Below are 57,671 nucleotides of genomic sequence, written 5' to 3' on the forward strand. Positions count from 1 at the left end.
TCAGGATTTAGAAACGGCATTGCAAATAACGGGCACGTTGTTTACTGCCGTTATGGTTTACCTCATTTAGTGTGTTTACCGATAAACAGGCCAGATGATCCATTACTAAGCCCGGCTTTAAGTCATTTAAAAGCCATGAATGGCTATTATGCACAGCAGTTTTTTATTCATTTAAGTGATGCACTTAATAGTGAAAATGTAATTTCAAACTTATATCAATATGCAACTCAAAGCGCTGTGGCACTTTCTGATCACAGTAAAGATGAGTTAATTGAAGAAATTTCGCTACTGGTAACCAGTAACAAGCTATTAGTTATCCCGCTTTATGAATAGCATTTCATAAACAAACAAAGACACGACAAGGAGTCAAAATGGGTAAACCCGCTGCTACAATTGGTCATATGCATGTATGCCCTAAAGTGACCGCTAAAGTTCCACATGTGGGCGGACCTATAGTTGCTGGCTCTGGCAATGTATTAATAGGTGGCATGCCCGCTGCCCGCAAAGGCGACATGATAGTGTGTGTTGGACCGCCAGACAGTGTAAAAACAGGCTCGGGTAGTGTTCAAATTAATGGTAAACCTGCGGCTAGAATGGGCGATGATAGTGGCCACGGCGGAAAAATCGTTGTGGGCAACCCAACTGTTTTAATTGGTGGTTAACTTTGCTAACGACCTATTTAAGTGATCATCAAGCACAATTACTACAAATTAGTAATGCTCAGTTGTGCCCGTTTACGTGTGTAGGTCATGTTCGCTATTTAAGAAAAACGCTATTAGAAAGCTGTTGGTTAACGGCAAAAAACAATAATCAAAAAAATAACTTTGAACTACCTACCATTAAGCAATTACTTGAAATACTCAGTAACACTAAAAATGACGAGCTCGTTGCCCAAGCATGTATTGAAGTCATGGCTAACTTGCCACAAAATAAAAATATTATATTTATAAATGAATTGCTTAATCAGCCAGCGCTGAGTGCCTTTTTTAAAGTCATTATAAATAAAGTCGTTATTCAACAGCATAGCTTTAACTTAATTCGGCTATTAAATTTAAACACCTTGTTTTTTGCTTACAGTGCTGATGATGAAATTCCCCCGCAAACCCTGGTTACTATAAATCAAATTACCAGCCTTGCGCAGCACCACGATAGACAGATATTAACGGCTATTTTTGATGCATTAAGTGAGCAAGCCCATCTATCACCCTTAATGTCGTTATTTTTGTTGTCATTAAATTTTGAGCAAGTAAATAGCTTAAGCAATCATGCCAGTAATACCTTATCGGTTGATCACACATTGCATATTTTATTACAAAGCGGTTTTGTAAAACTGATTGTTTTAGCCAATTCTTTATTACAACAGGTAGAGCAACCCGCGTTAATTATTGCGCTAATAAGGCGCATGTTAGGTGATAAACTCGATCAGCTAGTGGAATACGATATCCAGCGACTCGCTTGGCAAGGTGATGAAAGCGCGCTAATAAATTTTCAGCAGCAGTTAAAACATAACTGGCCTAAATATGAAACCGCCATGTCGAGTTTACGACTGATTGCAGGGCACCCTCTTGATGAAGTGCCTAATGCCATTTATTTATCGGCCATGGATAGCTATAGCCAAGGGGTGTTTAATTTATATCGCTATTATCAACATCTCGCTGCCAATAAAACTCAGGACGAGGTGGCATCATGAGTGCATTTTCAATCGAGATGACATGCTTTTCAGCCCCAAATATTAGCAGCGTAGATGCATTATTATTTGACGATAACAGTGCTGTTTTTAATGAGTTGCAATGGCAGTCTTGGGATGCCTGTGTTTACGATTGCATAATTAAATCTAAAGAATTAATGGCAGAAGTCACCGACAGCACATTGCCGATGATTTGGTTACTACCGGCATTATCATTTCAAGATGAGCTCAAACAGTTATTAGCTCAAAGCTTACAACAGTTATACCCCGATCATAGCAGTGAGCTGATTTTTCATGGAACAACAGGTGCACACTCTGCTATAGCTTTGGCTGGTGAAAAAAAATGGCAAAAATTTAATGTAATTGCTTTAGATGCAACTTTTAAAGCAAATAAACAGCAGCAGTTTGTATATCAAGGTGTAGGTGGTGCGTTGGCTGTAGTTGAAATGGTGCCTTGCGGGTGGTCGCAGGTAAGCCATGAGATTGCAGCATCTATTGATTTTAGCAAACATAATCAGCTAGCAGGTATGCTTACGCGATTAGCTGAACAAACAGAGAATAAGATTGATCTAATTTTTGCACCAGGAAATGGGGTAGATGATGATAGTTGGCTAAACAATTTACAGCTACTTACTAGCTTAATTGATGAGCACACATATTACGAACTACCCAATTATAAATTAGGGAAAATAGGCGCACTAGAAGGGTTAGTTAATTTGTACCAATTAACCACAAGCCCTGCAATTGTTGAGCATTTTAGTTATGCATTAATGCTCTCCCAAGAGCAAGCAAAGCATCAAGGTGCAGCATCATACTTATGGATAAGTGAGGAAGTAGACAGCTAATGCAAAGTAATACCGTTGTTTTACAAGGAATAAGTTACCCAATTTGCCTCGTCGCTGGTAAAGGTTCTGCGCCGTCGGGCTTTGTTGCTGTAGCAGCTAACACGGCTGAAAGTGCCAAAAATCAAATTGCGCAAATAGGCAGTGCGCTTACTAGCGACGCCGCTAAACGTTTAGACGTTATTAACTTGCTTAACCTTGCAGGAGTGAGCTGTTCGCGCGGTGCGTCTGCACGTGAAACCGCGAGTGTATTAACCCAAGCTTTGGTTGCAGGTACTATTAGTTGCTATCACCAAAAAGCTAAGTCGGCCATTCAGGTAAGTGATAACACCAATAGCGGCGCAGCAGGTAAAAAGCCAAGTAGTAAGAGCAGTTCAAAAGCCTCAGGTAAAAGTGCCTCTCAAGCGCCGGCTAAAAACAGTGGCGGTGCAAGTAATAATACCCCAAGTGAAGAACCAATCACCCAACAAGAGTGCCGCTCGGATCCAGTTTCTATGCTCTCAGGTGAAGAAATACTGCCGCTTATTGATTTCACCTTAGCAGGCAGCAAACAATTAATTTGGCGACGCCTATACCGTTCATCGCATGCGGATGTTTGTAGTGTAATGGGGAATGGTTGGCGACATGACTTTATGGTGCAGTTAACTGAGCATTACTTACCGCCACCTAAAGTAGGCCCAAAACAAAAAGGCACCTACTGGTTAGAATACCAAGATGAGCATGGCGCTAAACACCGCTTTGAAAAAGTAAAACCGGGGCAATCGAGCTATCAGCTAAGCAGTAATTTGGCGTTGCATTACCAAACTAATGGTAAGCAAGTATTGGTAACCCCAGATGATCAGCATCTTACGTTTAAAGCTGGCGAAAACTCATGGTTGCTCGAAAAAGTTATTAACGAAAAAGGCCAAAGTATTGGTTTTTATTACGATGCTAAAGAGCGCTTGCATCGCGTTGAGGTAAATAAAGCGCGTGGCTGTATTTTAAAATATAACCCGCAAGGGTTGCTGGCAAACATTTCGGCTTATCGTACAGGTGATAACAACAAGCCAGTATTACTAACCCCGTTACTTGCGCAATATGATTATGATGAAAACAAAAATCTCGTTCGCGCGACCAATCAGCAAGGTGAAACAGAGCATTATGGCTATAACGCCGCTAACTTATTAACTAAGCGTACTCGTGCCAGTGGTTTTAGCCATCACTTTGAATGGGATAGTTATTCATCAAGTGCTAAATGTATAAAACAATGGGGCGATAACAACACCTATACGTATCAGTTTGAATATAATTTAGACGCTGGTGAAACAACTTGTATAGATTCGCGTGGCCACAAAGAACACTTTGTACATAACGCGCAAGGTAAGTTAGTTAAGCACACCGATCCTAATGGTAATGTGTGGCACTACGGCTATAACACAAAAGGCCAAAAAATAACGGAAATAAAGCCTGATAGCAGTGAAATAAAATACAGTTATACCCCTTACGGCCAGTTAGAATCAATAACGCAGCCAGATGGCAGTGTCACTAAATTTGCTTACAACCAATTGGGTCAGCGTGTATTAACCACCTTGCCTGATGGTCAAACAATAACCCGTAAATACAGCGTAGCGGGTTTACTGCAAAGTGAAACCTTTGGCGACGGTCGCACCGTACTTTACAGCTATGACAAATTTGGCCAGCTAACCCAACACATAAATAAAGATGGTCAAGTCACTAAATTTGTATGGAACGAGCAAGGCGAGCTTTTAGCCAAGCACCATAACGATGAGCTTATTCGTTACAGCTACGACAGTTTAGGCCGTGTTAATGCCACCATTAATAACGCAGGTTTGTTGACTCAATATAAATACAATGAGCATGGCCAGCTTGCGCAAACCATTGCCTTTGACGAAAAAGACCCTGAGCACAAACAGCAGCAACATTTTAGTTACGACGATGCAGGGCGGTTAATTAGCTCAAAAAACAGTAAGGGTGATACCACCGAGCAACACTTTGAAGGGCTAAGCCAACCACATTGTGTTATTCAGCCAGACGGCAGCGCACTGCATTTAACTTACGATAAAGAGCGTAACCTAACCGCTATCGAACGTAGCGACGGCCATGTATACCGCATAAGTTATGACGCTAACGAAAACCCAACGCAAGTAACTGGATTTGATGGCACGCTACAGCAATATAAATACGATGCTTGCAACCGCTTAACCTCGGTTACACAAAGCGATAAACGCCATGTAAAAATAGAGCGTGATAAATTAGGCCGCGTGATTGCGCAGCATGCCAGTTTGGCAACCGATACTCACATCGTTAATAACGCCAATTACTACAGCTATAACCTGCAAGGTAAAATTACTCGTGCGCACAATGCACAATCAACCTTAAAGCAGCAGTTTGATAAAGGCGGGCGATTAGTACGTGCTGAGCAAGTACATAATCAGCAACAAGCCCATACCTTAAAATACAGTTACGACGACTACGGCAGAAGGCAATCACTGACCTTGCCAGATTCAAGCAAACTGAATTACAGTTATAATAAATTTGGTCAATTGAGTGGCATTCACTTACAGCAAGCCAATAGCACGGCTGTTGAACTTGCAGCGCTTAGCTATGACAGTCAAGGTAATATTCAAACGCAAAAGTTTGGTAATGACATAACCCTTACCCAACAATTTGATGTATTTAACCGCCTAACACAACAGCAGTTAACCCATCCTGCGCAAGCACTATTTGATACCTGTACGTACAATTACGACAGCGTAAACCAGTTGATTGCGCGTAAAGAGCAAGGCGTTAGCAGCCATAACATTAATTTTGAATACAACAGCCTTGGCCAGTTAATTCAGCAAAATCTAGTAAGTTCTGAGAACACAAAAACCACCCAATACCAGTGGGATAGCTTTGGTAACCCAGTTAGCCAGTCAACGGTTCAAAATAACGATTTAACAGAGCAACAAACGACTCAGCTAAATGATGATAGCGATGCTAGTGACGCCAGCAATAAGGTTGAAAGTAATCAGTCAGAAAGCACACATAATGTAATTCATAGTGAATATAACGATTCAAGTGTAGCAACACTTGCCAGTGATTTAAGTGATGATGTTATTACTGGCACAACTGATGCAGACCGTTTAACTCACTTTGGCGACAGCGACTTTCATTATGATGAATTTGGTAACCAAATACGCGAAACCGGTAAAGGCATAAAAACCCGCCGTGAATACAACGCGTTTAATCAGCTAAGTTGTTTTAACAACAACGGCACGCTCACTCAATACGACTACGACCCACTCGGGCGCCGTATTGCCAAGCATACCGAGCACGGTAAAATTGACTACATTTGGGATAACGACCAGCTAATTGGCGAATACCAACACGGTGAATATACTTGGTATATCAACCTGCCAAATCAATTTCACCCATTAGCATTAATTAAAAAAGGTGAGGTGTATTACTACCACCTAGACCAACTGAATACTCCACGTTTTGTAACCAACAACAAAACAGAAGTAGTCTGGGAAAACCAAGCAGATGTATATGGTTATGAAGAGTCAGAGGCAAACACTACAAATAGCTTCACTCAGCCAATCCGCTTTCAAGGGCAATATTTAGACGAAGAGAGCGGCTTACATTACAATCGCTATCGTTATTACAGCCCTAAACAACAACGCTTTATAAACCAAGACCCGATTGGTTTAGTGGGTGGTATAAACCACTATCAATATGCACCGAATCCGGTTAATTGGGTTGATCCGTTTGGGTTGAGTTGTAAGGAAAGTGTTGATAAGAGTAGTGATTTGCTTCAGCAGCATTTAGATAGTCTTCCTTTAGGATCATATGAAGTTATAGGATTTGTTGATAGACCGAATCAGGGGTTTACCAATAATAAGGCGGTTAAAGTTAAGTTGCTAGAAGCTTTAAATGGCCATCGCTTTTCTGGCGGTGGATCAAATCCGGCAGGACCATATGTAGCGATAGGAGATATGCCTTCCTCTAGATACGATGTTCGCCAAAAGCTAGCTCTGAAAAGCTTTGGGAGAAATGCTTATAATAGTATGAGATACCATACAAATGTCTTAATGGATAAGGGTACAGTTCTTTACTTGGGTGAAGTAGCTCCTCAGACTTCGAAGGGTGGCAAGCATTATATTGGCGGTGGTACTCAAGCTTTTGTTGAGTTTTGGCAACCCGAGAATAAAGGTAAAGTTAAATTTTCAAAACCAATAAAGATGCCTCGTCATAAAATAGTTACAAAGTAGGATAAATATGAAAAATATAAAGTTTAGTTCAGTAAACCCTAATGATGAATGTGATCTGATTTTTATTGATAATGAAAAAAATAAATACCATATATTTAGTGATGAGCGCGGTAGGAGTATTCAGAATATTGATAAAGATTTTTGGGATAAATTCTTTTTCTGTAAATCAATTAAAGTTGAGTACCAAGGGGATGAGAAAAGAATCGTAACGAGAATAATATCTTATAAGTAGTTTTTAATCTTTAATTAGATGCTATGTAGTCGTCAAGTACAAAAAGATAAACAGCATTAGCTACAAACAAAAAAATGAGATAGATGAAAAAGATATTACATGAAGCTTATGATTTGATAGAACATCAAAAAAGTAGATATCTTCAAAGCTGATGAAATACATTTATTCAGCATTTGCAATAAGTAGATTTAATAAGTTAGAAAACGTTTATAAGCTTCTTAGTCGACTAGGTGCAAGTTGTGAAATAACTGATATTATTTCTATGTCAAACGAATTGCATTTAGAGTAAAAAGTTATTTGTTCGAGTTTTTAATTAAAGCTGAGATACAGTTAAACACTTACACTTTTAATACAATTGACCAAGAGATATTACATTACAAATTTGTTTGAAGCTTCGATAAGGCAAAATCAGACGAATAGTTTCTTATGTGGAGAAAAAAGCTATTTTGTAAGAACCCCTGAGTTTGACCTACATAATTATGGGGCAAACCTTGGCGGGTATGTTAAATCTTTTTTAAGAGCGAGTAATGATAACGCTGAGGTTTTCGATAAGGCTTTTATAAAGTTTTTGGAGTCTTTAGAAGTAAATAAAGAAGATTTGACACACTTTATGGCAAACCTTTCAGCGTTTTTTGCCTTAAAAAATAGAGATAAATTGGAAAGGTCAATGCTCTTTAAACGTACTAGAAGCGTAGAGTCAGAATTAGTTAAAAACTATTTATCAGAGATATCAAACAGAGAAATATATTTTAGTAAAAAGGATAGAATATATATACATGCAAATTTCATCTCTAAAAATGGTAATGATCTTTTATTAAATGTGCTGAAAGAAATAGATGGTATTAAATAAAGGTAGTATATGTTCTGGTTTTTTAAACTAAAAATAAACAGAAAACCTAAACTCCCAGTAGTTGATCACTATACTTTGCAGTAATTATATAATTTAAATAAACTTATATGGAAATAAAATGAATAAAATAAACACGGATGTAAATTACAGAACAATGGCGGGCAATGCGCGTTTAGTTATGTTAGGCGAATCAAGCCACAATCCCGCAATCTACAAATATGAAGCTATAAAAGCACTTAGGCAACTTAAAACAGCTGGCTTTACTCATTTTGCAATTGAAATGTTACCTCGTTCTATGCAAGAAAAAATAGAGTTTTATCAACGAACAGGTAAAGGGTTTAATGTAATTCAGCAATATTTTAATGATAATTGGGCTTGGGGTTATTTAGTTCCTAAAGCATATGGCGAACTGGTTAAAGCCGCTCGGGAAGTAGGCTTAAAAATAATTGCACTTGATTTGACTTTGGATGAGATGGAGTCTATTGATAAATCGTGTGATTATGATAATTCATTAGCAGGTAATTGTTTTAATAGTCACACCATTAGAAATATGGTTTGGGCTCAAAATATAAGTAATATTTTAAATCAAACTAATCAAAATCGCGTTGTTGCTTTTATGCATCGTTGGCATGCTGTTAGATCAACTAAATATCAAGAAGGTCTTGATACACTTGTGAAAATGGAAGGCACGCTAAAACTTAGATTTATTGACTTCATCGGTGGTACTGCTTGTTACTCACAAAGAAGTTGTGAGGGTTATTCTGATGAAAAGGGTAACCTTAAAAAGCAATATTTTTCACGAGAAGGTTTTCCATTTCAAACTGCAGTAAAATCTTATCAAGTACACCTGCCTGAAAATACCTCGATAGTAAAAGGTATATAGTAGTGAAAAAGTTAATTTATACTTTTTTTATACTTATATTATGTTCCGACTCATTTGCTGGAACTTTATTTCCAAAGCATGATATTAATGATCCTAAGTTATCCAAAAACACAGTGATACTTCAATGCCAAAAAAGCCTGATGTATGCGCCTAGACAGCTTGAAAAATGGTGCGAAAAAGCTTACGAAATGGGATATTGGCAAGCGCTAGAAGTTATAGGTTTACATACAAGTGATGGAAGCCGTTATATCACGGAGGCTCAAGTACATGCTGAAAATGGTGATCCTGATGGAATCTTAGCATTGGCTTTTGCATATGAGTCTGGGCGTTTTGTTACTAAAAACCTACATAAATCGATTGCTTTATATAGTCAATACTTAAATGAAAACCAAGGTATTGAAGAAGAGAAAATGAGAGTAACCAGAACCCATGAAGCACTATATTTGATATATACAAAGTTAGGTGATATTGAAAACGCAGCTAAACAGAAACGCTTTTTAGATGAAAGTAATTATAAAGAAAAAAAAGAAGCTATATTAAAAAAACAAATGCGAGAAGCGGGAATATCTATTGACTCAGAACAATAAAATGCAATTTTAGTAAAATTGATACTTTGATATTCGCATGACAGATTTAATTGAAATAAAAAGGAGCTATAAACGCCAAAGTTAAGGCGTTATAGAATTATTATGGAACAACTACACCAACAAACACTAACCAACCTTGTATACGATATTTACGAGGATCCAACCAAAATTGAAGAGCATCAAGAGCTTATTCAGCCATTACTGAGCGATTTAGTTGCAACTGCCCCTGCGGGGTTTGAAGGCATGGCGACGATGATTAATACTCATATTTCAAACGGGTTTAAGTTTAAAAACCCTAAAATACAAAAGTTTGAGCTTGAGTCGGGCTTATTAAAGCTTAAAACCTACTTTCAAAAAATAAACCTTTAATTAGTTTCGAAATTGCCAATACTCTCGGCGCAGTGTGTTGGCAGTAATCAAGGATGATAAATGACTCTTATAAACACCTGCATTTTAATGCTGTTTTTACAGCCATTATTTGTTTATTTAGCACTTTTTAAACAGTCAAAATACAGCGTTGAGCCTAAAAGTTCGTTAGATAATGAAGATTCAATGTTTTTATTTATTGCCCCTGGCTTATCGGTTTTTTATCTTGATCAGTTTTGGGTCGCGCTGCTTTATTTAGGTAGTGTGTGCTTATTGGGTGTATTGCTAGCTAAAATTGTAGAAAGTAAAGCAAACAAGCGATTAACCAGAGACGATTCAATAGGGTTTATGGTCGCCAGTTTTATCTTTTTTGGAATGATAAAGTTAATTATTGTTGCGGTAGCGTATTTTTTTACCGATGACGCTTCAAGCGCGATAACAGAAGATTTAAGCCCAGCTAAAGAGCCCTCATTAACGATTAGCCAAATGTTTAGTGTGGATTATTTATATAGCCAGTTTAAACCTACGGTTTATTTTTTAGCATTAATGGTCGTGACCTTGGTGCTCAAAATTATTGAGTATAAGTTTTCTCTGAAGGAGGCGCTTTCAGGCATACTTATTATGCTAAGTGCGTTATTAGTCGGTATTTCCCCATTATTTGGCGAAGCTTATATATTAGGCTTAATTGCTAACTTTTTTATCTTTTTTATAGTGTGCTCTACATGTATTGAAATAGACAAAATAGGGGATGCATCGGGTGGCGCTATTGCTATTTTGTATGGCTATATATTAATGATGGGACTAGGGTTTAGCATTATATGTAAGCTGGTTTATGAAGTGTTTTTTTAGGGAAAGATTTATTGCTTGTTTTTTGCTCTAAATGCTTGCAGTGCGCTTTGTACCCAATTAGAATAAATTTTAGTTGAAATGGCAATTTCATTAACGCTGATAGTTAAGAGTTTAAAACGTCATTAAATAGCAATACGACACGTATATTTTGAGGCTAATAGTAGGGAGTTGTATATTTTGTTATCGCGTTTTAAAGCTTACTTTTTGGTAGTTGTATCTATTACTATTATTTTTACTACAACACAGGCTTGTGCAGATATGTTTGGTTTTTTTAATAAGCAGGATTTTGTTTTATCGGCTCCGATGAAGGGGCAGTTGTTAGATAAAGGGCAGCCTGTTGCAAATACTAAGGTTGTACGTGCGCTTACTTATGGTGATGAATATAAAGATGAAGCAATAACCGATGAAAATGGTTTTTTTACCTTCACAGAAAAATCTATAAAAACGAGTAAGCCTGCAAACATGTTTGATAATGAATCACTGGTTCAGCATGTTTATTTAGAAAATGGTACGCCTGAGGGCGTTGTACTTTGGTACACAACCGTGTCTATGCACGAAGGGAGTGATACCCTAAAAAACTTACTCGCTAACTTAGAGTGTGATATTGCCGAAGAGCCACAAACATACGACATACCTATAGAAGAAGCACCAGAGCATTTCTTTACGATATATGGTGCATGTAAAATGTAACTTTTAACATAATCATTTAAAGGGAATTTTATGAATACTTTAACTCCTACACAAGCTGTACAAGTTGCTTTGCTTGCTTATAAAGCAAAGAGTATTAAAAGTACCACGTTACTTAATAATTCTTTGCATCCTTCTCTGCGAGGTAGCTTTAACTTTGGGGTTAGCCCTGAAGCAGTACAAGGAATATCTGGTGGTTTTTTCTCTCATTTATTTGGTTTAAGCACTGGTTTTGGTTTGCTAGGACATGGCCAAGGGCTGTATCAAGGTGATTCAGTAATCACTATTCGCGGCACGGCCTCTCTTAGAGATGGCCTAACAGATGCACACTTTGGGTTAAGCGGTGGCTCTAATGGCAGTATGGTACATGCTGGGTTTAATAAAACCTTTTATAGCATGAAGCCCGCTTTACAAGAGTTTGTAGCGGCTAACATTCGAGACAAAATAACCGGCTGTGTGCACATTGTTGGTCACAGTTTAGGTGGTGCATTGGCTACGCTTTCAGCCGATTGGATAAAAGCAGAGTATTCGTTACCCGTTAAATTATATACATTTGGCTCGCCAAGAGTAGGGCTTGATAACTTTTCGCGCGCTGCTACTTCTCGTATTGATAAAATATACCGCTGTACACACGGTGCTGATCCGGTTACAAAAGTGCCTTTGTGGCCATTTTCACATGCGCCCTACAATGGCCAAGAAATTCGTCTTGATAATGGTCAGGGCCTTAAAGGCGCAGCACACAAGTTAAGTGGTACGCCAGGCTATGTTAATACTGCAAACAGTAATGATTGGGGTAATTTAACTGTAAAAGCAAACCACTTTTTAAGCACGCCGGTACGTTTGAAGTTTGAAGACAGAAATCAAGCTTCATTTAGTTCGCATTGGGCAGATAAACTTGGCGCTGCGTTAGTTACCTTATTAAAAGATTCGGGCTACTACAGTGCTGTTGCGGCGCAAGCAGCCATAGGTACAGGTTTAACTTTTTACGATATGCTCGCGCGAACGCTTGATAAAATAGCCAAAGCGTCAGCTTCATTTGCAACACAAACCTTAGGTTTACTCGGGCACATGTTAGTGTTTGCTGGCAAAGTTATTAGTAAAGCCGTAGAGCTGACTTACAGTTTTATTAAATCGGTATTTGATTCAACTCTAGGGGCATTATATCGCGCTGCCCGAGAAGGCTTAAATGGTCTAGATTAAGGTTTTATAAGCCTTAATCTCGCTCTAACAAAATGGCACCACTTTGGGTTTCACCTAAGTGGTCGTCTTTGTTATAAATAGGGCACTTACTCATTGATAAACACCCACAGCCAATACAGCCATCAACCCGTTCACGTAGACGTTGCATATAAGCAATGCGCTCATCAAGCTGTGCTTGCCATTGTTTTGAAAGTGCAGACCAGTCTTTTTGGGTAGGTGTGCGCTGCTCTGGTAACGTTGCCAGAGTTTGTTTAATTTCTTCGAGCGTGATCCCCATCGCTTGTGCTGCTTTTATAACTGCGACTCGCCTTAGTACATCTGGTTTAAAGCGTCGTTGATTGCCACTGTTTCGCCAACTGCGTATTAGCCCTTTATTTTCGTAAAAGTGCAGTGTAGATACCTTAACGCCACTGCGTTTAGCGACAAACCCAACCGTTAAGTTGGCTTCAGTAAGCTTTTTTTGTACCGCCATCACTTTAATTCCTTTAAAAATTAAATTATTTCTTATTGACCTGAACTTAACTTGAGGTTTTAAGCTTTGCTCCATCATAAGAAAAGGAGCTAACCCAATGCAAGAAAAATCAGCACACCATATCGCAATCATATATTCAAGTGGACGTAAAAATGGCAATACTACCGCGCAAGTTAATGCCTATAGTAAGCAACAAAGCGGCATTGTTTTTTGCTTAGATGATTATGTTATTTCACCTTATCGCTACGATAAGCAGTATCACAATGATGATTTTTATAATTTGTTTGAAGTGTTACTTCGTTACGAACATTGGGTGTTCGCATCGCCTGTGTACTGGTATAATACCACGCCAAAAATGAAAGCATTTATAGATAGGATCACAGATTACATGGATGATGAGGCGTTAAAACCGAAGCTTAGAACTTTACGTCAAAAACAGTTTTCACTGTTGTCTAATGCTGCATCTCCCTCTGCGCCAGACGCATTTATCGATATGTTTAAACATACCTTTAATTATTTAGGAATGACTTTTAAAGCGCATTCACATGTTCAGGCTAGTTAATCACGTTAAATAGCGTTAGGCTAAACAAAAAGTAAAAAGGATGATGTATGAAAACGTTACTTATTGGCTCAAGCTTACTTTTGGCTAGCTTTAGTACTCTTGCTGCAGAGCCTGCGCCTGTTATTAAAGACTATGGTTATTTTTATAATGTGCCCGAGCATGTGTCTGATTTAAGCCAAGCGCAGTTTAAGATAGCTTTTGATGTAGGTAAAGGCGCTGAAAAGGGCGCGCAAAATAATCATATTAATTCGTTAGCGCGATTTATTAATATGCATGTGGCTCACGGCGTAAAACCAGAAAATATTCAGCTTGCGCTGGTGGTACACGGTGGAGCCAGCGTTGATGTACTGCAAAACAGTGATTATAAAGCTCGGTTTGAAAAAGATAACAAAACCGAATCTTTAATTAAACAGCTGCTTGCTAATAACACGCAGGTATATGTATGCGGGCAGTCGGCAATGCATATGAAGGTAGCAGCAGATCAGCTTATACCTGGGGTGAAAATGGCGCTTTCTGCGATGACTGCGCATGCGCAGTTACAGCAACAAGGCTATACATTGAATCCGTTTTAATGAATATTCTGTGTTTTGGTGATTCCAATACCTTTGGTATTTCTCCTGTTGATGGCAAACGGCTGAGCGAAATTGAACGCTGGCCTACTTTATTAAAGCAGCAGTTGGGCACCGGCTTTGAAGTGATTGAAGCCGGGGAGCCTAATCGTACTTTAGTCAATAACCCCCCGTTTATGGGAGATAAATCGGGCATTAAATATTTAAAACCGTATCTGGAAGCGCACACTGTTGATGTTGTTATTATTCAGCTTGGCACCAATGACTTAAAAGCACGTTTTGCACTGTTTGCTATCGATATTGGCAAAGCGCTTGAGGAGTTAATTTTAGCCATTAAAGCCTTTTATCATTGTAAAACAATATCAAAGATAATCATTATAAGCCCGCCCAAGGTTCGTGAAGTGGGAAGTTATAAAAGCATTTACGCAGGTGCAGGTAAAAAAGCTGAACAATTATCCATTGAGTTCAAAGCCGCCTCTGATCGTCACACGTGTGAATTTTTAGATTGTTATCCGCTGATAAAACCATGCAAGAAAGAGGGCATACACTTACCCGTTAGTGCGCATAGAGAGCTTGCTAATAGGTTGACACCTATAATAAAAAAAGCCGCCGTGTACTAAACACCGCGACTTTAATTTATTGCTTAGGGAGTGTATTAAAATGCGTAACTAACACTTAAGCGTGTTGTACGCGGCATAATGTAACGGCCATTGGGGGCGTCGGCATTGCGTGGGTCGCCTTCAGTGATGCCTTGCTCGTCGGTTAGGTTATCTATGGCTAATTGCAGTTTAATGCCTTCCATTGGTTCAATAATTAAACCTAAGTCTACTTTTTCGTAGCCATCAAGTGTCACGGTGTTTTCGTTATTACCAAAGCGGTCATCTACCGCTGAAATTGTTCCATATAAAGTGGCATACATGCCGTCTACTTCAAAGTCATAGCTTGGTGTTACACGTACTTGCCATTTAGGCTGGCGCTGTGCTTCATTGCCTTTATTTTCTGGACTTTCAGTGATTTCGGTTTGTTGTAATGTGGTATTTAAATTAACAGAAAAGCCAGATTCATGATTAAAGTTGTAATCAAGTTCAACACCATACGCTTCGTTGGTTAAAATTTCAGCCGGCACACCCGGGCGACTTACAAAGGTATCGCCTTTTACTTCATTGACAAAAAAGGTGGCGTAGAAGTCGGTAGAGTCTGAAATAAGCTTGTAACCTAGTTCGCCCTGCGTTACTTCTTTAATTAGTTTTTCACCCCCTTGGTATGCGCCAAAGTTATCTCTAAAGTCATCAAAATATGGCATTTTATAACCACGGTTAACACGTGCAAACACGCCCATGTCGTCATTAATTGAATAGTTTAAACCGGTTGTCCATGAGGTTTTACTTTCATCGTAATCAACAGTTTTAGTAATAATACCGTCAAGGTCTTCATCAACACTGTACTGCACATCATGGTTTTCTTTACGTACACCTAAATCAAGTGTAAATGCATCTGCAAATTTATATTGGCCTGTAAAGTAAAGGGCATTGGTGCGTGCATCGCCTGTTGAGCTGATATCGTAATTAAAACCACAACCGTCAGTGTTTTGGTTACATTCAATACCATTTAATAATTCACCACCGGCTTCCAGCACATGATACGCCGTATTACCTAAGCTCCACCAATCGCTCGCAGATGTGCTTGCTGTGTAATAACCAAAAGTGGCTGATACGTCACCAAATTGTTTTGAAAAAGCTAAGTCGTTAGTAAACGAGCTTATTTCTTTTAATACTACCCAGCGACCCAGTTGCTGAATCGCAGTGTCACTAGCGTATTCGGTGTCAGTTACCGCACCAAATGCAGTTTGGCCATTGTCGGCCACTTCACCAACCGTCGTTGCTGAGCCATTGGGTACTAGGCCAAATGTATTGGCATCGCCTTTGGTAATGTTAAAACGATCAATAAATTGCCAGCCATTATCAAATTCAAGTTTAATACTACCGCCGGATACATGGCCATCCCATCCTCGGCCATCACCTAGGTCGATGTCGTGTGCTTGCGCATTTGGGCCGGTAAAAATCGTCGCTTGACGGTTAAGTGTGCCAAGTTGGGTATATTCAGCATCAATGCCATTAACATTGAGTGGTGTTGGTAAGTACCATGCGCCATGATCGTCTGTTTGACGGGTATAAAAGTTAAGCTCGCCATTGTCTAACTCTTTAGTAATGTTAATTGTAAATTGGCTGCCTTTTTCAGAAGTAAAGCCTGCATCACGAATACCCGGTGAGCTTTTAACATAGCCGCCTACCATAAAATATAGGTCGTCAGTTATTTCGCCACTTACTACAGCATCAACACGCTGTAAGTCGTAATCTGAGGTGGTGTATTTAAATAAGCCTTGAGTATCTTCACTGCCACGTTTTAATCTAAAGTTGGTTGTTAAACCAGGCTGACCATTGGATAGCACAGGATTAGGACCACCACGCAGTGCTTCCATTGTTTCGATCGTTTCATCGATTCTAAATAACGATGAGTTTTCTAAAAATGAAAGAGTAGGCGCAGGGTAAACTGGCGAGCCTTCAATACTGAGTGTTAAAAATGGCGCATCACCACCTCCTGGAAACCCACGCACAAATACGTTGGCACCAGACTCACCGCCAGAGCTTTCAACCCACACACCGGGAACGGCTTTAAATAAGTCAGCAGTACTTTTAGGTGATAATTTTATAATTTGTGATGAATCAATATTTGTTACAGCGTAGCTGGCATCAATTTTTCTGATCCCAACACCTGCGGGTGTACCAGAAACGACAATTCGCTCAACCTTTTTTTCTTTTGCTTGTTCTGCTGCAAGAGCAGCGTGTGTGCTTAGGGCTAAAGTAATTGCACAGGCTAGCATGCTTTTTGCTTTATTGAATTTCATGTGTGAGATCCCGTTTTTAGTGTGTTAAACAGTGTGTATTACAGCGAGATTGATTAAATTTTAATGTAAACAGGCTGTATAAATTGAAACTCTAGAGATAAATGCAAACGTTTGCAATATTTATTTGTAAATTATTTATTAATAAGGGCTGTTGTTTTATTGAGCGTAATTACACAAGAGCGTAATTTTTAAGTTAATGGGCAAGCCAGTAAAAAATAATAATGCTATATTGTCAGTAAGTTAGATATAGCAACAGCCGCAGTGGAGCGTTTAGGGTTTTATGAATAATAAAAAAATTAAATTAGCTGATTTAGCAAAGCTTGCAGGGGTGTCTACCTCAACGGTTTCGCGCGCGCTGAATAATAACCCGCTCATTAAGCAAGAAACCCGCGACAAGCTTCAGCAGCTTGCAAAAAAACATAATTTTAGCCTTAACACGGCGGCTAGCCGTTTGCGTACGCAAAAGACCAATGTTGTTGCCGTCATTATTAATCTTGATGAGCAAACCGAGCAATCAATCAGCGATCCATTTTTACTCAAGGTAGTGAGCGAAATTAACCTTGCGCTTAATCAACAGGGGTTAGAGTTGTTGTTATCTAACTCTATTATGGCGCAAGATGACTGGGCTAATTACTTTATTAATGGCCGCCGAGCAGATGGCATTATTGTTGTGGGGCAAGGAAAAAACCAAACTAATATAGAAGCGGCTGCCGATGCAGGTATTCCCTTAGTTGTATGGGGGGATCCAAAAACACAAAGCAATTATCCTATTGTCGGCAGTGATAACTACTTAGGAGGAATGCAAGCGACCGCTCATTTAATAGAACACGGTGCTAAAAATATTTTATTTTTAGGCGATCCTGAGCATGGTGAAATTAGTGAAAGGCATCGTGGTTACGCTGCTGCACTTTCTACCCATAAACTTGAGCAGCATGTTATATCCATTGATCTTACCAGTCGCTCTGCTTATCAAGCAATTAATCAGTTATTACGTGAAAAAGGGTTGTATTTTGACGCGATTATGGCCTGTAGTGACATGGTTGCACTGGGGGCGATGAAAGCGCTGAAAGAGCGCTACGTAAGTATTCCTAACGATGTGGCACTGGTTGGATTTGATGACATTGCCATGGCTGATATTAGCCATCCTTCACTTTCTACAATTAAACAAAACACCCAATTTGCTGCGACTTTGTTAGTTAAAAAGTTAATACAGCAGTTTTCAGGTGAAAAAGTCGAATCACAAGTTATTGATATAGAATTAATTACTCGCCAGTCAAGCAAACGTTAACTTAGTATGCATGTATATAAATTGTTAAATTTAAAATGCAAACGATTGCAATGGTGTTTATTCTACTCTAAACTCAGGATTCACTGACTAACACACACGGTAATTTACCAGCTATGGGTAATTTGCTTTATAAACGTTATGGCGTATGTCGCTATAAACGAGGCACGCAATGAGTAAAATAAAAATCACACTGGCAATTGCTGCAAGCTATTTTATTTTCGCAATATTATTAAATAGCGTAGGCACTGTTATTTTGCAGGCTATAAACACATTAGGAGTAAGCAAAACCGAAGCCTCGGTTTTAGAGGGGTTTAAAGACTTATCTATTGCAATAATGTCATTTGTTGTTGCTTCATTTATACCACGTTTAGGCTACAAGCTTGCAATGCTGCTAGCACTGATAGTTGTCGCTATAGCGTGTTTGAGTACGGCTGTAATAAGTGACTTTTACATGTTTAAAGTGTTATTTGCTGCTGTGGGTTGTGGTTTTGCGGTCGTAAAGGTGTCGGTTTATTCAATTATTGGCCAAGTGACTGAGGATGCAAATAGTCACTCATCATTACTGAACACCATAGAAGGCATTTTTATGGTGGGTGTATTAAGTGGCTATTGGGTATTCACCGCATTTATAGACCCTGTTGATAGCAATGCCTGGTTGAACGTTTATTACGTATTAGCAGCGCTTACGCTTTTGGTGATTATCAGTGTCGTAATAGCACCAATAAAACCTGCTATTAAGGGTCAAAAAAGCAACTCTGGTTGGAATGACTTTATTGCTATGCTCAAACTTACCTATCAACCGTTAGTGCTGATTTTTATTATTAGTGCATTTTTGTATGTGTTAATCGAGCAAGGGGTAGGGACTTGGTTGCCTACATTTAATAATCAAGTTTTGCAATTACCAGTAGCCATTAGTATTCAACTAGCGAGTATTTTTGCCGCAGCTCTTGCTTTAGGGCGCTTAGTGGCGGGCCAAGTATTAAAGCATATTCATTGGTTTGTAGTACTTAGCTGTTGTTTAGTTGCTATGGCTGCGTTGATCATTATTACCTTACCACTAACGGAAAACTTACCTAAAAGCGAGGTGAATAGTTTATTTGATGCGCCTCTGGCGGCGTTTGTTTTGCCATTAATTGGCTTTTTTATGGCGCCCATTTATCCGGTACTCAATTCAGTCATGCTCAGTGCGCTTCAAAAGCATCAACATGCTGCAATGACAGGGTTAATCGTTGTGTTTTCAGCACTTGGTGGCACCACAGGGTCGGTGATAACCGGGTATGTATTTGAGCACTTTAGTGGCCAGCATGCTTTTTATCTTTCACTTGTGCCCATTAGTTTAATTTTTATTAGCGTGATTATTTTTAAAAAACGCACCCATGCCATTTCACAACACGCAGTCAATAGTTAATAGATTAGGACAGTTATGAGTTTTTTTAATAGCCAATTATTTAAAGATGTACAAACACAGCACATATTTAGCGACTGTAAAACGTTTGCTGATGCAACCGCGCGTGTTGATTGGCAAAGTGCCTGTAAACAGTATAAGCAAATAGCACCCCTTGATAAAACTCAATTAAGAGACTTTGTTGATGCGCATTTTATAACAACGCCTTTATTAACAATGAAAGGGGCTGCAAATACCACAAGTGTAAAAGGCTACATAAACTCACTGTGGAGCGGCCTTCGACGTGAAGCCGATACACCCAAAGCTAATTCTTTACTCGCTTTAAAGCACAGCTATATTGTACCTGGTGGACGTTTTCAAGAAATTTATTATTGGGATAGTTACTTTACTGCGCTGGGTTTAATTGATGCAGATAAAAGTGATGTAGTAGAAGACATGCTACAAAACTTCATAGACTTAATTAACGATTACGGCTGCATTCCAAATGGTAACCGCAGTTATTATTTATCGCGTTCACAACCGCCTATTTTAGCGCTGATGGTTGAGCTTTTATGGCAGCACGCTCACAGTAAAACACATAATTTAGCTTGGCTTAAATTGTGTGTTGAAGCTTTAAGAAAAGAGCACGCATTTTGGATGCAAGGAGCAGATACACTCAGTGATACGCAAACAAGTGTAAAACGCGTGGTAACAATGCCATGTGGTGGGGTATTAAATCGCTATTGGGATGATGAGGCGGCTCCTCGCGCAGAGTCATTAAGAGAAGACTTAGCGCTTGCATCAGGATTTAGTGATGATAAAAAATCTGAGTTTTATCGTAATATTCGTGCTGCGTGCGAATCTGGGTGGGACTTTAGCTCGCGCTGGTTAGCCGAGTCAAACTTACTAAGCTCAATTCAAACGACAGATATTGTACCCATAGATTTAAATTGCCTACTGTACAATTTAGAAAATCAGCTTAGTGAATGCTTTAAATTGCTTGGTAATGAGCAACAATCACAAACGTACAGCAGCTATGCTGTAAAAAGAAAGTCGCTTATTAATCAATATCTTTGGAGTAATGAGAAGCGTTTTTTTGTTGATTATAATCATAAGCTATCTAAGCCGTCTGCTATTTTAAGTGCAGCGGCAAGTACCCCGCTTTTTGTTAATTTAGCCTCGCAACAGCAAGCTGAACTGGTTGCAAACGTATTGAGCGAGCAGTTTTTAAAAGTAGGTGGTATTGTAACAACGGTTGTTGATACTCCACAGCAATGGGACAGCCCGAATGGCTGGGCTCCATTACAATGGTTTGCGGTAAAAGGCTTGCGTAATTATGGTATTGATCAATTAGCTACACGCATAATGAAAAACTGGCTAACAATGGTAGAACAAGATTTTATTGAAAATAAATGCTTGCTCGAAAAATATAACGTATGCACACCGCAAAAAAAAGCCAGCGGGGGTGAATATCAAGTACAACAAGGATTTGGTTGGACTAACGGTGTTACATCACGCTTTTATACACTTTTATAGGGTAACTAAACTCATTGTCTTATACCAAAAGAGTATTGTGTTTTGTAGTTAATTTAGGTAATGTGACAATTGTTGTAAATCTAATGTTTCAAGGATGAGTTATATGTTGCAAAAAAGCTCGGCTTTTATTAAGACAACGCTTCAATCGTCTTTCCATTCTCAAAACTACACAGTTATTTTAAGAACACTTCAAGCCATTTTTGGTGATATAAAAATGGACAGTACTATCCCACATATTGATCAGCGTGGTGCTTATGACATTTTTCTAATTGATGGATCTCAAAATGATTGGCAGGACTTGATCCCAGCAGATTTAATTTGTTTGGCTAAACAGTATAAAGTTGTGCTTTTTAATGTAGAACTAGAGCAAGTATGTGAAAAAAACTTATTACTCAATCATTTTAATGGGGTATTTTATAAATCGGCAGCAGCAGAAGATATATTTAAAGGCTTAGTAAGAATTTCTACTGGTGAGCTTTGGTTTACTCGTAAAGTAATCTCTAAGGCCTTTAATGATATTCTAAGTGTGGCCTCTTCGTTTAGCTCCTTAAGCGAAGATATCACGTTAAATGAAGCTGACTATAAGCATTTAACTAAACGAGAAAAATCGGTTATTCATTTAATTGCACAAGGAGCGAGTAATAATAAAATAGCGGACAAACTAAATATTAGCGACCATACTGTTAAAACTCACCTTTATAGCGCATTTAAAAAAACTAATTCGCGTAATAGAGTTGAATTGGCCAATTGGGCGCAAAGATATATTTCAGTATTATTACCCGTTGAGAGCTAATCGTTATTTGTTTGGCCACATCAATGACGTTGTGGCCATCTGCAAGAGTAGGTTAAGTTGCCTGTTTAGCCCATAAGCCTTTATCAATACCTTTGGTGATAAGATCTGTAAGCGCTTTTTCTATTGCTTGCGTTACGCAAATACTCATTGGTTCATTATCACTAAAGCCCGCCTCAGCTTCCGCCAGACGTTTATAGCTAACATACCTAAAAAAACCTGCTCGCATTTCTTGGCTCAATACTTTTTTGCTGGTGGCTACTGATAACAATACCTGGCCAGTTCTTACATCTACGGCACGTAAATAGATTGATATTGCATCTTCACGATATAGCTCTGATGCGCCAATACCAAAATATTCCATTCCTAAGCCACCCGTTTTTACATTGGTGTCGTAACTAATTATACCGCCTTCTAAAATGATTTTCGCAGTGGTTAACGGCGGTAGCTCGCCTTGATTAGGGTTAGTCGCTTGTGCCGCTCTAATTATTTTTCTCTCTGTTAAAATATTTTGTAGACCCTCACGTTCAACCGGCGTAAACCAGTCAGACTCATGTAATGCTTGCACTAGAATAGAGTTTGCACCTTGAGTGACGGCCGTTGAAAATGAGCTAACATTAGTTTGTGGCTTATATTGACCGGTTTGATCGCGAAATGAATAAACCGAGACTGGAATGCTGCCCGCAGGTTTAGGTAAGCTTTTTAAATCAGAAAAGACATCTGTTGGCTCTAACGTTACCGCACTTTGTTTTGACGGAGGGATTAAATTACCCATAGTAGAGCAACCACTAAGAGAAAGAGCGATTGTTATTATTATTAATTTATACATTATCCAAACCTCGGTACTTCGATAACCACAACCGAGTCATCAATTACATTTGTTATTCTAACCGTGATAGTGTCGGTTGTACTGGTGATCACTTCTATTTGATAATCACCACTCATAAAAATAGAGTCTTGATTAAAAACACTGTCTTCAATATTTTCCCCAAAAGCCATGTCGGTGATTTCTCTCACCATTCGATTTAAGTATGTCCGCTCTAATGAATCTTGAAACTGCTCTGCATACCCTTTTTCGACAACCGGCGCTTTATGTTTATTTTGTGCTTGTGCCTTACTAAGCAGCATATTGGCATTGAGAGGGTTGCCACCAAAACTCGGGTTAATAGGGGTATAAATAATTTCAGTTGCGGAGACTGAAAAGCTTAAAGTTGTTATTATTGTTAATGCTATTTTTTTCATTGTTACCATCCATTCAATGCCATATCAGGACTCGCTGTTTGCATATTCGATCGCGCCATGGCGTCCATTACAGAGTGCACTGCTTGCTCTACTCGCTCGTCCAAAGGCTCTAACTTTCGTCCCAAATGGGTTGCATAAATAATCTTATGATTCATTATTAAAACTAATTTAGTACCAGCACGGGGTATAACCGTTTCTTTTATTTCTACATTAAAGCCAGCTGTTGAAGGCAGTTCACGCCAATAATTTGAAAATTCACTGTAAAATTGATACCCAAAGCGACTAATACTTTTGTTTAGTAATAATCCATCGATTTCTAAATCAGCACTGGCATTACTCAAAGGAGTAAAAAAAGTTAAAAGTATAAAAAGATAGATATATTGTTTATTTTTCATAGTTAAAATAAGGGAGAGGGTTACTCTCCCCGTCTCATCAATTACATTTGTGTAATTGTTGCTGTATTACCATCACCAAGTTGAGTGACAGAGAATGTACTGTTAAAGCCAATTACGTTACCTTCAACAGTGTTGTAGTTACCGGTTTGAGTAACAGAGAATGAAACGTTTTCACCGCCTAATAAAAACGCTGAATCTCCAGTTCCACCTACCCAGTTACCTTCGCCTTGCTGTGCAATATCAATAGAGTGATTACTGCCTTCTACCATTAAGTCAATAACGTTAATATCACCATTTTGAGCAATATCAATTTGGTTTGCGTTACTATCAAGGATACCCGCTAGTGTAACAATCGCCTCGTTTTGATTACCGACTTGATTAACATCAATATCGTTATCGTTTGAAGTGAGAGAAACATCAGGGTATGAAGACTGCACTAAAATTGCGTTTTCATCGCCACCTGATTGGCTAAGATCAACATCGTTACCGCTACCATTAAAGTTAGCTAAATGAACCGAGTTAAAATCACTAACCTGGGTTACTGTAAATTCATTATTTGAACCAATCACACCCATGTATGCTTCATTAGTGTTACCAACTTGCATTGCTGTAAGCTCATTGTTATCGCCCATTAGCTCAGTAGTCGCAAGGTTTTCATCACCAATTTGATTAACTGTTACTTCATTGAATGAACCGTCAAAAAGACCAGACTCAATAGCATTATTCGAACCTTCTTGGTCTAGTTTTATTTCATTATCATTACCAGTAACGGCTGCAAAAGTAATGGTATTGTTATCACCGCTGCTTTGTTCAATAGCTATTTCGTTGTCATCACCAGCAATATCAGTAAATGTAATGATGTTACGTGAACCATCTTGGCTAACGTCAATCTCATTTTCGTTACCGCGTAATGAGCCTATTTTAAATTCATTCCAGGTGTCTGTTTGTTCAATTTCAATAATGTTTTCATCTCCTGATAAGCTAAGTACTTCAAATTCTTGCCACATACCAGACTGAGATGAAATAATTTCGTTACCATTACCTCTCATGTCCATGTTGTAAAACCAGTGACCGCCATTTCCTTGTTCAACGTCAATATTATTGTCGCTACCAGTGATAATATTGATTGCTTCATTGTTTTGAAATAACCCTTGGCCGAATTGAGAAACATAAACGCCGTTGTTATCACCCGTTATGCGCGTAATGAAACCATTAGCAACACCATCTTGTGCATAAGTTTGTTGGTTGTTATCACCTGTTGTTTCAACTTCGGCGTAATTACCATTTTGTAATTGAGCTATTTTAACATCGTTGTTGTTACCGATTTCAGTAGCTAGTGCAATATTGCCATCGCCATCTTGAGAGACTAATGCCGTGTTGTCAGAAAATGATTGCTTAACTGTGACAGCATTCTCAATGCTACTTACAGATACTTTAGCTGCAAGCTCAGAAGTTGAACCTGCTTTTGTTTCTGTGTTTGCGTTTGCTGTAAAGCTGGCGCCCATTGCAATTGCAATTGCACAGCTTAAAAGTGATTTATTCAATTTCATTATTATTCTCCTTGAAAGATAAAATAAAATACCTTGATTATTTATTAAGTTTTAAAAAGGTATTTTCGTTGCAGCATGCCGTGCTGCCATAATGTGTGATTAGCTTTTTATTCTTAAACGTAAAATGCTGTTTTAAATATGAACTAGGGTTTGGTCATTAGTACTTGGTAAGGTGGTTTGCCATTCACTAATTCATAACTGCTCAGTCACTGTATTCTTCAATGAGTTCATTTTGAATCACCTTTTTTAATGGTAATTTAAATCTATAAATTTCAATTACTTACTCCTTTAATTTGTATTTTCTATTTATTTACATCAAAAACCAGTAAAAAATAATGAGTTAACACTATGTTAAAAATAAGTTATTTAATTCATTAAAATGGCTGCTATTAATGTTTTTTTTACTGTATTTCTAGTTAAAAATAATGGTTTTGTTCCTGATTTTGCTTTTTTTACTTGAGTTAGTGACTGATTACCCGTTTTCTTAATGCTTGCCACGTGATTACTTAAATTCATAAACGTAAATATTTCGCTTAGTAAAGCTAAGTTAACTTAATTACGGATAGAACAATGAAAACAAAATTATCTATTATTACACTTGCACTTTTACCTTGTTTAGCTGCGGCTAAATTGCCTGATGTTAACAGTACAACTCAAAAAGTAACTGCGAGCAGTGACTCGATTATTGTTAAGTATAAAAAGAATGCTTCGCCGGAAATGCGTAAGCAAGCTCGTTCGTTAGTAAAAGCCAAAATATCTGATCTAAATAACGATGAAATTGATGATAACTTCACCTCGTTATTTTCTGGCCGCCTCGCAAAATTTAAAATATCAGGAATGAGTGCTAAAGAAGCAATTGAGCGCTTAAAATCGCATCAAGCGATTGAGTATGTTGAGCCTGATTACCGAGTGAGCATTGCAAGTGCAACTAATGACCCTCGTTTTGATGATTTATGGGGCTTAAACAACGAAGGCCAAACTGGTGGCACGGCTGATGCCGATATTGATGCACCAGAAGCATGGTCAATCTCTACTGGTAGCCGTGATGTTGTAGTAGGTGTTATTGATACGGGTGTAGATTATAGCCACCCTGATCTAGCTGCGAACGCGTGGGTAAACAGCGGTGAAATTGCCGGTGATGGTATCGATAATGACGGAAACGGTTACATTGATGACGTTCACGGTATTAATGCGATTACTGATGCTGGCGACCCGATGGATGACGAAGGCCATGGTACACACGTATCGGGTACAATCGGTGCCAGTGGTAACAATGGTGTTGGTGTTGTTGGTGTAAACCATGATGTTTCTATTGTTGGTTGTAAGTTTTTAGCCGCAGATGGTACAGGTTCTACCTCTGGTGCTATTAAGTGTATCGATTACATGGTTGGCCTTAAAAATGCGGGTGTTAATCTGCGTGTGTTAAATAATAGCTGGGGCGGCGGTGGTTTTAGCCAAGCGTTAGCTGATGCGATTACGGCTAGTGAGCAAGCTGATATTTTATTTGTTGCTGCTGCGGGTAACGATGCGGTTGATAACGATCAAAATCCACACTACCCATCTAATTATGAAAACGACAACGTATTATCGATAGCAAGTACTGATAGCAGAGATAATATGTCTAGCTTTTCTCAATGGGGCCTAACAAGTGTTGATATGGGCGCACCTGGCTCAGGTATTTTGTCGACCGTTCCTGGTAATAGCTATGCTACTTATTCAGGTACATCTATGGCAACACCGCATGTAGCTGGTGCTGCTGCACTTGTACTTTCAGTTAATCCTGATTTAACAACACTAGAGCTTAAGGAATTACTTATGTCTAGTGGTGATGCTAATGCGGCATTAAATGGTAAAACGGTTGCAGGTACACGCCTAAATGTTAACCAAGCACTAATTGATGCTGATCCAACTCCAGGCTTTAAATTATCTGTATCGCCGGTTTCTCAGCAAGCGACTGTAGGTGATACGGTTTCTTATACCTTTACGATTGGCTCAATTGCACAATGGGAAGGTGACGTTTCACTGGCTTTAGCTTCAGATCTTACCGATGCATCACTAAGCGCAACTACCGCTCGTCCGGGCGATGAAGTTGTTCTAACAGTTGCAACTAACAGCGATACTCAGTGGGGAAATTACGACTTTACTGTTACCGCAACATCAGACGAGCAAGTTAAAGAACAAACTGTTAGCTTAATGCTTCAACCTGCTGGTTTAAATGACTTTACTTACAGCAGTGATGAAAACATCGCTATTCCAGATAATTCTCCAGAGGGCGCAAGCTCGGTTATTACGGTTGCTGATGATTTAACTATTTTTGGCACCACTGCTGATGTAGATATTACGCATACTTGGTCTGGTGACTTAGTACTTACGCTTATTTCAGCGCAAGGTACAGAAGTAACTTTACAAAGCAATGAAGGTGGCAGTGCAGACGATATTGTTAAGTCATTTACATCAAGCGTATTTAATTCTGAAGTGGCAACCGGAGATTGGACACTTCATGTTGAAGATACAGCTGGTGCAGATACGGGTAATATCAATGGTTGGTCACTTACATTTAGCGCTATTGGTGAGGTAAGCCCACAACCACCACAAGCTGGCTTTAGTGTTTCAGCACAAGGTTTAACTGCTACATTTGTAGATACAAGTCGTGATGTAAATGATGACATTTCACAGTGGAGCTGGAACTTTGGTGATGGTTCAACATCAACAAACCCAAATCCTACACATGTTTACGCTCAGTCAGGAAGTTATGAGGTTGAATTAACCGTAACGGATAGTGAAAATAACTCAGATACATTCACTCAAACAGTGGTTGTTAGTGATGTTGAAATTGAATTGAGCTTAAAACGCGCTAACAAGTCACGTCTTGATACTATGCGTGTTGAGTTAAACTGGGCAGAAGTAGGGGCTGAGTCACTTAGCCTATACCGAAATGGCGAACTAGTAGATACCGTATCAGATAATGGCCGTTACCGTGATTATGTGCGTAACGCAACATTACCGGCATACGACTATCAGTTATGCGTATCTGAAAACGTATGTTCGAATATTATTACGGTTTCATTTTCTGAATAAAACGTTTACCCCTTAGACATTCAAAGCCCAGCAATGCTGGGCTTTTTTATGGAATATCCCTTCTTAATTTTATAGTAATAAATAATTAGTTAATTTTATAATGTAACTATTTTGTATTTATTTTGTTTGTTATTTGTGCATTATTTTCTTGATATTTACGATATCCATGTTAAGTTTGTACCTGAAAGGTAAAAAATAATGAGTATAAACATCGCTAATGGAGGAGCCAATGAGCTCACGTAAAATAATAACAAATGCCTTTAATCTAAGTGCTTTATCGTTAAGTTTTCTTAGTTTAAATGTACACGCGTCTATTGATTGCAGTGCGTTAGAACAGTGGCAAACAGGCCAGACACACGTTGCTGGAGATCAAGTGCAAGCGCAAAGCACAGCGTATGAAGCTAGCTGGTGGACGCAAGCCAATCCAGTGGAGAATGCTGGTGATTATAAAGATTGGAAAATTTTGGGTGTATGTGACAACGCTGTCATTGATAATGAAATTCCAGTAATTACCGAGTTAATGCCTGCAGACGGTTTTCAACTAACCGATAAAGACAGCGTTGTCATATCGGCGCAAGCAATTGATAACGATGGAGAGGTAACCACCGTTGAGTTTTTTGTTGATGGTATTTTTCTAGCTGCAGATACTTCATCACCTTACAGCGTTGATTGGCAAGCTGTGGCGGGTTCTCATCAAATAAGTGCAATTGCAACGGATGATCAAGGTGCGCAGTCATTACAAATCATCAATACCTTAACAGTTGCAGATGACGTTACTAACCCTGTTAATCAAGTACCCGTTGCATCAATTTCATTGAGTACCTTACCTGAACAGCTAATTGTGGGTTCACAAGTTGTGTTTGAGCTTTCAGGTAGTGATAGCGATGGTGAGATCACCGCGCTTAATTTTGCTATAAATGGTGATGATACTCATCAAGCGACATCAGCAACTAGTCAGTATACATGGCAGGCTACAGCTATTGGGCAAGCCAGCTTTACACTTACAGTGACTGATAACGAAGGGGCTACAGCACAAACCACAAAAACCCTAAATGTTGTTGACTCTGCAACCCCTGGCAGTGGTGTAACTGATTGTCAACCACAAGGGTTATATCAAACCCCCGGTGTTAATACGCCTTATTGTACTGTGTATGATGCTGATGGTCGTGAAGTTATGGGAGCTGACCACCCGCGTCGTGTTATTGGTTATTTTACTAGTTGGCGAAATGGTGCTAATGACCAACCAAGTTATCTAGTTAATGATATTCCATGGGATAAAATTACTCATATTAATTATGCCTTTGCGCATGTTGATGCCAATAATAAAGTATCTATTGGCGATCCTAATTCAGCAAATAATCCTGCTACAAACATGGAATGGCCAGGCGTTATTGGCGCTGAAATGGATCCTGAGTTTGCATACAAAGGACACTTTAATCTTTTAAATAAATACAAAAAACAACACCCACACGTTAAAACCTTGGTATCGGTAGGTGGCTGGGCTGAAACGGGGGGGTATTTTGATGAAACCGGCCGCGTTGAAAGTGGTGGCTTTTATACCATGACCACCCATGCTGATGGCTCAGTCAATTATGAAGGTATTAATGCATTTGCAAAAAGCACCGTTGAGTTTATTGAAAAATATGGATTTGACGGCGTTGATATTGATTATGAATACCCATCTTCAATGAACGACTCAGGTCACCCCGATGATTTTCCTATATCCAACGCGCGCCGTGCAGGATTGAATGCCTCATACCAAGTGCTAATGAAAAAAGTACGTGAAGAGCTAGACCGTGCAGGTGAAGCAGCAGGTAAGCACTATTTACTCACTATTGCGTCTCCATCTTCTGGTTATTTATTACGAGGTATGGAAACCTTTCAAGCGGTTAAATATCTGGATTATGTAAACATTATGTCTTACGACTTACATGGCGCATGGAACTCACATGTAGGGCACAATGCTGCCTTATTTGACACCGGTTTAGACTCAGAACTGACACAATGGAACGTCTACGGCACTAAAGAATTTGAAGGGATTGGTTACTTAAACACCGATTGGGCGGTTCGTTATTTCCGAGGGGCAATGGCTGCCGGTCGAATCAATATCGGTATTCCTTATTATACTCGAGGTTTTAAAGATGTGTCGGGCGGAACTAATGGTCTATGGGGTCAATCGGCTTTACCAAACCAAGCTGATTGTGCCACAGGTACAGGGGTTGGTGAAAAGAACAAGTGTGGTAATGGTGCATTAGGTATTGATAACCTTTGGCACGATAAGAACGACGCAGGTCAAGAAATGCCCGCCGGTTCAAATCCTTTATGGCACGCTAAAAATCTCGAAAATGGTATTGTTGGCTCTTACCTCGAAGTGTATGGCTTAACCCCCGATACCGATGCTGACGATCGCTTAACAGGTTCTTACACACGTTATTACGACAGTGTTGCCGTCGCACCTTGGCTTTGGAATGCCGATAAAAAAGTATTTCTGTCGATAGAAGATGAAGAGTCGATGGCCTCTAAAGTTGATTATGTTATTAACAACGGCCTTGGCGGTATCATGTTCTGGGAGCTTGCTGGTGATTTTGATTACGACTCAGCAAAAGGCGAGTACTTCATGGGGTCAACGCTTACTTCACTTGCATACGATAAGTTTAATCAAAGCGGTGTTGCATATGATGTACATGGCGGAAATCCAAACTTTACAGTGCCTGCTGAAGCTGTAGATATCACATTTGAAGCCAAAGACTTCCCTGTCGGTGATGATAACTACCCAATCAGCCCAACATTTGCGTTTACCAATAACTCAAGCCTTGATTTAAGCGGTGCAAAAATTTCATTTGATGTACCGGTATCAACCTCCGCTATTTTTAAATCCAACTGGAATGCACAAGAAAAACTGGGCATGGCAGTAGAAGTAAATGGCTCGAACGCAGCGGGTAATAATATTGGCGGTTTTGAGAACGAGTTCCACCGTTTCTCAATCACACTGAACAATGAATGGGGCGGTCAACCAAAAGACTTTAGCGCTGGTGCAACTGTGAATGCACAAGTGATGTACTACATGCCAATCACTGGGCCTAGCAACTTTACCATTGAAAAAGATGGAAAAACTTACGCATTCAAAGCTGAATACCCAATGCTACCAGATGCAACACCGGGTGATGGCACGGGCAATCCAGATAACGGTGGCGGTGACCCTGCAGGTACGTGTGAAGGAGTTGATATAGCCTCGATACCTGTTTATCCAAACTTCCCTCAAACTGACTGGGCGGGCAACCCAAGCCATGCCGCAGCAGGTGACTTAATGTCTCATAACAACGCGATATACAAAGCCAAGTGGTGGACAACGTCTGAGCCGGGTGTAACGGCTGATTGGACCCTAAGTTGTAGCCTGTAATTTTCAAAAACAATGAGGGGTAGGCCTGAGCTTGCCCCATGTATTGAGTCTTAGAAAGGATAAAATAATGGCATCAATTAAACTTAACACACTATCGCTATCTGCAATCGCAGGTGGCTTGCTACTGAGTATGCTAGCACCGCAAGTACAAGCACATGGTTATATGGATAGTCCTAAAGCACGCCAAGCATTTTGCCAAGATGATGGCGGATACTGGTGGCCAGAAGATGGCACAAATATTCCTAACCTTGCTTGTCGATCAGCATATCTAGAATCCGGCACGGTGCAGTTTGTGCAAGCGATTGAATTTTCTGTTAATACTCCTGACTATTTAAATCAAACTGCAGTTGAGGCCAGTGTACCAAACGGCACTTTATGTGCTGGTGGCGATACAGCCAAACGCGGTATGGATTTACCATCACCACATTGGCAACGTAGTGACGTAGTGCCCAATGCTAATGGTGAAATTCAAGTTCGTTACCTTGCATCAACGCCACATAATCCCAGCTTTTGGCAGTTTTACTTAACTAAGCCAACTTTTAATGCCGCTACTGATGTATTGACCTGGCAAGACTTAGAGCTAGTTCAGGAGTATCAAAATGTTGACGTGATTAAAGACACCGATGGTGAGCGTTATTATCAAATGAGTGTGGCTATTCCACAAGGACGCAACGGTGATGCCATTTTGTACAGCCGCTGGCAACGAAACGATGTTGTGGGTGAAGGCTTTTATAACTGTAGTGATATAAATATTGTAAACGACGCTGCTCCAACCAATCCGAATGCGTGGGCAAGCCTTGGGTACTTTGTACGTCAAGGGCAAAATGCCATTGCAGGCGACACTATATGGGCTCGCTTATTTGATGAATCTGGCCAAGAGGTGATTAATCAACAACTTAAAATCAATGCCGATAATCAAGCAAATTGGCAACAAGTGTTGGCGTCACAACTCAACCTTGATTATGCGCATTTAGTGCAGATTGGTGTGCAAAATCAAATTGGTGATATTGTATTTAACAGCGCTGATGTACTAACAAACCAAGTCTATGGCAGCAATCCAAATTACACCTATACATTAAGCGTGCTGGGCACCCCTGATAACACAGCGCCTATTGTTAGTAAGCCAGAAAACCTAGTAGTTGATGAAAACACCACCACGACTGTGCATTTACATGCGTTTGATGATGAGCAAAATGCGTTAATTTATACTTGGTCAGTACCGGCACCACTGAGTTTTACCGGTAGCGATGCCAATATCAACTTAATTTCATCTGAAGTTTCAACACCTACAGATTATACCGTTGTGGTATCTGTTTCTGATGGCCAATTAACGACCCAAACCGAGTTTGTTGTCACCGTTAATGACAGCGTTATCAATGATCCTGTTATAGCGCCTTGGAGCACTACTGAGGTTTATCAAGCAACAGATAAAGTGAGTTTTCAAGAGCGTGTTTACTTAGCTAAATGGTGGAATCAAGGTCAGCAGCCCGATAGTTCAAGTGCGTGGGAGCTTGTTGAGGAGGGTCCTAATCCAGCAGCATGGAGTATTAACAAAGCCTATCAAGCGGGCGCAGAAATAATCTATCAAGGACAGCGCTATCGCGCTAATTGGTGGACTCAAGGCGATACGCCAGGACAAGCCAATGTATGGAAAACACTGTAACTAAAAGCCTAAGTTTTGTAGTTCAAACTTATTAAACCAAAATAATCACATTAAAAATAGATAAGAGAGAAATATGAATATTAAACAATTAACCGCAGCTATGGGTGTTGCACTATTTGCCGGTTCTGTATCGGCAGCGCCTTCTACACCAAGTATTAATTGGGAGCCACAGCAATATTCGTTTGTTGAGGTAGACCTTGAGGGAAACGGCTCTTACAAACAGCTGGTTACCCGTGTTGAGCAAGTTAATATCAACATTGAATGGAGTGCGTGGAGCGGTGATGGCGGCGATAGCTATAAAGTGTACTTTGATGACATGCTAGTGAATGAGGGCACGCTTGCTGCTGGTTCTAAAAGTGGCACTATTTCATTCCCTTATGATAAAGCAGGCCGCCATATAATGTATGTTGAGCTATGTGAAGGCGGCACGACTTGTGCGAGAAGTGCGGGTAAGCCAATTGTAATTGCTGACACTGACGGCGGACATTTAGCACCATTACCTATGGATGTTGACCCAAATAACCGTGATATTGGCGTTAAGCAAGATTTAGTGACGGGCGCTTACTTTGTTGAGTGGGGGATCTATGGCCGTGATTACGATGTAACGAATATGCCAGCACAAAACCTGAGTCATATTTTGTATGGCTTCATTCCAATTTGTGGTGAAAATGCGTCGTTAACTGGCGGTCCTAAGCGCGCACTGGAAACAGCCTGTGCGGGCTCTGCAGATTACGAAGTGGTTATTCACGACCCATGGGCCGCAGTACAAAAAGCATTGCCAGGGGTTGATGCTAAAGATCCCATTCGTGGTACTTACTCGCAGTTAATGGCACTAAAACAGCGTTACCCCGATATTAAAATTTTACCATCTGTAGGTGGTTGGACGTTATCAGACCCATTTGGTGGTTTTACTAATAAAGCAAACCGCGACACCTTTGTTGCCTCAATGGAAGAGTTTTTAAGAACCTGGAAGTTTTACGATGGTGTTGATATTGACTGGGAATTCCCAGGTGGTGACGGCCCCAATCCTGATATTGGCGATCCAATTAACGATGGCCCAGCCTATGTTGCATTAATGCAAGAACTACGCGCTATGCTTGATAAACTTGAAGCAGAAACGGGTCGTACTTACGAGTTAACCTCAGCCATAGGTGCAGGTTACGATAAAATTGAAGATGTAGATTATCAAGCCGCAAGCCAGTACATGGATTACATTTTTGCCATGACCTATGACTTTTATGGCGCATGGAGTAACGTAACCGGACACCAAACAGCACTTTACTGTGGCGAACACATGAGTGTTGGTCAATGTAATGGTACCGGGCTTGATGAAAATGGCGAACCTCGTAAAGGCCCTGCTTATACCACAGATAATGCTGTGCAGCTGTTACTTGCGCAAAATGTACCATCGAAAAAAATCGTCGTGGGCACAGCTATGTATGGTCGTGGTTGGGAAGGTGTTTACCCGCAAAATGCCGCGATTGATGGTAACCCAATGACCGCCCCTGGTAATGGCCCATTAAAAGGCTCCACGGCACAAGGTGTATGGGAAGATGGAGTTATTGATTACAAGGGCGTTAAAGCCAATATGATTGGTGCGGCAGGCACCGGTATTAATGGTTTTGAAGTGGGTTATGATGAGCAAGCACAAGCCGCTTATGTATGGAATCGCTCAACTGGTAAACTGATCACCTATGATAGCCGTAAGTCTGTGCTGGCCAAAGGTGCGTATGTTAATCAGCATAACTTAGGCGGTTTATTTGCATGGGAAATTGATGCTGACAATGGTGACATTCTAAATGCAATGCATGATGGCTTAGGGGGCGTAGTTGCGCCGCCAAGTAATAAAAAACCGGTTGTTTCAGTGTCTTCATCTGTGTCTGTTAATTCAGGCGAGAGCATCACAGTAACGGCTTCTGCAACCGATGCAGATAACGATCCACTGAGCTTTAGCTGGAGTGCTGATAGCGCGCTAGTAGTATCTGGACAAAATACATCATCACTGGTTATTAATGCGCCAACAGTAACTGCAGATACACAGTATGTTGCAACCGTTGCAGTATCAGATGGTCAAGCAACAGTAAATCGTGATGTTGTTGTTAATGTTATTGCGCCAACATCAGGCGGCGAAAATACAGCACCGAGTGTTAATGCAATTGCTAATGTTAGTGTTGACGAAGGCGCATCAGCAAGTGTTGCTGTAGTTGCAAACGATGCACAAAACGATGCGCTTACATATACGTGGACAGTACCAGTAGGCTTAACGTTAGTGGGCAGCGGTGCAAATGTGAGCATTGAGGCAGGCGCTGTAGATACAGATACAAACTTCACTGTTTCAGTTGCAGTCAGTGATGGCGAATTAACTACAACACAAAGCTTTAGCGTAACAGTGACAAATGGTGATACTACCACTCCACCAACAGGAGATTGGGATGCGAGTGTTGCATACGTTGGTGGCGATGTCGTCACTTATAACGGCGTTGAATATAAAGCAAAATGGTGGACTCAAGGTGAGCGTCCTGATTTAGGCGGTGCGTGGGAGGCAACAACACAGCCTACAGATGATACGGGTGCTGCAATTTGGCAGTCATCGGCTATTTATAACAGCGGTGATGAAGTCTCTTATCAGGGCAACAAGTACCAAGCTAAGTGGTGGACTCAAGGGAACGAGCCTGGTTCAACCGATGTATGGTTAGCACTTTAATGTAAAACCTTATTGTTTGATTTTATAAAAAGCAGCTTTCGAGCTGCTTTTTTTTATCGCGAACAGTCACTTTGATTTTTCAAAACAAGGCTTTATTACTAATAATTAATCCATTGACATCAGCATACACCCAATCACCGGTATTAATTGTGGTGTTTAACATATTAACCGGGTGATCTTTGGCACCTAAACCGCGCTTAGTGGTGCAGCGCGGCGTAGCGCCTAGCGCCATCACAGGTAAATCAAGTGTGGCAAGAATTTCAATATCGCGGCAGCAACCATTAATAATAATGCCTTGCCAGCCATTTTTTAGGGCTCGCTCTGCAATCATATCGCCAATGAAGGCAAAACGCTTACTAGCAAAGCCATCCACAACCAACACTTTGCCTTCACCATTTTCATGTAATATGTTGCCAGCAAACGAGTTATCGTCTGGGCAGGTGACAGTCACTACTTGACCATAAAAGAGAGTTTTATTACCAAAGTGTTGCAAGCCACTGTCAGCGACTTGCACATGGTCGCGATGTTCATCGTATAAATCGGGCGTAGTAAACTGTGTCATTGAGGGCATCCTTGTTTTTTATAAAGCCACGTAGGCCAACGGCAGTACATTAAAAGTAGTAATAATGTTTATCGTAGGCTAATTAATCATTCAGGTGTAGCTATTGTTGTAAATTGGCGTATAGATTTTAGTCGCAATATAAGCACTTTTAACGTTTTTTAACGTTTTTTTATAAGTAACTTATGTTGTTACTTAGTTTTATTTTTTTAAATAAATTTGATTTTGCCAGAGCATTAGCCAAACGTCTCATTGTTGCGTGCTTTTTCATATGCTACGTTCAATTGTTATTTTAAAATTTGGGCTGCAATACTTGGCCCTATACACACATACAAAAAGAGAAGCGTGCTTTATGATCATCTTTTTTATTTGCCTAACTATTTTAATATTAGGCTATAAGTTTTATAGCCCGTTTGTTGAAAAGCAAGCGGGCATGGATTCAACGGTCGACACACCACAAAAACGCTTTAGCGAAGGTGTTGATTACGTTGCAATTCACCCTGTTCGTGCATTTTTGATTCAATTTTTAAATATAGCAGGCGTAGGCCCCATATTTGGCCCAATATTGGGTGCATTATATGGTCCGGTTGCGCTTGTATGGATTGTGCTTGGTAATGTTTTGGGTGGCGCTGTACACGACTTTTTCTCAGGAGTAATGAGTATAAAAGAAGACGGGAAAAGCTTACCGGAAATAGCAGGGCACTACTACAACGTTGTATTTAAAGGCTTTATGCTTATTTTTACTGCGATGCTACTATTTTTTGTTGGTGTTGTATTTATTATGAGCCCGGCAGGATTATTAAGTAACCTTGATATATTTAAGGATACAATATTTGCAAATAATACCTTTTGGGTTTTGGCTATTTTAGCTTACTACTTTTTAGCCACGTTATTACCCATTGATAAAATCATCACTAAGTTTTACCCTATTTTTGGTTTGTTAATGATTGTGATGACAGTAGCTATTGCGGTATCACTGCTAATAAACGCACCGCATTTACCAGTAGCGGGCGACTTTTTAGCATACTTTGAGGCCGATCACGCTCATGACTTCTTAGCACCAAATCCTGATGGACTGCCCACTTGGCCGCTGCTATTTATAACCATTACCTGTGGTGCTATTAGTGGTTTTCACTCAACGCAAGCACCTATTATTGCTCGTTGTTTAACCAACGAAAAATACGTACGCCCAGTTTATTATGGTGCGATGATGTGTGAAGGCATTGTAGGTTGTGTTTGGGCACTTGCTGGTATTGCTGCATTCCCAGAAGGCTATGCGGGTTTAAAAGCTATGCTTGATCTTGGTGGCCCAGGTTTGGTAGTTAACCATATTGCAAACAGCTACTTAGGTGTATTTGGCGGTATTATGGCAATTATTGCTGTTGCTGTTTTCCCTATTACCTCAGGCGATACGGCGTTTCGTTCACTGCGCTTGACCGTGGTTGATGCGTTTAGTATTCCGCAAAGTTTACGTAATCGTTTATTACTAGCAATCCCTATTTTAACCATTGCTTACTTTATGACTAAGCTCGATTTCTCTGTGATTTGGCGCTACTTCGCATTCTCAAATATGCTGCTTTCTACCAGTGTGTTGTGGCTTGCGACCAAGTACTTATTTGACCGTGGTACATTCCACTGGATCACTAGTATACCAGCAGTAATCGCTACAGCAGTGACCTTGTCATACATAATGACCGCGGCAATAGGGTTAAACTTATCAAGTGATTTAGGTAAACCGATTGGTGCAGCGGTGGCTGTTATAGGGTTTATTGTATTAGCTGTTGTGCATTCAAAGCATAAAGTGCGTACGGCTTAATAAATCGTAATCTTAAAAATGTAAAAGCGAGCCTTATAAAGGCTCGCTTTTTTTATACTTGATGACTAATCGCTAAAAAGTGGCTTGTTCGAAGTAGCTGATATCATCTAGGGTTTTACTAATCATCATCGCCCCCTCTAATAAGCTCACTGTTTGTATTGCCGCGCGAGCAGGGTTTTTTTCACCATTCGCAGCGTGTGCTTGGGTTAACCAGGCTAAATTTTTATTAAAAAACCGCTGAACTTCAACCCGCACTTTATCAGGTAGGCTGTCGCTTTCTGCGCCGAGCAAGCCACATAAACACATTTTTTTATCAATCACGAGTGCATTTCTAAATAACTGAGTGTAAATATCAATAGGGTTTTTACCGTTTGCTTTGTGTGCCTCTGGTTCACCAAGTACAGCGATAAAGGCATCGGTATATTGATGCGCAAGCTCTGCACCTAAATCAGCTTTAGTTGGAAAGTGATAATGCACACTGGCACTTTTAATACCAATTTCATTGGCCAACTCTCTAAAGCTAAAATTGCTATAGCCACCAAGTCTAACTTTGTTTTCTGCTGCTTTTAACAGGGCTGCTTTTTTTGTCATTTTAAACTTCCTTCATATCGCTGCAAAAAATTATCAACCAGTAGGTAGTTATTTTCAAGCTCTTTTATTTTTAGTTTGCAAAGGTCGAGATCTTAATATAAATTACCTACCAGTAGGTAGGTAATTTATTCTTGCCAGTATTAGCTCAAACTGTGATTAAAAATATAAAGAGATAATTATGAAAATTTATGATGTAGAAAACTTTCCTAATCCATTACGTGTACGTATTGCGCTTGCTGAAAAAAAGGCGACTGATAAAGTAGAATTTGTTGCTGTTGATTTATTAAATGGTGAGCACCGTACTGAGGCTTTTTTAGCTAAAAACCCCTTAGCAGGCGTACCTGTTTTAGAGCTAGATGATGGAACGTTCATAGCAGAATGCACCGCAATTACTGAATATATTGATACCGCTTTTGCAGGCCCTTCATTAACCGGTGTTGAGGCAAAAGAGCGCGCGGTGATTAATATGATGCAAAAACGTGCGGAATCAATGGTACTTGATGCTGTAGCCACTTACTTTCATCATGCAACGGATGGTTTAGGCCCAGCGCTTGAAACCTATCAAAATGTTGCTTGGGGAGAAAAGCAAGGTGAAAAAGCGCGCCAAGGCTTTGTTTATTTTAATACAGTGTTAGCCAACTCTGCTTATGTTGCTGGTGAGAATTTCAGTGTTGCAGATATTACTTTGTACGCCGGTCTGGTGTTTGCAGGCTTTGCAAAAATAGCTATTCCTAGTGAGCTATCACATTTAATAGCATGGCAAGAAAAGGTCGCTCAACGTCCAAGCATTGCTGTTTAGATATGGAGTCAAATATGAAAATTGCAGCTGATTTTAGCGAACGTGTTGTTGTACATAGCGAATCGTTAGAATGGATAGCCTCACCGATGGCGGGTGTTGATAGGCGTCCACTTGATAGAGTAGGCAATGAGGTTGCACGCGCAACCAGCATTGTACGATATGCGCCAAACAGCCATTTTTCTGCCCATACACATACCGGCGGTGAAGAATTTATTGTGCTTGAAGGTGTTTTTCAAGATGAACATGGTGATTTCCCCAAGGGCTCTTATATTCGCAATCCGCCTGAGTCAAAACATACACCAAGCTCTGAAAACGGGTGCGTTATATTTGTGAAATTATGGCAGTTTCAGCCAGAGGATAGAGAGCATGTTCGCTTGCAAACTAATACCATGTGCAGTGTTCCTCACCCTGAGTTTAGTAATGTAAATGTAGTTTCTCTTTATAAAGATGCCTTTGAAGAGGTGAGTATTTTTGCATTTGCACCTAACAGTGAAATATGGTTAAACGCCTCAGGTGGGGGCGAGCTTTTAGTTCTTGAAGGCTCGCTTGAAGAGCAAGGCGATACATTAGTACAGCACAGCTGGTTAAGAGTGCCGCCTAACAGCGAAATTAAAGCAACAGCAGGCAGTGAAGGAGCCAGAGTGTGGCTTAAAATCGGTCATTTAACAGATGTTGAAAACCAAATAGCACGGCTTAAAAATGCATAATTCAGCATTTAATTAAAATGGGCACAATAAAAGTGATGTGCCTGTTTTTTGATCTACTTCACTATTGGTTAATAAGCTATCACCTATACTTGATGCTCATATTATTGTGGAGTTCGGGTTATGGTAAATTTAACACACGGCTTATCTATTGGTATTGAGCGCTCTGGTTGCGAGTTTTTTTTAACCTTAAAAGCTATAGGTACACTCACTCATAAAGATTATGAGGTGATCACGCCGATGATTGACTCTGCGCTTGGTGAAGTTAAACATCCTATTGTTAATGTACTCATAGATGGTACTGAGCTTGATGGCTGGGAACTTAGAGCTGCATGGGATGATTTAAAACTTGGCTTAAAGCATAACAAAGAATTTAAAAAAATAGCCATATACGGCAACAAAGACTGGCAATCAACCATCGCTAAATTAGGCAGTTGGTTTGTATCAGGTGAAATTCAATATTTTGAGAACGCCACTGCGGCTTTAGAATGGTTAAAAAGTAATGATGAAGAAGCGGATGCTTAAATAAAGGCCATAATCGGCCTTTATTTTTAAAGTATTTATACCAATTCGTTTAATTAAGTGATCTATTTTGAGGCTGGAAAAACGTGTTGATAGCTAGGCAAAAAATTTGCTATTTAGTTGTTCTAAATGAGAATTTTTTAACGCAGATAGCGACACGTTTAGCCTCGTAAAATGATTAAGTATTATTGCGGATTGGTATTACACCTCTTGAAGTGTAGGTAATGCGGGAAATGCCCCCTTGGCTAAGCAGGCTTTAGAGCCACAACGCAAACCAAAACTTAAAGCGTGTTTTACTAGGTGCTCATTATTAATTTTTTCGATGAGCGAGCTATTTTCATCGGTGTGATTTAAATAATATAACACGCCTGCAATAAACGCATCACCGGCACTGGTTGTATCCACAGCATTAATGATTGGCGCCGATTCATTTAATATAAACCCTTTATGGTAAACCATTGCCGGTGCAGGGCCATCGGTTAAAAATACCAATTTTACACCTATATTTAAAATAGACTGTAAGTAATCATCAGGTGATTGCTGTGTTTGCTCAGCTAAAAAGTTCAGCTCATCACGCGATAGCTTAACAATGTCGCAATACGCATAACACGCATGTACATTGTGTTCAATGTCATTGCTATTTTGCCACAAGCTATAGCGTAAATTTACATCAAAGCTAACGAGTTTATGGTTGTTTTTAGCCAGCTTTAAAGCACACACGGTGGTGTTTGCAATGGCTGGATTGGTTAACGTGTTGGAACAAAAGTGTAGGGTACTCAATTCATCCCATTTAATATGGCTTAAGTGATCACTCGTTAACAGTAAATCGGCGGTATTGTGGCGATAAAAATTAAAGCTGCGTTCACCGGTTTCATCTAAACTCACAATAACCACGGCCGTTTGAGAGTCTTTAATCGTAAATAAGTACTCTGTACTTACTTTATATTGCGCAAGCGATTTACTTAATTGTTTAGCAAAGTAGTCATCACCCATACCGCCACAAAAAGCAGCCTTGCCGCCTAACTTTGCATAACCTACCGCTACATTGGCAGGGGCACCTCCTGCAATGGGCAAATAAGCACTGTTTTGAGAATCTTGTGGCAGCATATCAATAAGTAGCTCGCCGAGGCTAAGTAATTTGGTCATAGTGTAAATCCTAAAAAACCCAGCAGAGCTAGGTCAAAATTCAAGGGAGAATTATTAAAACTAATTAAAGTTAGTGTAACAATCGCTGAAAAACATAGCTTCAGCGTTTGTTACACTAAAAATGGTTAGTTAAACGCGTATTTAAGCGTTATTGATGTTGTGCGGCCATTAATAGTACGGGCGCGAATAATGTTATTATCTGGAATTGAGCCTTCTTCAGCTTCTGTAATACCTACCGTATCGAATAAGTTATTTACATTAAGTGCAATATTAAGGTTTTCAGATAAATCGTAACTTACAAAGCCATTTACTTGAGTGTAACCGTCAAATTTAAGGTCGTTGTTGTCTTGAGCGTAAGCATCAGTAGTACCAATAAAGTTCACACCGGCAGCACCTTTATCAAAGCTATAACGAGCCATTAAAGAGTAGATTAAATCAGCTTGGCGGCGTGGCGTATTACCTACCACTTCAGGGGTAAGTGCATCCTTAGCAATTTCTGCATCTGTCCATGTTAAGTTACCACGAAAATCCCATGCATCGATGAAGTAAGTTGATTCAATTTCAATCCCTTTTGCTTCGTATTCACGGTCAAAAAAGGTTTGCGATGTTGCTTCAAAGTTTTGCTCTTCTGTTTCTGCATAAAACGCTGTTGCGAAAACTGAAAGTGAATCAAAACGTTTTTTAACCCCAAATTCATACTGGTTTACTTCATCAACGGCATCTTCATCAGCAACCGAACCGTCAGCGCGTACTTTACCAAATAAAAGTCGGTCAGCATTTGCGCGGCCACCTTTACTCAATCGTGCAAATGTCGCAAGGCTTGAATCTATTTGGTAGTTAGCCCCAATTGAATAGGATGCATAATCCCAATCGTAATTTACTGGGCTAGCATTTGCGGTATCAATGCCTGCTACATTTTGTTCAGGAACTGAAATCACTCCATCGCGATTCATATCAACTGTAGAGGTTACTGCACCTGCGTAATTACCGCGTGCTTCACCACTATCGTAACGAGCACTTGCGTCAATACTTACATCACCCACTTTTGTTGAAAATGAAACGTACGGGGCGCGGGTATCGTATTCTGTATCGTAATCACGCTGACAGCAGTTACCCCAAAAAGGCGTTCCGTATGCATATAAACCATTTTCAGAAAACGCTGTACCATCGGCAGCTGTTACATTTAGTAGCGCCGCATTATCGCCCTTAAGCTCCATTAGGTAAGAGTTCCATAACCATGACATAGCAATATTTTGTGTTGAAGCATAGTAACCAAACGTAACACTTGTATCATCGCTTAGTGATTTAGTCAGTTTGAAGTCGTTTACAATAGAGTCAAAGTCGTTCATTGTGACGTCAAACGTATGAATACGCATAGCTAAATCGTCATTAAATGCAGCTCCGGTATTGGCATTACTAAGCGTTGCACCTGCGCCGCCAATACTTTGTGCAATAGCAGTCGCGCTGCCTACTTCAGCAGGAATAAGTGAATTAAAGTTACCGCTAACAGAGGATTTACGAAAACGGTTTTCAATACGCCAATCGTTATCTAAGTCAAATACAGCTTCAAAACCCACTGAGTCAACTTGCGGGTTCATGCCATCGCGAATATCGCCGCTACTAATTTGATTTTCGCCATTTAAACGCACTGTTTTAGTAAATAATGCTGAATGCGGGGTATCTGATTGTGCGTCAAACCCTGGGATTGAGTCACCATTTGCATACATTGGCATTGGTAAGTAACCCACGCTTTTGTCATCTAAATGTTTGTAATAAAGACGCACGTAACCGTTTTCAAAGTCTTTGGTAAGGTTGGCTTTAATTTGCCCACCTTTATTTGATGTGTAACCTGTTTCACGCGGGCCTTCACCTTGGCGCACAAAACCACCTACATGAAAACGTACGCTATCACTAAGGTAAGTGCCGTATTCAAAGTCTGTACGAATAGTGTCGTAATCAAGGCCCAGTGTTGTAGAAACACTGCCTGATTCGTTTTCACCATTTTTAGATATAAAGTTAATTATGCCACCCGGTGCATTACTTGCTGCAGTCGAGGCCGAACCACCACGAATTGATTCGATAGTTTGTACGGTATTATCTAGGCGCATAAATATATCAGCGTTACCAAAAGCAATATCACCGTATTGCATAACGGGTAAACCGTCTTCTTGTAATTGTAAAAACTTAGCACCACCAGAGGCCACAGGTAAGCCGCGTACAGCAATGTTTGCGTTACCTTCACCGCCGGTTGATTCTGAGCGTACGCCCGGAATAATTCTAAACGCTTCAGCAGTTGAACGCGGTGTAGATACTTCAACTTGAGCAAGCGATAAACTGCTCACTGATGAGCTTGATGCCATAATGGTTGTACGACGTGGTACACCGGTTACAACGATAGTCTCAAGACCTTTGTTAGCTTGCGCTTGTGTGTTTTGCTCTTCTTGTTGTGCATAAACGCCTTGGCTTACAGCCAGCGCTAAAGCACTCATTAAATATAAAGGTGTGTTGTGTGTTGTCATGTGAACGCCTCGCTTTGTGAGCCCGAAGGGGTTTGTTATTTTTACTTAATCGATTAAGTAAAAATAACAAATCTTTTACAATAAGCAAATTATTTTATTCTTTATTTGCTGTTTTTTTACTCATCTATTGATTTATATAGTGTTTTTTTTAGCCCCCAATTTGTTGATTTACTCAGTTATTAGGTTGCTCTCTTGTAAAGCGCTGGCTGATGGGTCACGGAAATAGTTAAACAGCATCGCTAAAAATAAAATAATGGCAAAGCCGGTTGCAAGATAAAAACCATAACGTACATGACCAAAGTAATCGCTGATCATACCCATAAATAAAGGCGCTAATGCGGCTGAAAGTGCAGTGAAAAATAATATAACCCCAGCAACTGCGCCATGTTGTTGTACCGGGAAGCACGATATTCCTTTGGAGTTTAAGGTCGGGTAAACCATCGACATAAATAACCCTGAAAGCGGCAATAAACCAACAGCCCAATCAACGCCACCGACTAAAGTACCCACATAACACAATGCGATACCTAAACTTAAGTAAGCCATAACACCTTGCCAGCTATAGCGGTTTAATAACCACACCGCAATAAAACGCCCTGCCGCACGCAGTATAAAAAATATGGTGAGTGCATAGGTTGCCAAAAGGGGCCAAGAGCCTGTGTAGTCTTTTAACAGCGTCGGCATCCATACGTAAATGGCAACCTCGGTTGCAACATAAAGCGCAATGGCGAGCGAAAAGCCAAGCGCGTAGGGGTTTTTAATCATTTTCATGGTGGTAGCAAGTGAAGCGGGCTTTTCAGTGCTTTTAACAACGCTCGGATACTCTGCACGCCACGCTAAAAACGCTAAAATTAAGCACATAATGCCGGCAATAATATATAAATAAGTCCAACTTACATTTTGTACCAGTAATACACCAACAAGTGCAGGTCCAACAATGGCACCAATACCAAAAAAGCCTTCTACTTTGTTCATGGTTTTAGTGTGCTCTGCGTTGCTATGAGAAATATCGCCTAATAACGCCAAAGCGCCGGTTTTAAATAAGCCAATAGCTAAACCAATACAGCAAAGCAAAAAAACAAAAAATATAAAGCTGCTACTAATGGCGAATAAAAAGCAACTCGCAGAAAATATTAATAACCCAAGCATAATCGTTTTTTTACGCCCGAGGCTATCGGCTAAAAAGCCTAAAAATAATCCGCTAAAGGCAATGAGTGCCATAGGCGCATAGTGGAATGCGCTGGCTTGGGTCATGCTTAAACCAAATTCAGTTATGAGCTCGGGAATGATCATGCCAACGGCATCGGAGGTCATGGCAAACATAAAAAACATCATATATGTGAGCCAGCGAATTTGTTGCAACGGATCGCTGCTTACGTGTGTGTGTGATTTTGTCATGTGCTTTTCCTCGTTAAATGCGTTCTTAACACTCAGTAAGTCAGTCAGTTACTGATTATAGTATTAATGTCGCCACGATATTTGTATGTAAAATTTATAAAAATAACTTGTAAATTCGTACGTGCTAGTTAAAGATATATCTTAATCGATTAAGTTTCAACATGGTAATCACACAATGATGAAGAATAAAGTTCAATTGATCACATACGCTGATCGAATTACTGGCCAAGATATAAATGCACTTACCACTCTTTTACATGGCCCATTAGAGGGCGTTTTTGGTGGTGTGCACTTATTGCCATTTTATAACCCAATTGATGGCAGCGATGCAGGCTTTGACCCGATTGATCATAGTGAAGTTGATTCTCGAATCGGTACTTGGGACGACATAAAGGCACTCGGTAAAGACCATGATTTAATGGCTGATCTAATAGTGAATCATGTGTCGGCGCAATCTTTTCAGTTTCAAGATGTACTGGCTAAAGGTAAAGCGTCAGCATTTTGGGATTTATTTTTAACCAAAGAAGACGTGTTTCCCAATGGTATGAGCAAGGCTGAGCAGCAAGCTATTTACCGTCCACGCCCAGGCAGTTGTTTTACGCCAATGAAATGCGGTGATGGTCAAACGTATGATTTTTGGACCACTTTTACAGACAATCAAATTGATATAAACGTAAAAGTAGAGGCAGGAATTGCGTATTTAAATAATGTACTTACTAAGTTCTCTGCTAACAACGTTAATATTATTCGTTTAGATGCAGCGGGTTATGCCATTAAGCAGGCGGGTACTAATTGTTTTATGCTAGATGAAACGTTTGGCTACTTAGATAACTTATCAAAGCAAGCCAACGATTTAGGCATGGAAACCATTGCAGAAATTCATAGCCATTATCAAACACAAGTAGATGTAGCTAAGCGCGTTAATATGGTTTATGACTTTGCGTTGCCACCACTAATTCTACATAGCTTGTTTAATAACAATGCGGATGCATTACTCAAATGGCTAAAAATATCGCCGCGTAACTGTTTAACGGTACTAGACACCCATGATGGCATAGGCATTATTGATGCAGGCCCAATGGGTGAAAAACCAGGCTTATTAAATGCAGAGCAAATTGATAACCTAGTAGAAACCATGCATGCAAATAGTAACAATCAAAGCCGCCAAGCAACAGGCGCGGCTGCCAGTAATGTCGATTTATATCAAGTGAACTGTACTTATTACAATGCATTAGGCGCTAATGATTTTGACTATTTACTGTCGCGCGCAATTCAATTTTTTGCGCCAGGTGTACCGCAAGTTTATTACGGCGGCTTATTTGCCTGTGAAAACGATATGGAACTGTTAGCAAAAACCAATGTTGGCCGTGATATAAATCGCCCATATTTGAACGCGGCTAAAATAGAGCAAGCCCTTAATAAACCGGTAGTAAAAGGGCTCATAGAGCTAATTAAAATGCGTAATGAACATCCCGCATTTGCAGGTGAATTTTCGGCTCAAGGCGGCGCAAGTGTTTGTTGTTTAATGTGGAAGCTTGAACAACAATCAATTTCATTGAGGATTGACTTTGCAAGCCGTATTGCACTTATTTCGCAGGTTAATGGCACTCAAGAAAGCACTCTAAACTTACAAAGTTTATTGGCTTAAATAGCTTTATTTGTTGAAAACCAAAAGCCAAGCAGCCTCTGTTTGGCTTTTTTATTTGCTTTATTAGCAGTGCTTAGCTACTTGCACCAATATCGAGTGCGTAACCTACTTCATATTGTTTTTCTTCTTTAGAAATAAATAAGTTAGCAGCCATAACGCCCTTTTCTTGGCTATTTTGATGAATTGTAGTGAGACGAGGTACAAAACGAGCGGCTTCTTCTATGCCATCAAACCCCACAATACGCAGCTCACTGCCTATTTTTATCCCTTGTTTTATGGCTTCTCGCATGGTGGCAAGGGCAATTAAATCACTCATGCATATAATCACGTTAGGGCGAGGGGAGGCTGTTAATACCTCTTTTGCGGCAATATTTGCAAAGCGCTCACTGCTTTCAGGAATATTCCAAATGCGGTCGTCGGCAACCGTTATATTAGCCTCACTTAAGGCGCGTTGATAACCACGCAAACGTTGATGCGAAATAGATTGGCCAGTTTCAAATTCGTGATGTTCGTATACCCGGCACAATACATTTTCATCAAGTAATCTTAAGCCTAATATAGCCACTTTATCATCTTGATTATGCAAAACATGTTTGGCTATTTCATAACTGGCTTGCTCGTTATTAACATTAATTGAGGCGTTACGAGCAATGTCAAAATCAACCGTCACCACATGTTTGGAGACTGTTTTTAGTTGCTCTACTAGTGCTTTATTGCGCGGGCGACCATAACAAATAAAACCATCGACAAAATCAACAACGCTGTTGAGGTTGTCACTATTGCCTGAAAACAATAAAACATTAATATTATTTTTTTCAAGTACCGAGGTTACTCCCCGCATAAAACTGCTCGCAACAGGGTCTGATACCATGTATTCCACGCTATCAGGAAGGACTAATGCAACAATATTAAACGTGCCACTTCGCAAAGACTGCGCCGCTTTATTAGGGCCATAATACCCCAGCTCTTTGCACGCTTTAAGTATGGCTTCGCGGCGTTTAGCAGAGAGTTGATCAGGGCGATTAAACGCATTTGATACCGTAGCATTAGACACACCTAATTCTTTGGCAATACTCTTTAATGTCCAGCGGGTGGGTTTACTCATCGGTGACTCATTACTACTTACAACATTGCAAACAATCTAGCATATTAGGCTGTTTAATATAACAAAAACTGTTGTGTTAGGTTAGTGGCGACACGCTTTTGGTGCAATACCAAAAGTTTGCTTAAATAAACGGCTAAAATGACTGGCGCTATTAAAACCCAGGTCGTAGCACACCTTGCTTATAGCGTGGCCTTCTAATAAAAGCGTACGGGCCTTTTTAAGCCTAAGTTGTTGTTGCCAAAGGGCAGGGCTAGTACCAAAAGCAAGTTTAAACTGCTGATAAAACTTACTACGGCTCATACAGGTTATTTTGCAAAGGGTGTTTATGTCGAGGTTTTCGCTTAAATGCTCTTCAATATAATGCAGTGCATCACTCACGTTACTTTTTAGGCGCAGCTTGTCACAGTTGGCCAGCAATAAATCACGGCTTTGCTGTTGTAATAAACGGGTGATCAATTCGTTTAACGATAAATCAATTAAGTAGTGCCGCTCGGCGCCTTGCTCACTAAATAAATGCACCATGCGCTCTAATAACTGCTGCGTTTGAGTATTATGTTGGGTATGCACTAAATTAGGGGTGTATTCAAACAAGGTATCACTAGCAAAGCTTTGCTGCATATTAAGCGCATTAGCCACATTGGTTATTTTATCGGTGCTAATTTCAATCGCCAAACAGGTGGTAGGTGAGTTGATAGTTGCCTGTGGGAAATCAATCAGCACGCTTTGCTCAGGTGCTAATACAAACGATTCATGTGGTAAAAACGCTTTGTGGTATTGACTGCTCTCAACATGCATTATTTTTTTACCACTGAGCATAGCGCAAAACAGTAATTCGTTAGAATGCAACGCCACTTTTTGCGCACTTTTATAGGTATCGTAAATACTTAGCTCAGAGTTATCGGCAGCAAAGGTCACTTTGTTTTCAATCAGTACATCAAGTTGTTGGCGTTTTTTATTTAACTGAGATGTGTGCATGTTCAGCCTTTTTTAATCGTTATAGAGCGTTTTTAATATGGACTCACAGACAACTTTTTTGGACAGCTAAGCAAGTTTTTAAGCGCTTAATGGTCTAATGTCAATCAATACCGATTAAATATAAAGCAAGTTGCTACATTACTCTAACAAATTTCGGCTTAGACTTTTAGCTAACAACAACAAGAGAACACACATATGATTTACGCAAACCCAGGTTCACCAGACGCACTCGTCACATTTAAACAGCAGTATGGTAATTACATTGGCGGCGAGTGGGTTGCCCCAGTCAACGGCCAGTATTTTGATAATATAAGCCCAGTTAATGGCAAGGTATTTTGTAAAGTACCGCGCTCAGATAAAGACGACATAAACCTTGCACTCGACAAAGCCCATGCAGTAAAAACCCAGTGGGGCACTACCTCAGTCGCCGAGCGCAGCAATATACTATTAAAAATTGCCGACCGTATTGAACAAAACTTGGAGCTACTTGCAGTGGCCGAAACATGGGATAACGGCAAAGCGATTCGTGAAACCCTTGCCGCTGATATTCCACTGGCCGCCGATCACTTTCGTTACTTTGCCGGTTGTTTGCGTGCTCAAGAGGGCAGTATTGGCGAGATAGACGAAACTACGGTGGCGTATCATTTTCATGAGCCTCTAGGCGTTGTAGGGCAAATTATTCCGTGGAACTTCCCATTATTAATGGCCGCATGGAAATTAGCGCCTGCACTTGCAGCAGGTAACTGTGTAATATTAAAACCCGCAGAGCAAACACCCGCCTCAATCTTAGTGTTGATGGAAATTATTGGCGATTTACTGCCAGGGGGTGTTTTAAATGTGGTAAACGGCTTTGGTAAAGAAGCTGGTGAAGCACTGGCAACTAGTACGCGCATTGCTAAAATTGCCTTTACAGGCTCAACTCCTGTGGGCTCACATATTTTAAAATGTGCAGCCGAGAATATTATTCCTTCAACGGTCGAGCTTGGGGGGAAATCGCCTAATATCTTCTTTAGCGATGTTATGGAAAAAGACGACTCATATTTAGATAAGGCAATTGAGGGTGCCATTCTTGCCTACTTTAACCAAGGTGAAGTATGTACTTGTCCATCACGCTTGTTCATTCAAGAAGATATTTATGAGCAATTTATAGAACGTATTTTAAAACGTACTAAACAAATTAAACGTGGCAACCCGCTTGATAGTGAAACCATGGTAGGCGCTCAAGCCTCTAAAGCGCAGTTTGATAAAATTTTAAGCTACATTGAAATTGGTAAAGAAGAAGGTGCTGAAGTATTAACTGGCGGCCATGTTGAGCAATTAAGCGACGAGCTAAACGGCGGGTATTACATTCAACCTACACTATTAAAAGGACGTAATGACATGCGCGTGTTCCAAGAAGAAATTTTTGGCCCCGTTATTTCAATGTCGACCTTTAAAGACGAAGCCGAAGCACTTGAACTGGCTAACAGCTCAGAATTTGGTTTAGGCGCAGGGGTATGGAGCCGTAATATGAATCGTGCTTATCACTTTGGTCGCAAAATAGAAGCAGGTCGTGTATGGACTAATTGTTACCATATGTACCCAGCGCACGCTGCGTTTGGCGGGTATAAAAAGTCTGGTATAGGCCGCGAAACTCACAAACTCGCGCTTGATCATTACCAACAAACTAAAAACTTGCTAGTAAGTTACAGCGAAGATCCGCTTGGCTTTTTTTAATAACGCGTTTTAGTTTAAACAAACAACCTATAAGTAATGAAAGCGCTACATTTTTGTAGCGCTTTGTTTTTTTAAAACTAATACCGATAGCATTTGATTAGTGGTTAATTATAATGATAAAGAAACGATTTATTAATGAGGCGCTGGGTTGAAAAAGTAGATTAAAGGTTCTAGCTCAGGGCTGTTATGACTAGGTTTCAGGCTGTTTGTACAAGCTCACAGCTCGTCACTCGAAGCCGGCTCATTTTCTCCTCTGTGTTCAAAAAGGCTTTAATGAATTAATCACAAAAAGGATTATGGTGATGTTTGAAACGATTGCGATTTATTCAGGGTTAATAGCCACATTATGGATATTCATTGGTGTTTATGTAGCAAGTCGGTTTTATGAAGGTTACAGTCATTCTAAACAATTTTGTAGTGAATTAGGTGCAACGGGAAGCCCAACTGAAAAACTGTCACCGCTAATTAATAATTATCCATTAGGTTTTTTATTTTGCTTTTTTGGCTGGTATTTAACACAACTATCTAATGTATCTATTTTGGTTAATATTGCTGGCTGGTTAGTCATAATGCATGGTATTGGTACATGGGTTGCAGGTTATTTTCCTATGGATGCAGATCCATTTACTAAACACCCAACTTTTAATTGCAAGGTTCACTCTTGGGCTGGTTTCATTATGTTGCTTTCGCTCGTTTTAGCACCAATATTAATAGCGATCAGTCCAACCACAGAAATTACTCCTTTATACTTTCGTGTTTTTTCAATTGTTTCTGTTATCGCTACTGTTTATTATCTGTTTGCTATGGCTAAAGCAATAAAACTACAAAGTAACCCTGGTAGCTATCAACGTATCTCTTATGGTATCCAATTAAGTTGGTTAAGTGTTTTTTCAATAGTGTTAATGTAATTTTAAACTAATTTAAATCGCCTCCAATAATTTAGAGACTCAACTCACTAACGACTATGATTTATTTCAGCTTATTATTTGGCTCCACAACTCAAGGAAGGCTCATGAATATAAACCACACTAAATTCCGTTTTATTTTACTAAAAGGTGTTCTAGGCTGGGGAATTCCTACAGCTATTTTATTTCAATTAATTATGTACTTTACAGGTGAGCAAGATTTTTTTGATGGAATCATTTCATCTTTAATAATATTTCCTTTAGTAGGCATATTATTTGGATACTTTTTGTGGCATTCGAAATATAAAAAAGAGCGAAATAACTGAGATAACAACCTTAATCACTTGTTTGTTGAAATTTTTTAGCTGTGATTACAAGGAGGTTTGAGTGAACATTTGTGAAACCCAAAGGTTGCTTATTCGGCAGTTTTCAATTGATGATGTGCCGGCATTAAGTGAAATTCTTAGTGACGATGAGGTGATGAAATACTCAATTCGTGGTGTGTGCGATGAAGCTGCAACTCGTGAATTTATAAAGTGGTGTTTACAATGCTACGGTTCATACGGTTTGGGCCCATGGGCACTAATAGATAAAAACAGTAACCTACTTATAGGGTTTTGTGGTGTTTCTCCACAAAGTGTCGCGGGTAACGAAGAGCCTAATTTAGGGTATCGATTAGCGGGCGATTTTTGGAATAAAGGATTAGCCTGCGAAGCGGCTAAAGGTGTTTTAAAGTATGTGTTTACGCAAACTACTCATCAATCAGTCGTTGTTATTATTGAACCTGAGCATATTGCGTCATTAAAAGTAGCAAAGAAAATTGGCTTTACAGACTACAGTACTCATGAATTTCATGGTCGTACCGTACAGTTATATCGATTAACTAAGGCGCAGTGGAGTAACTCACTTGTTTAAATAATACTATGTAGGTAGTAAGCTGAAAGAATAGTTAGTGTTGATTTGTTAAGTATCAGTTTTTAAAAAGGAAATTTTTAATGGATATAGATTCTCATATAGTTCAACTTGAAAAAAACAACCGAAAGTTATTTAGTGCATCTCATTATTTGGGGCTTACGATAGCGATGGCTGTTATTGTTTTGTTGTTAATGTTTTATTCAGCCCATTGATAGGGCTTGCTTGTTCAGGTTTTGCTGCTTTCTTTTTGAACTTTTTCTATTCACAGTATAGCTTTAGAAAACTCAACGCCCGCATAACACTACTGCAAACCAAAATTGAACAAACGTCTAAGTAAGGTGTTGCTCTAAATTTAAAGCCAGTTCATTTTAAATCTTACTCGTTGTTAGCTGCTTTTAATGTTGTTAAGTTACTGCTATAAAAATAATTTGCTGATACTTATTTGATTTAAGGTATTTTTAGTTCCACCAAATGGGTTTACAGTAATTATATAACCTAATTTAAAATGGATTTTCATGAACATAAAAACAAAAATAGTTAGCCGTACTTTATTGAGTGCTTTATTAATTACGCCTACCTTGAGCATGGCAGAATTAGCAGTTACTCCTCAAACACCAGAGCAATGGCGCAGTGTTACTGATCGTGATATTGAAGCTGCTTACAGTATTTCGGCAAAAAACCACCCCGGTATGTTTGATGTTAACAACCCAGTCTTTCCTGAGCTATTAAAGCAAGCAAAAGCAGAAGCACTTGCACTGTCTGCCAAAGCGAGCGGGCCGCAGGTTCATGTTGCGGCAATTGCGCGTTTTAGTACTGTGCTACAAGATGGTCATGCAGGTGTGTTTTCAAGCGTTGAACGACCTGCTCGTCGTTGGCCAGGTTTTAGTGCCGTTTGGCGGGGTGATGCATTAAAAGTGTATTACAGTGAAACAGATAATATAAATAAAGGTGATGTGATAAGTGGTTGCGATGGGCAAAGTACCGAGACGTTAATGCGACAAAGAGTGTTTAAATTTCATGGACAGGTTACACAACCTGGGCATTGGTGGCAGCAAGGTTGGCGGTTACTAATTGATGAGGGCAACCCATTTTTAACACCTCTAAAAGAATGTCAATTTGTTAAAGCCAATGGGCAAGCTTACAGTAAAACCCTTGATTGGTCTGTTCGGCCAAAGAGTGTAAGTAAGCATTTAACACATGCCTATAATGGGGATGAGCTTACAACCGATTTAACTTGGCCTGCGCAAAACATAGCGTGGATTGCTATGCCCAGTTTTGCAAATAACGATAAGCAAACTCATGATTACAATAACTTGTATAAAAAAGTGACTGATCAACGTTCTAAGTTACTCAGTGCAAAAACGGTGGTTTTAGATCTTCGTCATAACCAAGGTGGCTCGTCGTATTGGAGCTTAAAGCTTGCAAAAGAGTTGTGGGGTGAGCAAGTTGTTGAACAAAAAATGGATAACTACTCAAAAAATAGCCGAGTTTGGTGGAGAGCGTCAAAAGATAATACTAGCCATGTTAAATCATTAATTGAAGTGTTGAAAGATCAACCTAAAGCACAAAAAGAGTTTAAAGAAATAGCTGCAGGTATGGCGCAGTCACTTGAAAATAATAAGCTATTTTACATCGAAGAGCCGCAAAGTAAACCAAACCAAAGCGATAGCACGGTGCCAGAGAGTGACTTTAAAACACAGGTTTTTGTTATTGTGCCGCCACAGTGTGCAAGTGCGTGTCTTGATGCCATTGATGTATTTAAGCAGTTTTCAAACACTCAGTTATTTGGCGCGCCAAGCAGTGCTGACTCACTGTATATGGATGTTCGATTAGCTGAGTTACCCTCAGGTTTAGGTAAAGTGATAGTGCCTAATAAAGTGTATGTGAATAGAGCAAGAGGAAAGGGCGATTATTATAAACCCGATATTGCCTATAACGATATTGATTGGACAACCGATAAGCTATTAGAAAAAATTAAACAGTTATAAAAAAAGCCGCTCAATGAGCGGCTTTGACTTTTCAACTATAAGGGGTAATCAAAAACTGTATTTGGGCAATGTATTAATTGCCCATAGAGTATCTAACGCCAAAGGCATAACGAGGGCCGTATTGAGCCGCGCTTAAGAACTGACTTTCGAAGCGACTGAATGAACGCTCGGTTTCGTTGGTTAAGTTCACACCTTCAAAGAATACCGTTGTGCTTTCGTTAACTTCGTAGTTCACACTAATATCCCACTGTAAGTACTCTTCTGCGTATTGTGGAGGAGCCGTAGCACCTGAGTCAGGTAAACCTTGCGCAATTAAGTACTCATCACGCCATGCACCGGTAATTTTCACCGATAAGCCATCTTTTTCGTAAAAGCCTTGTATGTTCGCAGAATCACTTAAACCAGCTAATACTGCTTGAGAGGCAAGGTAGTAGTTATCGTACTCTACATCACCATCAACAACGGTGGCATTAAAGCCTGCACCAAAGCCTGAGTCGCCAAACAAGTGCTGAACAGCAAATTCAAAACCGTTTACTTTACGTGAACCAACGTTTTCAGGTGAATTGATGGTCCATTCAATCAGCGGATCAGTCGCTGGATCTGGTAATATACGGTTGTTTTCACCAATGCCTACGCCATTAGCTACAATTTCATTGTAAATTGCAGTGTCAGTTGCTTGATCTCCACGACCTTCAATGGCGGCTACTGCATTGTTCCAACGCTCACCTAAATACACATCATGTAAACCTTCAAAGGTAGTTTTTACCTGGGTGTTATCAATCCAATTATCTACGTCTTTCCAAAATAGACCAACAGCAGCGTAACTGCCTTCGCTGTAATAATACTCAAGGCTTAAATCTAGATTAGTTGATTTAAATGGCTCTAAGTTTGGATTACCACGGCTACCACTTCTTGAATTTAATTTAGGTGATGGTGTTAAAGCCAAGTTACCTAACATATCGCCAAGAGTTGGTCTGGTGATTGTTTGTCCCCATGATGCGCGGGTTACTAAGTCATCCGTAAGATCGACTTTAATATCAATCATAGGAAGTAGTAAGTCGTATTGTCCTTCATAGTCTACTTCAACTAATTCGCCACCAGCGGCAAATTGAGTTAACCACTCTGAACCGCCTGCCCAGTAAACTTGTTCCGCTACACGACTTTTTGCTGGGCTTACAATATCAGTTTCTTCATAACGAAGACCTAAGTTTACAAATACGTCGTAGTCGCTAACGTTAAATACCCAGTTGCTAGAAAGGTAAACACTAATGGTTTCTTCTTCTACTTCGTTAGTTGGGAAGTTATCAAAGCTACCAATTCGGTAATAATCACTACCAATTACGTCTTCGGTCAAATAAGCACTTTGACGAGCAAATGCTTCATCAAGGTCATAAGTGTAAGCATAACCTGGCGCTACGCCGTTAGGACCAAATGAAAATTCATCAAGGAATCCGCTTAAATCAATCCTTTCGAACATCGCATCTGGGAAAATTTCAGCGAATGTACCGTTGTTAAAGCCAGGTGCATTGGCGTTATTAGAGCCGCCCCAACCACTGAGTGTTTGCTTAGTGTAAGCCGCACCAAATTTAACGGTTTCAAGACCAATATCTGTATAAGTAAATAATTTACCGTCTAATTGTACTTGAGAAACTTCTGACTCACCTGGTGTTCTGGTAAAAATACTGAAGTTAGAACCAATTTGATTTGGACTTACTTCTTGTGTGCCGTTGTTCCAATTAATATTAAAACCCGGTACATCGCCTTCGCGGAAAAAGTATTCTTTAGTAGATAACTCTGCTGAGCCCAAAATAATACGGGCATTAGAATTTAAGCCAGGATCTTTGCCATTATCTGTTGTGGTTTTTGAAGTATGGGCATCAAAGTTAAAACTAAGGTTTTCTGTTGCTAACCATTCAACATTGATACCGGTTGCTTTTGAGTCTACCTCGGCAGTTTCACGAAATGCCGTGAATGAGGCATCATCACCGGCTGAGTTATAGTAAATAACGGTGCCATTTTCATCTAGCTCATAGGCATTACCATTACCACCAAACGAACCGTTCCAAATACCCCACGATAGTGAGTTATTACCTGTTGTTGCATTTGAGATTGTATGATCTAGTGTAAACGTTAAGTTATCTGTTGGTGCAAACTGAAAAGTGGCTTGCGCATTTAAACGTTCACGCTGAATATCATCTTTTGAAAAGCTGACTTCTTGTGGGAAGAAAGCGGCAGATACAAACTCACCATTATCCCCAGCATTTGGATCGAAAAACTGCTTAGCTGGGTTACCATCTGCATCCATTGGGCGGTTATCAATTATGTTTTCAGCATCAACCGATAGGTTAGGGTTGACTAACCAAGAGCGTACATTGGCTGCTTGGCGCTGAA

48 protein-coding genes (2 of these 48 only partly in view) are annotated in these 57,671 nt (G+C 39.9%); 34 read left to right on the plus strand and 14 right to left on the minus strand.

The annotated features are described in order from the left end of the window. From KK487_RS17680 to KK487_RS17740, 13 genes are all read left to right on the plus strand, one after another. Window positions 1-333 carry the 3' portion of a hypothetical protein gene (locus KK487_RS17680; RefSeq protein ID WP_016900103.1) on the plus strand. The gene continues 27 nt to the left of window position 1, outside the view, so the window shows 333 of its 360 coding nt (coding positions 28-360); its start codon lies beyond the left edge, outside the window; its stop codon occupies window positions 331-333. A 38-nt stretch (window positions 334-371) separates the two neighbouring features. Continuing rightward, entirely contained in the window at window positions 372-662 is a 291-nt protein-coding gene (locus KK487_RS17685) for a PAAR domain-containing protein (RefSeq protein WP_013462976.1), read from the plus strand. A 2-nt stretch (window positions 663-664) separates the two neighbouring features. Further along, complete coding sequence (locus KK487_RS17690; protein ID WP_215522171.1) at window positions 665-1,690, plus strand: hypothetical protein; 1,026 nt, start codon at window positions 665-667, stop codon at window positions 1,688-1,690. After that, on the plus strand, window positions 1,687-2,532 hold the full coding sequence (locus tag KK487_RS17695) for a hypothetical protein (protein ID WP_033102977.1): 846 nt from the start codon (window positions 1,687-1,689) through the stop codon (window positions 2,530-2,532). Before KK487_RS17690 ends, KK487_RS17695 begins: the two co-directional genes overlap by 4 nt. Continuing rightward, the gene (locus KK487_RS17700) at window positions 2,532-6,782 is read left to right on the plus strand and encodes an RHS repeat-associated core domain-containing protein (RefSeq protein WP_252190561.1); all 4,251 of its coding nucleotides are present in this window, start codon (window positions 2,532-2,534) and stop codon (window positions 6,780-6,782) included. Before KK487_RS17695 ends, KK487_RS17700 begins: the two co-directional genes overlap by 1 nt. 7 nt (window positions 6,783-6,789) lie before the next feature. Beyond that, window positions 6,790-7,014, plus strand: a complete 225-nt coding sequence (locus KK487_RS17705; RefSeq protein WP_215522172.1) for a hypothetical protein — start codon at window positions 6,790-6,792, stop codon at window positions 7,012-7,014. Window positions 7,015-7,396: 382 nt separating this feature from the next. Beyond that, window positions 7,397-7,864 carry a hypothetical protein gene (locus tag KK487_RS17710; RefSeq protein WP_215522173.1) on the plus strand — a complete coding sequence of 156 codons (468 nt, stop codon included), beginning with the start codon at window positions 7,397-7,399 and terminating at the stop codon, window positions 7,862-7,864. Between the two features lie 118 nt (window positions 7,865-7,982). Further along, window positions 7,983-8,747 (plus strand): ChaN family lipoprotein, encoded by a 765-nt coding sequence (locus KK487_RS17715; RefSeq protein WP_215522174.1) that lies wholly within the window; start codon window positions 7,983-7,985, stop codon window positions 8,745-8,747. Between the two features lie 2 nt (window positions 8,748-8,749). Next, window positions 8,750-9,334, plus strand: a complete 585-nt coding sequence (locus KK487_RS17720; RefSeq protein WP_215522175.1) for an SEL1-like repeat protein — start codon at window positions 8,750-8,752, stop codon at window positions 9,332-9,334. A 102-nt stretch (window positions 9,335-9,436) separates the two neighbouring features. Next, complete coding sequence (locus KK487_RS17725) at window positions 9,437-9,703, plus strand: hypothetical protein (protein ID WP_215522176.1); 267 nt, start codon at window positions 9,437-9,439, stop codon at window positions 9,701-9,703. Window positions 9,704-9,763: 60 nt separating this feature from the next. After that, the gene (locus tag KK487_RS17730) at window positions 9,764-10,549 is read left to right on the plus strand and encodes a hypothetical protein (protein ID WP_013462986.1); all 786 of its coding nucleotides are present in this window, start codon (window positions 9,764-9,766) and stop codon (window positions 10,547-10,549) included. 177 nt (window positions 10,550-10,726) lie between these two features. Continuing rightward, window positions 10,727-11,239, plus strand: a complete 513-nt coding sequence (locus KK487_RS17735; RefSeq protein WP_013462987.1) for a DUF6795 domain-containing protein — start codon at window positions 10,727-10,729, stop codon at window positions 11,237-11,239. Window positions 11,240-11,269: 30 nt separating this feature from the next. Continuing rightward, window positions 11,270-12,436 carry a lipase family protein gene (locus KK487_RS17740; protein ID WP_013462988.1) on the plus strand — a complete coding sequence of 389 codons (1,167 nt, stop codon included), beginning with the start codon at window positions 11,270-11,272 and terminating at the stop codon, window positions 12,434-12,436. A gap of 13 nt (window positions 12,437-12,449) precedes the next feature. Here KK487_RS17740 and soxR read toward each other — a convergent pair whose 3' ends face one another. Then, window positions 12,450-12,908 (minus strand): redox-sensitive transcriptional activator SoxR, encoded by a 459-nt coding sequence (soxR, locus tag KK487_RS17745; protein ID WP_008468671.1) that lies wholly within the window; start codon window positions 12,906-12,908, stop codon window positions 12,450-12,452. Between the two features lie 97 nt (window positions 12,909-13,005). Between soxR and KK487_RS17750 the strand changes: the two genes are divergently transcribed. From KK487_RS17750 to KK487_RS17760, 3 genes are read left to right on the plus strand one after another with little or no spacing between them, the layout of a single operon-like run. After that, a complete protein-coding gene (locus tag KK487_RS17750) occupies window positions 13,006-13,470 on the plus strand; it encodes a flavodoxin family protein (protein ID WP_215522177.1) in 465 nt (154 codons plus the stop codon). A 47-nt stretch (window positions 13,471-13,517) separates the two neighbouring features. Continuing rightward, window positions 13,518-14,042: a DsrE family protein gene (locus tag KK487_RS17755; RefSeq protein ID WP_016900110.1), complete on the plus strand. Its 525-nt coding sequence runs from the start codon at window positions 13,518-13,520 to the stop codon at window positions 14,040-14,042. Then, window positions 14,042-14,659, plus strand: coding sequence for a GDSL-type esterase/lipase family protein (locus KK487_RS17760; protein ID WP_013462992.1), 618 nt, complete (start codon window positions 14,042-14,044; stop codon window positions 14,657-14,659). Before KK487_RS17755 ends, KK487_RS17760 begins: the two co-directional genes overlap by 1 nt. 35 nt (window positions 14,660-14,694) lie before the next feature. Here the strand turns inward: KK487_RS17760 and KK487_RS17765 are convergent, their stop codons facing one another. Then, window positions 14,695-16,944, minus strand: a complete 2,250-nt coding sequence (locus KK487_RS17765; RefSeq protein ID WP_215522178.1) for a TonB-dependent receptor — start codon at window positions 16,942-16,944, stop codon at window positions 14,695-14,697. Between the two features lie 280 nt (window positions 16,945-17,224). On the opposite strand from KK487_RS17765, the gene KK487_RS17770 reads away from it, so the two are divergent. The 4 genes from KK487_RS17770 to KK487_RS17785 all read left to right on the plus strand — a co-directional run bounded on the left by KK487_RS17770 (window position 17,225) and on the right by KK487_RS17785 (window position 21,945). Next, on the plus strand, window positions 17,225-18,232 hold the full coding sequence (locus KK487_RS17770) for a LacI family DNA-binding transcriptional regulator (RefSeq protein WP_010389326.1): 1,008 nt from the start codon (window positions 17,225-17,227) through the stop codon (window positions 18,230-18,232). Between the two features lie 169 nt (window positions 18,233-18,401). Beyond that, window positions 18,402-19,640 carry an MFS transporter gene (locus KK487_RS17775; RefSeq protein ID WP_215522179.1) on the plus strand — a complete coding sequence of 413 codons (1,239 nt, stop codon included), beginning with the start codon at window positions 18,402-18,404 and terminating at the stop codon, window positions 19,638-19,640. Between the two features lie 15 nt (window positions 19,641-19,655). Then, window positions 19,656-21,152: an alpha,alpha-trehalase TreF gene (gene treF, locus KK487_RS17780; protein WP_215522180.1), complete on the plus strand. Its 1,497-nt coding sequence runs from the start codon at window positions 19,656-19,658 to the stop codon at window positions 21,150-21,152. A 103-nt stretch (window positions 21,153-21,255) separates the two neighbouring features. Further along, window positions 21,256-21,945: a response regulator transcription factor gene (locus KK487_RS17785; RefSeq protein ID WP_013462996.1), complete on the plus strand. Its 690-nt coding sequence runs from the start codon at window positions 21,256-21,258 to the stop codon at window positions 21,943-21,945. Window positions 21,946-21,997: 52 nt separating this feature from the next. On the opposite strand, the gene KK487_RS17790 is transcribed toward KK487_RS17785, so the two are convergent. Genes KK487_RS17790 through KK487_RS17805 form a run of 4 tightly spaced genes read right to left on the minus strand, consistent with a single transcriptional unit; the run spans window position 21,998 to window position 25,129 of the window. Beyond that, window positions 21,998-22,771, minus strand: a complete 774-nt coding sequence (locus KK487_RS17790) for a CsgG/HfaB family protein (protein WP_024602690.1) — start codon at window positions 22,769-22,771, stop codon at window positions 21,998-22,000. Beyond that, window positions 22,771-23,193, minus strand: coding sequence for a curli assembly protein CsgF (locus tag KK487_RS17795; RefSeq protein ID WP_016900115.1), 423 nt, complete (start codon window positions 23,191-23,193; stop codon window positions 22,771-22,773). The genes KK487_RS17790 and KK487_RS17795 overlap by 1 nt, the downstream gene beginning before the upstream one ends. Further along, window positions 23,187-23,579 carry a curli production assembly/transport protein CsgE gene (locus KK487_RS17800; RefSeq protein ID WP_016900116.1) on the minus strand — a complete coding sequence of 131 codons (393 nt, stop codon included), beginning with the start codon at window positions 23,577-23,579 and terminating at the stop codon, window positions 23,187-23,189. The genes KK487_RS17795 and KK487_RS17800 overlap by 7 nt, the downstream gene beginning before the upstream one ends. A gap of 41 nt (window positions 23,580-23,620) precedes the next feature. After that, window positions 23,621-25,129, minus strand: a complete 1,509-nt coding sequence (locus KK487_RS17805; RefSeq protein WP_215522181.1) for a curlin — start codon at window positions 25,127-25,129, stop codon at window positions 23,621-23,623. Window positions 25,130-25,699: 570 nt separating this feature from the next. Between KK487_RS17805 and KK487_RS17810 the strand changes: the two genes are divergently transcribed. The 4 genes from KK487_RS17810 to KK487_RS17825 all read left to right on the plus strand — a co-directional run bounded on the left by KK487_RS17810 (window position 25,700) and on the right by KK487_RS17825 (window position 35,974). Then, a complete protein-coding gene (locus KK487_RS17810; protein WP_215522182.1) occupies window positions 25,700-28,207 on the plus strand; it encodes a S8 family serine peptidase in 2,508 nt (835 codons plus the stop codon). Between the two features lie 229 nt (window positions 28,208-28,436). Continuing rightward, complete coding sequence (locus KK487_RS17815) at window positions 28,437-31,607, plus strand: glycosyl hydrolase family 18 protein (protein WP_215522183.1); 3,171 nt, start codon at window positions 28,437-28,439, stop codon at window positions 31,605-31,607. 67 nt (window positions 31,608-31,674) lie between these two features. After that, window positions 31,675-33,270, plus strand: coding sequence for a lytic polysaccharide monooxygenase (locus tag KK487_RS17820; RefSeq protein WP_215522184.1), 1,596 nt, complete (start codon window positions 31,675-31,677; stop codon window positions 33,268-33,270). A gap of 73 nt (window positions 33,271-33,343) precedes the next feature. Continuing rightward, the gene (locus tag KK487_RS17825) at window positions 33,344-35,974 is read left to right on the plus strand and encodes a glycosyl hydrolase family 18 protein (protein ID WP_215522185.1); all 2,631 of its coding nucleotides are present in this window, start codon (window positions 33,344-33,346) and stop codon (window positions 35,972-35,974) included. Between the two features lie 79 nt (window positions 35,975-36,053). Here the strand turns inward: KK487_RS17825 and KK487_RS17830 are convergent, their stop codons facing one another. Beyond that, a complete protein-coding gene (locus tag KK487_RS17830; protein ID WP_013463007.1) occupies window positions 36,054-36,536 on the minus strand; it encodes a putative 4-hydroxy-4-methyl-2-oxoglutarate aldolase in 483 nt (160 codons plus the stop codon). 349 nt (window positions 36,537-36,885) lie between these two features. Between KK487_RS17830 and KK487_RS17835 the strand changes: the two genes are divergently transcribed. Then, window positions 36,886-38,349, plus strand: a complete 1,464-nt coding sequence (locus KK487_RS17835; protein WP_013463008.1) for a carbon starvation CstA family protein — start codon at window positions 36,886-36,888, stop codon at window positions 38,347-38,349. Window positions 38,350-38,421: 72 nt separating this feature from the next. On the opposite strand, the gene KK487_RS17840 is transcribed toward KK487_RS17835, so the two are convergent. Then, window positions 38,422-38,940, minus strand: a complete 519-nt coding sequence (locus KK487_RS17840) for a TetR/AcrR family transcriptional regulator (protein WP_013463009.1) — start codon at window positions 38,938-38,940, stop codon at window positions 38,422-38,424. Between the two features lie 178 nt (window positions 38,941-39,118). On the opposite strand from KK487_RS17840, the gene KK487_RS17845 reads away from it, so the two are divergent. The 3 genes from KK487_RS17845 to KK487_RS17855 all read left to right on the plus strand — a co-directional run bounded on the left by KK487_RS17845 (window position 39,119) and on the right by KK487_RS17855 (window position 40,968). Further along, window positions 39,119-39,739, plus strand: coding sequence for a glutathione S-transferase (locus KK487_RS17845; RefSeq protein ID WP_016900120.1), 621 nt, complete (start codon window positions 39,119-39,121; stop codon window positions 39,737-39,739). A gap of 14 nt (window positions 39,740-39,753) precedes the next feature. Next, complete coding sequence (locus tag KK487_RS17850) at window positions 39,754-40,446, plus strand: cupin domain-containing protein (RefSeq protein WP_016900121.1); 693 nt, start codon at window positions 39,754-39,756, stop codon at window positions 40,444-40,446. 120 nt (window positions 40,447-40,566) lie between these two features. After that, window positions 40,567-40,968: a SpoIIAA family protein gene (locus KK487_RS17855; RefSeq protein WP_013463012.1), complete on the plus strand. Its 402-nt coding sequence runs from the start codon at window positions 40,567-40,569 to the stop codon at window positions 40,966-40,968. A 198-nt stretch (window positions 40,969-41,166) separates the two neighbouring features. Here KK487_RS17855 and KK487_RS17860 read toward each other — a convergent pair whose 3' ends face one another. The 3 genes from KK487_RS17860 to KK487_RS17870 all read right to left on the minus strand — a co-directional run bounded on the left by KK487_RS17860 (window position 41,167) and on the right by KK487_RS17870 (window position 46,028). Further along, window positions 41,167-42,111, minus strand: a complete 945-nt coding sequence (locus tag KK487_RS17860) for a carbohydrate kinase family protein (protein ID WP_016900592.1) — start codon at window positions 42,109-42,111, stop codon at window positions 41,167-41,169. Between the two features lie 125 nt (window positions 42,112-42,236). After that, window positions 42,237-44,630 (minus strand): TonB-dependent siderophore receptor, encoded by a 2,394-nt coding sequence (locus KK487_RS17865; protein WP_013463014.1) that lies wholly within the window; start codon window positions 44,628-44,630, stop codon window positions 42,237-42,239. Between the two features lie 168 nt (window positions 44,631-44,798). Beyond that, window positions 44,799-46,028, minus strand: coding sequence for an MFS transporter (locus KK487_RS17870; RefSeq protein ID WP_013463015.1), 1,230 nt, complete (start codon window positions 46,026-46,028; stop codon window positions 44,799-44,801). A gap of 175 nt (window positions 46,029-46,203) precedes the next feature. Here KK487_RS17870 and gtfA point away from each other — a divergent pair, with 175 nt between their 5' ends. Further along, window positions 46,204-47,676: a sucrose phosphorylase gene (gene gtfA, locus KK487_RS17875; protein ID WP_016900593.1), complete on the plus strand. Its 1,473-nt coding sequence runs from the start codon at window positions 46,204-46,206 to the stop codon at window positions 47,674-47,676. Window positions 47,677-47,749: 73 nt separating this feature from the next. Here gtfA and KK487_RS17880 read toward each other — a convergent pair whose 3' ends face one another. Together KK487_RS17880 and KK487_RS17885 are read right to left on the minus strand one after the other, a co-directional pair. Continuing rightward, the gene (locus KK487_RS17880; protein WP_016900594.1) at window positions 47,750-48,781 is read right to left on the minus strand and encodes a LacI family DNA-binding transcriptional regulator; all 1,032 of its coding nucleotides are present in this window, start codon (window positions 48,779-48,781) and stop codon (window positions 47,750-47,752) included. A gap of 81 nt (window positions 48,782-48,862) precedes the next feature. Then, a complete protein-coding gene (locus KK487_RS17885) occupies window positions 48,863-49,756 on the minus strand; it encodes an AraC family transcriptional regulator (protein ID WP_016900595.1) in 894 nt (297 codons plus the stop codon). A 195-nt stretch (window positions 49,757-49,951) separates the two neighbouring features. On the opposite strand from KK487_RS17885, the gene exaC reads away from it, so the two are divergent. The 5 genes from exaC (at window position 49,952) to KK487_RS17910 (ending at window position 55,280) form a co-directional block, all read left to right on the plus strand. Then, entirely contained in the window at window positions 49,952-51,472 is a 1,521-nt protein-coding gene (exaC, locus tag KK487_RS17890) for an acetaldehyde dehydrogenase ExaC (RefSeq protein WP_016900596.1), read from the plus strand. A gap of 302 nt (window positions 51,473-51,774) precedes the next feature. Further along, a complete protein-coding gene (locus KK487_RS17895; protein WP_016900597.1) occupies window positions 51,775-52,380 on the plus strand; it encodes a DUF998 domain-containing protein in 606 nt (201 codons plus the stop codon). Between the two features lie 104 nt (window positions 52,381-52,484). Next, window positions 52,485-52,703 (plus strand): hypothetical protein, encoded by a 219-nt coding sequence (locus KK487_RS17900; protein ID WP_013463022.1) that lies wholly within the window; start codon window positions 52,485-52,487, stop codon window positions 52,701-52,703. A 61-nt stretch (window positions 52,704-52,764) separates the two neighbouring features. After that, complete coding sequence (locus KK487_RS17905) at window positions 52,765-53,292, plus strand: GNAT family N-acetyltransferase (protein ID WP_013463023.1); 528 nt, start codon at window positions 52,765-52,767, stop codon at window positions 53,290-53,292. A gap of 515 nt (window positions 53,293-53,807) precedes the next feature. After that, window positions 53,808-55,280 carry a S41 family peptidase gene (locus KK487_RS17910; protein ID WP_036955085.1) on the plus strand — a complete coding sequence of 491 codons (1,473 nt, stop codon included), beginning with the start codon at window positions 53,808-53,810 and terminating at the stop codon, window positions 55,278-55,280. Window positions 55,281-55,353: 73 nt separating this feature from the next. Here KK487_RS17910 and KK487_RS17915 read toward each other — a convergent pair whose 3' ends face one another. Beyond that, window positions 55,354-57,671 carry the 3' portion of a TonB-dependent receptor gene (locus tag KK487_RS17915; protein ID WP_128583668.1) on the minus strand. 676 nt of this gene lie beyond the right edge of the window, so 2,318 of the gene's 2,994 nt are visible here — the last part of the coding sequence; its start codon lies off the right edge, out of view — the gene reads right to left on this strand; it ends in the stop codon at window positions 55,354-55,356.

This window comes from Pseudoalteromonas sp. SiA1 (assembly GCF_018732205.1).
Classification (GTDB): domain Bacteria; phylum Pseudomonadota; class Gammaproteobacteria; order Enterobacterales; family Alteromonadaceae; genus Pseudoalteromonas; species Pseudoalteromonas tetraodonis.

Bases quoted from the DNA above. Each gene is read 5' to 3' on its own strand.
- KK487_RS17755 (WP_016900110.1), top strand. From the start codon at position 13,518: ATGAAAACGTTACTTATTGGCTCAAGCTTACTTTTGGCTAGCTTTAGT.
- KK487_RS17775 (WP_215522179.1), top strand. From the start codon at position 18,402: ATGAGTAAAATAAAAATCACACTGGCAATTGCTGCAAGCTATTTTATT.
- KK487_RS17825 (WP_215522185.1), top strand. From the start codon at position 33,344: ATGAATATTAAACAATTAACCGCAGCTATGGGTGTTGCACTATTTGCC.
- KK487_RS17760 (WP_013462992.1), top strand. From the start codon at position 14,042: ATGAATATTCTGTGTTTTGGTGATTCCAATACCTTTGGTATTTCTCCT.
- KK487_RS17840 (WP_013463009.1), bottom strand. From the start codon at position 38,940: ATGACAAAAAAAGCAGCCCTGTTAAAAGCAGCAGAAAACAAAGTTAGA.
- KK487_RS17730 (WP_013462986.1), top strand. From the start codon at position 9,764: ATGACTCTTATAAACACCTGCATTTTAATGCTGTTTTTACAGCCATTA.
- treF (WP_215522180.1), top strand. From the start codon at position 19,656: ATGAGTTTTTTTAATAGCCAATTATTTAAAGATGTACAAACACAGCAC.
- gtfA (WP_016900593.1), top strand. From the start codon at position 46,204: ATGATGAAGAATAAAGTTCAATTGATCACATACGCTGATCGAATTACT.
- KK487_RS17770 (WP_010389326.1), top strand. From the start codon at position 17,225: ATGAATAATAAAAAAATTAAATTAGCTGATTTAGCAAAGCTTGCAGGG.
- KK487_RS17900 (WP_013463022.1), top strand. From the start codon at position 52,485: ATGAATATAAACCACACTAAATTCCGTTTTATTTTACTAAAAGGTGTT.
- KK487_RS17910 (WP_036955085.1), top strand. From the start codon at position 53,808: ATGAACATAAAAACAAAAATAGTTAGCCGTACTTTATTGAGTGCTTTA.
- KK487_RS17750 (WP_215522177.1), top strand. From the start codon at position 13,006: ATGCAAGAAAAATCAGCACACCATATCGCAATCATATATTCAAGTGGA.
- KK487_RS17740 (WP_013462988.1), top strand. From the start codon at position 11,270: ATGAATACTTTAACTCCTACACAAGCTGTACAAGTTGCTTTGCTTGCT.
- KK487_RS17850 (WP_016900121.1), top strand. From the start codon at position 39,754: ATGAAAATTGCAGCTGATTTTAGCGAACGTGTTGTTGTACATAGCGAA.
- KK487_RS17715 (WP_215522174.1), top strand. From the start codon at position 7,983: ATGAATAAAATAAACACGGATGTAAATTACAGAACAATGGCGGGCAAT.
- KK487_RS17700 (WP_252190561.1), top strand. From the start codon at position 2,532: ATGCAAAGTAATACCGTTGTTTTACAAGGAATAAGTTACCCAATTTGC.
- KK487_RS17895 (WP_016900597.1), top strand. From the start codon at position 51,775: ATGTTTGAAACGATTGCGATTTATTCAGGGTTAATAGCCACATTATGG.
- KK487_RS17835 (WP_013463008.1), top strand. From the start codon at position 36,886: ATGATCATCTTTTTTATTTGCCTAACTATTTTAATATTAGGCTATAAG.
- KK487_RS17685 (WP_013462976.1), top strand. From the start codon at position 372: ATGGGTAAACCCGCTGCTACAATTGGTCATATGCATGTATGCCCTAAA.
- KK487_RS17765 (WP_215522178.1), bottom strand. From the start codon at position 16,944: ATGAAATTCAATAAAGCAAAAAGCATGCTAGCCTGTGCAATTACTTTA.
- KK487_RS17725 (WP_215522176.1), top strand. From the start codon at position 9,437: ATGGAACAACTACACCAACAAACACTAACCAACCTTGTATACGATATT.
- KK487_RS17800 (WP_016900116.1), bottom strand. From the start codon at position 23,579: ATGAAAAATAAACAATATATCTATCTTTTTATACTTTTAACTTTTTTT.
- KK487_RS17810 (WP_215522182.1), top strand. From the start codon at position 25,700: ATGAAAACAAAATTATCTATTATTACACTTGCACTTTTACCTTGTTTA.
- soxR (WP_008468671.1), bottom strand. From the start codon at position 12,908: ATGGCGGTACAAAAAAAGCTTACTGAAGCCAACTTAACGGTTGGGTTT.
- KK487_RS17855 (WP_013463012.1), top strand. From the start codon at position 40,567: ATGGTAAATTTAACACACGGCTTATCTATTGGTATTGAGCGCTCTGGT.
- KK487_RS17805 (WP_215522181.1), bottom strand. From the start codon at position 25,129: ATGAAATTGAATAAATCACTTTTAAGCTGTGCAATTGCAATTGCAATG.
- KK487_RS17880 (WP_016900594.1), bottom strand. From the start codon at position 48,781: ATGAGTAAACCCACCCGCTGGACATTAAAGAGTATTGCCAAAGAATTA.
- KK487_RS17795 (WP_016900115.1), bottom strand. From the start codon at position 23,193: ATGGTAACAATGAAAAAAATAGCATTAACAATAATAACAACTTTAAGC.
- KK487_RS17865 (WP_013463014.1), bottom strand. From the start codon at position 44,630: ATGACAACACACAACACACCTTTATATTTAATGAGTGCTTTAGCGCTG.
- KK487_RS17870 (WP_013463015.1), bottom strand. From the start codon at position 46,028: ATGACAAAATCACACACACACGTAAGCAGCGATCCGTTGCAACAAATT.
- KK487_RS17785 (WP_013462996.1), top strand. From the start codon at position 21,256: ATGTTGCAAAAAAGCTCGGCTTTTATTAAGACAACGCTTCAATCGTCT.
- KK487_RS17830 (WP_013463007.1), bottom strand. From the start codon at position 36,536: ATGACACAGTTTACTACGCCCGATTTATACGATGAACATCGCGACCAT.
- KK487_RS17705 (WP_215522172.1), top strand. From the start codon at position 6,790: ATGAAAAATATAAAGTTTAGTTCAGTAAACCCTAATGATGAATGTGAT.
- KK487_RS17845 (WP_016900120.1), top strand. From the start codon at position 39,119: ATGAAAATTTATGATGTAGAAAACTTTCCTAATCCATTACGTGTACGT.
- KK487_RS17790 (WP_024602690.1), bottom strand. From the start codon at position 22,771: ATGTATAAATTAATAATAATAACAATCGCTCTTTCTCTTAGTGGTTGC.
- KK487_RS17820 (WP_215522184.1), top strand. From the start codon at position 31,675: ATGGCATCAATTAAACTTAACACACTATCGCTATCTGCAATCGCAGGT.
- exaC (WP_016900596.1), top strand. From the start codon at position 49,952: ATGATTTACGCAAACCCAGGTTCACCAGACGCACTCGTCACATTTAAA.
- KK487_RS17885 (WP_016900595.1), bottom strand. From the start codon at position 49,756: ATGCACACATCTCAGTTAAATAAAAAACGCCAACAACTTGATGTACTG.
- KK487_RS17860 (WP_016900592.1), bottom strand. From the start codon at position 42,111: ATGACCAAATTACTTAGCCTCGGCGAGCTACTTATTGATATGCTGCCA.
- KK487_RS17815 (WP_215522183.1), top strand. From the start codon at position 28,437: ATGAGCTCACGTAAAATAATAACAAATGCCTTTAATCTAAGTGCTTTA.
- KK487_RS17695 (WP_033102977.1), top strand. From the start codon at position 1,687: ATGAGTGCATTTTCAATCGAGATGACATGCTTTTCAGCCCCAAATATT.